The organism is Streptomyces sp. NPDC014889 (assembly GCF_043081205.1).
Lineage (GTDB): Bacteria > Actinomycetota > Actinomycetes > Streptomycetales > Streptomycetaceae > Streptomyces.
The window spans coordinates 170,137-212,376 of record NZ_JBIBWH010000006.1 but is presented as its reverse complement, the minus strand read 5'-3'; the positions used below and the strand labels follow the sequence as shown (position 1 = coordinate 212,376).

40 protein-coding genes and 2 tRNA genes are annotated in these 42,240 nt (G+C 72.0%); 25 read left to right on the top strand and 17 right to left on the bottom strand.

Features of this window, described 5'->3' with window-relative positions; translation table 11 throughout:
- Window positions 1-207: 207 nt before the first annotated feature.
- From ACF09J_RS13710 to ACF09J_RS13700, 3 genes are all read left to right on the top strand, one after another.
- Window positions 208-600 carry a hypothetical protein gene (locus ACF09J_RS13710; protein ID WP_392305596.1) on the top strand — a complete coding sequence of 131 codons (393 nt, stop codon included), beginning with the start codon at window positions 208-210 and terminating at the stop codon, window positions 598-600.
- The gene (locus ACF09J_RS13705; RefSeq protein WP_392305595.1) at window positions 597-788 is read left to right on the top strand and encodes a hypothetical protein; all 192 of its coding nucleotides are present in this window, start codon (window positions 597-599) and stop codon (window positions 786-788) included. Before ACF09J_RS13710 ends, ACF09J_RS13705 begins: the two co-directional genes overlap by 4 nt.
- A 91-nt stretch (window positions 789-879) precedes the next feature.
- Window positions 880-1,071: a DUF397 domain-containing protein gene (locus ACF09J_RS13700; RefSeq protein ID WP_392305594.1), complete on the top strand. Its 192-nt coding sequence runs from the start codon at window positions 880-882 to the stop codon at window positions 1,069-1,071.
- Between the two features lie 54 nt (window positions 1,072-1,125).
- Here ACF09J_RS13700 and ACF09J_RS13695 read toward each other — a convergent pair whose 3' ends face one another.
- From ACF09J_RS13695 to ACF09J_RS13680, 4 genes are all read right to left on the bottom strand, one after another.
- On the bottom strand, window positions 1,126-1,362 hold the full coding sequence (locus ACF09J_RS13695) for a helix-turn-helix domain-containing protein (protein WP_392305593.1): 237 nt from the start codon (window positions 1,360-1,362) through the stop codon (window positions 1,126-1,128).
- A 511-nt stretch (window positions 1,363-1,873) separates the two neighbouring features.
- Window positions 1,874-1,946 (bottom strand) — tRNA-Arg (locus tag ACF09J_RS13690).
- A gap of 55 nt (window positions 1,947-2,001) precedes the next feature.
- Window positions 2,002-3,633: an IclR family transcriptional regulator C-terminal domain-containing protein gene (locus ACF09J_RS13685; protein WP_392305592.1), complete on the bottom strand. Its 1,632-nt coding sequence runs from the start codon at window positions 3,631-3,633 to the stop codon at window positions 2,002-2,004.
- 131 nt (window positions 3,634-3,764) lie between these two features.
- The gene (locus ACF09J_RS13680) at window positions 3,765-5,060 is read right to left on the bottom strand and encodes a M6 family metalloprotease domain-containing protein (protein WP_392305591.1); all 1,296 of its coding nucleotides are present in this window, start codon (window positions 5,058-5,060) and stop codon (window positions 3,765-3,767) included.
- Window positions 5,061-5,386: 326 nt separating this feature from the next.
- Here ACF09J_RS13680 and ACF09J_RS13675 point away from each other — a divergent pair, with 326 nt between their 5' ends.
- On the top strand, window positions 5,387-6,040 hold the full coding sequence (locus tag ACF09J_RS13675; RefSeq protein WP_392305590.1) for a TetR/AcrR family transcriptional regulator: 654 nt from the start codon (window positions 5,387-5,389) through the stop codon (window positions 6,038-6,040).
- 307 nt (window positions 6,041-6,347) lie between these two features.
- Window positions 6,348-7,901, top strand: a complete 1,554-nt coding sequence (locus tag ACF09J_RS13670) for an MFS transporter (RefSeq protein WP_392305589.1) — start codon at window positions 6,348-6,350, stop codon at window positions 7,899-7,901.
- A gap of 69 nt (window positions 7,902-7,970) precedes the next feature.
- On the opposite strand, the gene ACF09J_RS13665 is transcribed toward ACF09J_RS13670, so the two are convergent.
- Window positions 7,971-8,522, bottom strand: a complete 552-nt coding sequence (locus ACF09J_RS13665; RefSeq protein ID WP_392305588.1) for a MarR family winged helix-turn-helix transcriptional regulator — start codon at window positions 8,520-8,522, stop codon at window positions 7,971-7,973.
- Between the two features lie 99 nt (window positions 8,523-8,621).
- Between ACF09J_RS13665 and ACF09J_RS13660 the strand changes: the two genes are divergently transcribed.
- Both ACF09J_RS13660 and ACF09J_RS13655 read left to right on the top strand, forming a co-directional pair.
- Window positions 8,622-9,407, top strand: coding sequence for a dioxygenase (locus ACF09J_RS13660; RefSeq protein WP_392305587.1), 786 nt, complete (start codon window positions 8,622-8,624; stop codon window positions 9,405-9,407).
- Between the two features lie 436 nt (window positions 9,408-9,843).
- On the top strand, window positions 9,844-10,842 hold the full coding sequence (locus tag ACF09J_RS13655) for an RNA polymerase sigma factor RpoD/SigA (RefSeq protein WP_392305586.1): 999 nt from the start codon (window positions 9,844-9,846) through the stop codon (window positions 10,840-10,842).
- Window positions 10,843-11,507: 665 nt separating this feature from the next.
- On the opposite strand, the gene ACF09J_RS13650 is transcribed toward ACF09J_RS13655, so the two are convergent.
- Window positions 11,508-12,539, bottom strand: coding sequence for a helix-turn-helix transcriptional regulator (locus ACF09J_RS13650; RefSeq protein WP_392305585.1), 1,032 nt, complete (start codon window positions 12,537-12,539; stop codon window positions 11,508-11,510).
- A gap of 62 nt (window positions 12,540-12,601) precedes the next feature.
- Here ACF09J_RS13650 and ACF09J_RS13645 point away from each other — a divergent pair, with 62 nt between their 5' ends.
- From ACF09J_RS13645 to ACF09J_RS13625, 5 genes are all read left to right on the top strand, one after another.
- Entirely contained in the window at window positions 12,602-14,203 is a 1,602-nt protein-coding gene (locus ACF09J_RS13645) for an MFS transporter (protein ID WP_392305584.1), read from the top strand.
- 231 nt (window positions 14,204-14,434) lie between these two features.
- The gene (locus ACF09J_RS13640) at window positions 14,435-15,196 is read left to right on the top strand and encodes a DeoR/GlpR family DNA-binding transcription regulator (protein WP_392305583.1); all 762 of its coding nucleotides are present in this window, start codon (window positions 14,435-14,437) and stop codon (window positions 15,194-15,196) included.
- Window positions 15,193-16,140, top strand: coding sequence for a 1-phosphofructokinase (pfkB, locus tag ACF09J_RS13635; protein WP_392305582.1), 948 nt, complete (start codon window positions 15,193-15,195; stop codon window positions 16,138-16,140). Before ACF09J_RS13640 ends, pfkB begins: the two co-directional genes overlap by 4 nt.
- A gap of 166 nt (window positions 16,141-16,306) precedes the next feature.
- On the top strand, window positions 16,307-18,487 hold the full coding sequence (locus ACF09J_RS13630) for a fructose-specific PTS transporter subunit EIIC (protein ID WP_392305581.1): 2,181 nt from the start codon (window positions 16,307-16,309) through the stop codon (window positions 18,485-18,487).
- A 111-nt stretch (window positions 18,488-18,598) separates the two neighbouring features.
- Window positions 18,599-18,853: a hypothetical protein gene (locus ACF09J_RS13625; RefSeq protein WP_392305580.1), complete on the top strand. Its 255-nt coding sequence runs from the start codon at window positions 18,599-18,601 to the stop codon at window positions 18,851-18,853.
- 76 nt (window positions 18,854-18,929) lie between these two features.
- On the opposite strand, the gene ACF09J_RS13620 is transcribed toward ACF09J_RS13625, so the two are convergent.
- Together ACF09J_RS13620 and ACF09J_RS13615 are read right to left on the bottom strand one after the other, a co-directional pair.
- A complete protein-coding gene (locus ACF09J_RS13620) occupies window positions 18,930-19,676 on the bottom strand; it encodes a DUF6227 family protein (protein WP_392305579.1) in 747 nt (248 codons plus the stop codon).
- A 206-nt stretch (window positions 19,677-19,882) separates the two neighbouring features.
- Window positions 19,883-20,911: a P1 family peptidase gene (locus ACF09J_RS13615; protein ID WP_392305578.1), complete on the bottom strand. Its 1,029-nt coding sequence runs from the start codon at window positions 20,909-20,911 to the stop codon at window positions 19,883-19,885.
- Window positions 20,912-21,018: 107 nt separating this feature from the next.
- On the opposite strand from ACF09J_RS13615, the gene ACF09J_RS13610 reads away from it, so the two are divergent.
- Complete coding sequence (locus ACF09J_RS13610) at window positions 21,019-21,201, top strand: hypothetical protein (protein WP_392305577.1); 183 nt, start codon at window positions 21,019-21,021, stop codon at window positions 21,199-21,201.
- 28 nt (window positions 21,202-21,229) lie between these two features.
- On the opposite strand, the gene mscL is transcribed toward ACF09J_RS13610, so the two are convergent.
- The 6 genes from mscL to ACF09J_RS13580 form a co-directional block, all read right to left on the bottom strand.
- On the bottom strand, window positions 21,230-21,691 hold the full coding sequence (gene mscL, locus ACF09J_RS13605; protein WP_392305576.1) for a large conductance mechanosensitive channel protein MscL: 462 nt from the start codon (window positions 21,689-21,691) through the stop codon (window positions 21,230-21,232).
- Between the two features lie 63 nt (window positions 21,692-21,754).
- The gene (locus ACF09J_RS13600; protein ID WP_392305575.1) at window positions 21,755-22,387 is read right to left on the bottom strand and encodes a hypothetical protein; all 633 of its coding nucleotides are present in this window, start codon (window positions 22,385-22,387) and stop codon (window positions 21,755-21,757) included.
- Between the two features lie 137 nt (window positions 22,388-22,524).
- Complete coding sequence (locus ACF09J_RS13595; RefSeq protein WP_392305574.1) at window positions 22,525-23,358, bottom strand: S-methyl-5'-thioadenosine phosphorylase; 834 nt, start codon at window positions 23,356-23,358, stop codon at window positions 22,525-22,527.
- Window positions 23,359-23,434: 76 nt separating this feature from the next.
- A complete protein-coding gene (locus ACF09J_RS13590) occupies window positions 23,435-23,764 on the bottom strand; it encodes an FmdB family zinc ribbon protein (protein WP_392305573.1) in 330 nt (109 codons plus the stop codon).
- 67 nt (window positions 23,765-23,831) lie between these two features.
- Window positions 23,832-25,127 (bottom strand): MFS transporter, encoded by a 1,296-nt coding sequence (locus tag ACF09J_RS13585; protein ID WP_392305572.1) that lies wholly within the window; start codon window positions 25,125-25,127, stop codon window positions 23,832-23,834.
- A 206-nt stretch (window positions 25,128-25,333) separates the two neighbouring features.
- Window positions 25,334-26,845: a potassium/proton antiporter gene (locus tag ACF09J_RS13580; protein WP_392305837.1), complete on the bottom strand. Its 1,512-nt coding sequence runs from the start codon at window positions 26,843-26,845 to the stop codon at window positions 25,334-25,336.
- 214 nt (window positions 26,846-27,059) lie between these two features.
- Here ACF09J_RS13580 and ACF09J_RS13575 point away from each other — a divergent pair, with 214 nt between their 5' ends.
- Complete coding sequence (locus ACF09J_RS13575; protein WP_392305571.1) at window positions 27,060-29,897, top strand: penicillin acylase family protein; 2,838 nt, start codon at window positions 27,060-27,062, stop codon at window positions 29,895-29,897.
- A 118-nt stretch (window positions 29,898-30,015) separates the two neighbouring features.
- Here ACF09J_RS13575 and ACF09J_RS13570 read toward each other — a convergent pair whose 3' ends face one another.
- On the bottom strand, window positions 30,016-30,672 hold the full coding sequence (locus ACF09J_RS13570; protein WP_392305570.1) for a 5-formyltetrahydrofolate cyclo-ligase: 657 nt from the start codon (window positions 30,670-30,672) through the stop codon (window positions 30,016-30,018).
- A 61-nt stretch (window positions 30,673-30,733) separates the two neighbouring features.
- Between ACF09J_RS13570 and galU the strand changes: the two genes are divergently transcribed.
- From galU to ACF09J_RS13535, 7 genes are all read left to right on the top strand, one after another.
- The gene (gene galU / locus ACF09J_RS13565) at window positions 30,734-31,660 is read left to right on the top strand and encodes a UTP--glucose-1-phosphate uridylyltransferase GalU (protein WP_392305569.1); all 927 of its coding nucleotides are present in this window, start codon (window positions 30,734-30,736) and stop codon (window positions 31,658-31,660) included.
- A 5-nt stretch (window positions 31,661-31,665) separates the two neighbouring features.
- A complete protein-coding gene (gene glp / locus ACF09J_RS13560; protein ID WP_392305568.1) occupies window positions 31,666-32,988 on the top strand; it encodes a gephyrin-like molybdotransferase Glp in 1,323 nt (440 codons plus the stop codon).
- 87 nt (window positions 32,989-33,075) lie between these two features.
- Window positions 33,076-33,588 (top strand): cyclic pyranopterin monophosphate synthase MoaC, encoded by a 513-nt coding sequence (moaC, locus tag ACF09J_RS13555; RefSeq protein ID WP_392305567.1) that lies wholly within the window; start codon window positions 33,076-33,078, stop codon window positions 33,586-33,588.
- Window positions 33,585-34,127, top strand: a complete 543-nt coding sequence (locus ACF09J_RS13550) for a molybdenum cofactor biosynthesis protein B (RefSeq protein ID WP_392305566.1) — start codon at window positions 33,585-33,587, stop codon at window positions 34,125-34,127. The genes moaC and ACF09J_RS13550 overlap by 4 nt, the downstream gene beginning before the upstream one ends.
- Window positions 34,128-34,147: 20 nt before the next feature.
- Window positions 34,148-34,774, top strand: coding sequence for a GNAT family N-acetyltransferase (locus ACF09J_RS13545; protein WP_392305565.1), 627 nt, complete (start codon window positions 34,148-34,150; stop codon window positions 34,772-34,774).
- Between the two features lie 195 nt (window positions 34,775-34,969).
- Window positions 34,970-36,196 carry a gephyrin-like molybdotransferase receptor GlpR gene (gene glpR, locus ACF09J_RS13540; RefSeq protein ID WP_392305564.1) on the top strand — a complete coding sequence of 409 codons (1,227 nt, stop codon included), beginning with the start codon at window positions 34,970-34,972 and terminating at the stop codon, window positions 36,194-36,196.
- Between the two features lie 73 nt (window positions 36,197-36,269).
- Window positions 36,270-36,343 (top strand) — tRNA-Ala (locus tag ACF09J_RS13535).
- A gap of 94 nt (window positions 36,344-36,437) precedes the next feature.
- On the opposite strand, the gene ACF09J_RS13530 is transcribed toward ACF09J_RS13535, so the two are convergent.
- The gene (locus tag ACF09J_RS13530; RefSeq protein WP_392305563.1) at window positions 36,438-36,920 is read right to left on the bottom strand and encodes a GNAT family N-acetyltransferase; all 483 of its coding nucleotides are present in this window, start codon (window positions 36,918-36,920) and stop codon (window positions 36,438-36,440) included.
- An 81-nt stretch (window positions 36,921-37,001) separates the two neighbouring features.
- Between ACF09J_RS13530 and ACF09J_RS13525 the strand changes: the two genes are divergently transcribed.
- The gene (locus ACF09J_RS13525) at window positions 37,002-37,805 is read left to right on the top strand and encodes an exodeoxyribonuclease III (RefSeq protein ID WP_392305562.1); all 804 of its coding nucleotides are present in this window, start codon (window positions 37,002-37,004) and stop codon (window positions 37,803-37,805) included.
- A 17-nt stretch (window positions 37,806-37,822) separates the two neighbouring features.
- On the opposite strand, the gene ACF09J_RS13520 is transcribed toward ACF09J_RS13525, so the two are convergent.
- Window positions 37,823-38,443, bottom strand: coding sequence for a MerR family transcriptional regulator (locus ACF09J_RS13520; RefSeq protein ID WP_392305836.1), 621 nt, complete (start codon window positions 38,441-38,443; stop codon window positions 37,823-37,825).
- A 205-nt stretch (window positions 38,444-38,648) separates the two neighbouring features.
- Between ACF09J_RS13520 and ACF09J_RS13515 the strand changes: the two genes are divergently transcribed.
- From ACF09J_RS13515 to ACF09J_RS13505, 3 genes are all read left to right on the top strand, one after another.
- On the top strand, window positions 38,649-40,190 hold the full coding sequence (locus ACF09J_RS13515; protein WP_392305561.1) for a flavin-containing monooxygenase: 1,542 nt from the start codon (window positions 38,649-38,651) through the stop codon (window positions 40,188-40,190).
- Between the two features lie 143 nt (window positions 40,191-40,333).
- Entirely contained in the window at window positions 40,334-41,284 is a 951-nt protein-coding gene (locus ACF09J_RS13510) for an alpha/beta fold hydrolase (RefSeq protein WP_392305835.1), read from the top strand.
- Window positions 41,281-42,174 carry an SDR family oxidoreductase gene (locus tag ACF09J_RS13505; RefSeq protein WP_392305560.1) on the top strand — a complete coding sequence of 298 codons (894 nt, stop codon included), beginning with the start codon at window positions 41,281-41,283 and terminating at the stop codon, window positions 42,172-42,174. The genes ACF09J_RS13510 and ACF09J_RS13505 overlap by 4 nt, the downstream gene beginning before the upstream one ends.
- The last annotated feature ends 66 nt before the right edge of the window (window positions 42,175-42,240 follow it).

The following is a 42,240-nucleotide window of genomic DNA, read 5'->3' as shown; positions in this document are numbered from 1 at the left end:
GATGACGATCTGCGCGGCCTGCCTCCATACGGCCCGGGTCCGGTCAAGATCAGCGCTCATGCTGGCGACCGTAGGTTCCCGCACCATGCCGCGCGACCGCAGGAACCCTCGGCAACCCACGGTAAGGCGCGGTATGGTCTGGGTCACAAGCAACCCCCGCGACCGTAGCGAGCGGTCCGGGGGCATGGCCGACTGCGAGGAGTCGACATGACGAACCGTACAGTCCCGATCCCCGGTCCGGCAGAGGGCTTACTGGAGATCCCCGCCGCCGCCCTGGCCCTGCTCTCCCTGCCCGTGCTCGATGGCCTGCGCGACGGCCAGGTGCGCGGTCGGCACTGCCTGTGGTGCCGCAGTGGCCCGCTCACCTCCGAGACCGCTGTTGACCTCGGCGAGCAGATGAGCCCGCTCACCGACGACAGCGACAGTTCCCGGATGCGCTGGTACCCGCGTGCCTGCCGCCGCTGCATCCGCACGCGGGCGTACCGCGCGCTCCTGGACCACGTGCACCCCGGCCCTTGCGAGGAATGCCAGGGCAGCGCGCCCGGCTGCGAGATCGGCCGTGCCCTCAACCGGCTCGTGCGGGAAGGGCGGCGGCGGTGAGCGGGAAGAAGCACGACGAGCAGGCGTCCCTCGCCGCCGGCCGCGCCGCCGGGTACTGCTGGGCGCCCGTCCCGGGCGGGGGCGGCCACTGCACCCGGCGCCCCGGCCACGACGACGAGCACGTCGACTACTACAACGGGCGCCTGTCTCCGACCGATACCGCGGGCTACCGCTGGCCCCAGCGCTGAAGACTCCCGCCGTGACGCGGCGGGCAGGCTGGCCGCCTCCTGGGGCTCGGACGGCCAGCCATCACGTAACACCCCAGTGAAAGGTGAGCACATGGACAGCACTCTGCCGTGGCGGACGTCGAGCTACTCCACAGGCAACGGTGCGTGCGTCGAGGTCGCCAAGACCACCGGCGGCGCGTACTTCCGGGACACCAAGGACCGCCCCCGCGGCGCCGCAGCCGTGGCACCCGCAGCCTGGTCCTCGTTCCTCGGCGCGGTGAAGACGGGCGCGCTCGGCGCCTGACCCGCTGAAGACTGCGGCCCCGGCCGGCGCCCCCCGTCGCCGACCGGGGCCGCTTCATGCCATGAGGTCGGCCAGGTCCACACCGATGGCCCGAGCGATTCTCAGTAACGTCCGCAGGGTCGGGTTCGCCCGGCCGGCCTCGATCGCCTGGTAGTGGGCCCGGTTCATCGGCACCGCCAGGAACACGCCCTCCTGGGTGAGGTTGTGGTGTTCGCGGGTCTCGCGGATGCGCTGGCCGATGCGGGCCGCCTCGTGGTCGATCCAGTCGTCATCGGTCAGGTGTGTGGGCACTCGACACACGCTGTGACCTGCGGGATCATGTGTCAGCCTGGTGACGGCAGGCTTTCTGTGATCTTGCTGGCATCGCGCCGACCACGGGCCGGGTGGGGTGCGGCAAGGAGCGGCCAGGGGAGGTACGCGTCTCCTTCTCCTGGCCGTCAGACGCCATGACTCGGTCAAGGCGTCCCGCCCCGGCAGCCATCGGCGCCGGGGCGGTCTACGTTGGACGTCAAGAGGCCCCGCCGATAATCCCGGCGGGGCCTCCGTCTGCTCGGGCTGTCCTCCCCGACAGCACCGTGCAGGTAGCGAGAGGCGCGTCTCAGGCGTGCGCGGGGAGGCACTCCTGCCCCTCTCGTCGCTCCACATTACGTGCCGGGTGCACTGGGTCTAGTCCCTCGAAGGGGTGAGATTCAGAACATGATCGTGTGGGGGTGTGGACTCTTAGTGGACTCTGATCATGAAAGTGGCCCCCCGTTCGAACAGAACGAGGGGCCGTCAACTCTCTGACCTGCTGCGCAGTCTGTGCCCCCGGCAGGATTCGAACCTGCGACACCCGCTTTAGGAGAGCGGTGCTCTATCCCCTGAGCTACGAAGGCGGATCGTGGCGTGTGGGCCACAGGCGTCAGCGTACCGGATTGGGGCGGTGGGGAGTCAGGTCAGGGCGACACGGGTGAAGCGGGAGGCCATGTGGAGGTCCTCCTCGATGTGGTGGGCGGTGCGGGTCAGGGCGGGGAGGAGGTGCTCGACGCACTCCTCGCGGGTGTGGCGGGCCGCGTGGAGGGCGATGTTCGTCGCGGCGACGGCTCGGCCCGCGCGGTCGTGGAGGGGGACGGCGATGGAGCGCACGCCCTGTTCCAGCTCCTCGTCGACCAGGGCGTGGCCGTGGCCTGCGAGGAGGGCTCGGCCCAGGGACGTCGCGCGGGCCGGGAGGCGGGCGCCGACCGTGATGTCGACGCTCATGATGCGGCTCGTGGTGGCGCGGGCCAGGTACTGGATCTCCTCGCCCGACGGCGTGAGCACGGCGAGTGACGTCGTCTCGTGCACTTGGGCCGCCAGGTCCTCCAGGTGCGGCTGGGCGATCCCGGACAGGGTGGCGCGGGAGAGCGGCGGGAAGCCCAGGGACAGGACCCGGGGGGTGAGGTCGAACGTGCGGGTGTCCTTCGACTGGCTCACCAGGCCCAGGTGCTCGTAGGTGATCAGCGCCCTGCGGGCCGTTGCCCTGGCCAGGCCCGTGGCCTTGGCCACCTCTGTCAGGGTCAGGGCGGGCCGGCCCTCGTCGAAGGCCGTCAGGACCGTCAGTCCGCGCGCCAGGGATTCGACGAAGTCGCGGCCCAGTTCCTGTTTCGAGGCGGCCGTCCAGGTCGCGAGACCCGACGGTGGCGGCGCGGGCGGCGAGGGCGGGGCCTCGCGCAGGTCCCGTTCCATGGCGGCGACCGTCTCCCGCAGGCGGGGCAGCAGCGTCGTGCACAGGTCATGCGCCGAGTGGCGGCTGGTGTGGCTCACCACGCTCGCCACGCACGCGATCCGGCCGTCGGCGGGGTCCCGTACCGGGACGGAGACCGCGACCAGGCCCGGTTCGATCAACTGGTCGTCCAACGACCAGCCTTCGCAGCCGACTTGAGCGGTCCGCTCCTCGAAGTCGTCCGGCCCGGGGGAACGGGGCGGTACCGCGGGGAAGTTCCGGTCCTCCGGGTCGGCCGAGCGGCGCTCGTGCCAGCGGTGCCAGTCCTCGTCCGTCCACTCGGTGGCGAACAGCGCGCCCGGCGCGGTGCGTTCGGCCGGGAGCAGGTCGCCGATGCGGAAGCTCAGCGACATCGCGCGGCGGCGGGTCGCCTGGTGGATGAAGCGGATTCCGTCGCGGTCGCCGACCGCCAGGGACACCGACTCGTCCAGTTCGTCGGCGAGCGCGTCGGCGTGCGCGCCGAGCAGGGCCGGCAGGCGCAGGGCGGCCAGGTAGGCGTTGCCCAGTTCCATAAGGCGGGGGGTGAGGACCACGTCCCGGCCGTCGAGGCGTGCGTATCCCATCCGGGCGAGCGTCGCCGTGATGCGGTCCACCGTCGAGCGGGCGAGGCCCGTGGCGCGTTCCAGGGCGCTGGGGCTCAGCGCGCCCCCGGCCCGTGTCAGTTGCCTCAGCACGGCCACGCCCCGCATCAAGGGGGTCACGGCCTCGGCAGGCGCGGCGGCGGGTTCGGCGGGGTGCGCGTCTGCCGTGGAGGGCCCGGTGCGGGCGTCGGCGCCGGCGGCCTCGTGGGCCTCCGGATCCGTCGTGGTGTTCGCGGGCATCGGTTCTGTTCTCCGGTACGGCGGTGGTCGCAGCGGGCCTACGGCCGTCTACGGTAGTCCGTTCACGCGTCCGCGCGGTCCCCGTCCGCGCGGTCCCCGTCCGTACGGTCCTCGTCCACGCGGCCCACGCGTCACTGCCGGGTGACCCGCACCCGGTAGTTCCCCGCGCGGTCGGCCGAGACCACGTCGACGCGTAGGTGTGCCTTGGGGTCCTTGAAGGACTCGCCCGGCGCGAAGGGCGCGTCGGAGAGCTCCGCCTCGACGTTGGGACTGCGGGTGCAGCCGCCGGAGTTGGGGTGGGAGTCGCGGACCGTGATCGGGCCCTGCCCGGTGTCGACCTCGGCGTCGACCTTGTAGACCAGGATGCCGGGCCGGCACACCTCCTCGTCGTTGCCCGAGAGCGTGCGCAGTTCGAGGGCGTAACCGGTCCGTCCGTCGAGGGGGACGAAGACCAGTTTGTGGCCGCCCGCGTGGCCCAGCGGGGTCAGGGTGTACTCGGTGGAGCCCTTCTTGGACGCGCAGCTCACCTGGGAGGCGTCCAGCCAGCCCAGCTTCCACTTGTGCCAGCCGAGGAGGTCGTTGTTGGCGCCCCAGTCCTCGCTCATGATGTCCCAGTGGCCGACCGCGTCCCCGCCTTCCCGGGTGTAGAGGTCGGGCAGGCCGAAGACGTGGCCGTTCTCGTGGGGCAGGACGCGGAAGCCGGTGTTCTCGTAGGAGCCGGAGCCGTCGTCCTGGCGCGAGTAGATGAAGGAGACGTTGGCTATCGCGACGCCGTTGGCGACGGGAGCGTCCGCGTTGCCGGCGAAGGTCACCGACAGGACCGTGTCCAGGGCGGAGGGGCCCGCGTTCGGGGTCATGAGGATGTTGATCAGGTCGTAGTCCCGGAAGTCCACCGTCGGGCCGGCGGCCGTGACTATGTCCTTGATGAGCTGGCGGTAGCCGGGGTCGAACGGTGCGCCGCGCTCCAGGCCGTAGTCCTTGAACGGTTTCGGCATGCGCAGCCACCGGGTGATCGGGGTCTCCGCGCGGTAGTCGAGGCGGCCGTAGGAGGCGGTGTGGAACCACTCCTGGGTCTGCGGGAAGAACTCGTGGAAGCGGTCGAGCGCGTCGTCCTCGCCGGGCGCGTCGGAGAAGTCGACCATGAGGGTCAGGGCGTGGACGGTGCCGAGGGAGCGGGCGTAGCCGCCGGTGGTGGGGACGCCCTCCGACATCTGGACCGAAGAGGCGCCGCTGATCATGCAGGGGGTCAGGGCGGGGGAGCGGGCCAGCGTGGCCGTTCCGGCGTCGGGCACCGTGCCGCCTGCCGTGAAGTGCCCGGTTCCCGCCGAGGTGCCGACCGCGAGGATCAGCGCCGTGACGGAGGCCATGGCGACCGCACGGCGCTTGGGTATCGGGCCTATACGGCGGCGGGGCGGCTGCGCCTGCATGCGTTCACCTTTCGCGCCAGGCAGCCACCGGTCTCCGGCTGCACCCTTGCGATCACCCTGTGTCGCCCGGGCGTTCGGCGCGCGCTGGAGCGGTCCGGTCGTGGGACGGAGCCTCCGGTCGTGGGAATGCGTGCGTCCAGGTGGATGTGACTCAGGTCACCGAAAAACTCGCGGCGGTCGGGAAATAACCGGGGACCTCTTCCCCGTTTGGCTAGGTGTTAGCGCGAAACGGGGAGTCACTCCCCGGATCGCCGTCCCGCTCGACTCGCCGGCCGCCCGACCGTCCAACCGGCGACTGGCCGACCGACTGACTTGAGGAGTACACCGTGCGCGCCGCGACGACCGCGAACCCCGAGCAGCGCAAGGCGACCCGGCCTCGCGCCGACGCCCTGCGCAACCGGGAGCGCATCGTCACCGCCGCCCGCGAGATGTTCGTCGAGCACGGCCCCGAGGTGCCGCTCGACGAGATCGCCCGCCGGGCCGGCGTCGGCAACGCCACGCTGTACCGCAACTTCCCGGACCGGGACGCCCTCGTACGCGAGGTCGTCTGCTCCGTCATGGACCGTACGGCGCGGGCGGCCGAGCAGGCGCTCGCGGAGACGGGTGACGCCTTCGACGCCCTGGAGCACTTCGTGCACGCCTCCGCCGACGAGCGGATCAGCGCGCTGTGTCCGATGGTCTCCAGCACGTTCGACCGGCATCACCCCGACCTGGAAGCCGCCCGTGAGAGGGTCGAACACCTCGTCGAGGAGGTCATGGACCGCGCAAAGGGGGCCGGGCAACTGCGCCCCGACGTGGGCGTCGGCGATGTGATGGTCGCCGTGGCCCAGCTCTCCCGGCCGCCGGCCGGCACCGGCTGCGGCAGCATCGACCGCTTCGTGCACCGCCATCTGCAACTGTTCCTGGACGGGCTGCGGGCCCCGGCCCGATCCGCCCTGCCGGGTGTGACCGCGACCTTGGAGGACCTCCGCCGGGCCTGACCCACCGGGAGCGATCGGCCCCGGACCGTACTCCGGACCCACTCCTCATCCGAAACCGAGTCCCGAGCCGGCCGTGAGGGCCGGCCGTGACCTTCCGACGCCGTTTTCTCCGTCTTTTCCAGCCCGTCCCGGTCTCTTTCCGTCTCTTCCCGACCCTTCTCGCCTCGTCTCCTTTCGCCCCTCTCGTCTCGTCTCCTTTCGCCCCTCTCGTCTCCTCTCGTCTCTTCTCGTTCTCCTCGTCTCTCTGTTCGCGTCTCTCTGTCTCTCCCTGTCTTTTCCGTCACGAAGTACCGGAGTGGGTACCCCCATGTCTGAAACAGCCGCAAAGGCTCCCGGCGTCGAGGAGGCGTCCGGCGACCCGGGCCGCTGGAAAGCGCTCGTCTTCATCGCGCTCGCCCAGCTGATGGTCGTGCTGGACGCGACCATCGTGAACATCGCCCTGCCCTCCGCCCAGCAGGACCTGGGCATCTCCGACGGCAACCGGCAGTGGGTCGTCACGGCCTACGCCCTCGCCTTTGGCGGACTGCTGCTCTTCGGCGGTCGTATAGCCGACCTGTGGGGCCGCAAGCGGGCCTTCGTGACCGGTCTGACCGGCTTCGCGGCGGCCTCCGCGCTCGGCGGCGCGGCCACGACCGGCGCGATGATGTTCGGCGCCCGCGCACTCCAGGGCGTCTTCGGCGCGCTGCTCGCGCCCGCCGCGCTCTCCCTGCTCGCGGTGACGTTCACCGACGCCAAGGAGCGAGCCAAGGCGTTCGGCATCTACGGCGCGATCGCCGGTGGCGGTGGCGCCGTCGGTCTGATCCTGGGCGGATTCCTCACCGAGTACCTGGACTGGCGCTGGACGTTCTTCGTGAACATCCCGTTCGCCGTCGCCGCCGCGGCCGGCGCCTACTTCGTCATCCGTGAGCCGGCCGGCGGCCGCAACCGCTCCCCGCTCGACATTCCGGGCGTGGTGCTGTCCACCCTCGGCCTGGTCTCCCTGGTGTACGGCTTCACCCGCGCCGAGTCCCAGGGCTGGAGCGACACCCTGACCGTCTCGATGTTCGTCGCGGCCGCCGTTCTGCTGCTGGCCTTCGCGCTGGTCGAGTCGCGGGTGAAGGCCCCGCTGCTGCCGCTGCGCGTGGTCACCGACCGCAACCGCGGCGGGATCTACCTGTCGCTGGGCCTGGCGGTCATCGGGATGTTCGGCCTGTTCCTCTTCCTGACGTACTACCTGCAGGTCGTGCGGGGGTACACGCCGGTGCGGACCGGCTTCGCCTTCCTTCCGATGGTCGTGGGCATGATCACCGGCTCCACCCAGATCGGCACCCGCCTGATGACCCGGGTGGCCCCGCGACTGCTGATGGGCCCCGGATTCCTGGTCGCCGCCACCGGCATGCTCCTGCTGACGCAGCTGGAGCTCGACTCCTCCTACGCCACCCTGCTGCTGCCCGCGATGCTGCTGCTGGGCCTCGGCATGGGTACGGCGTTCATGCCGGCCATGTCCATGGCCACGCAGGGCGTCCAGCCGCGTGACGCGGGTGTCGCCTCCGCGATGGTCAACACCTCGCAGCAGGTGGGCGGCGCCATCGGTACGGCCCTGCTGAACACGATCGCGGCCTCGGCCACGACCTCGTACATCCAGGACCACATCAAGGGCGCCACCACCAGGCCCCAGCAGCAGCTGGTGCAGTTGCAGAGCATGGTGCACGGCTACACCAGCGCGGTCTGGTTCGCCGTCGGCATCCTGGTGGTGGCCGCCGTGATCGCCCTGACGCTCGTCAACGCGGGGCGTCCGGGCGGCACCAAGGTGACCGGGTTGGGCTCCGGCGCGGGCGCCGGCGCGGAGGACGAGACGGCGGTGCCCGTCATCGCCCACTGAGGCATCCGCTCAGCTTCTGCTGAGGCGCCCACGGGGGCCGTACGCCACGTACCTGTCCGCCTCCGCCCCTCAGCGGAGCCAGGGCAGGTCCGCACCCGCTTCCTTCGGCTGGAGTCCCTCGGCGACGATCTGCATGATCTCGCCGAGGGACTTCTGCTGTTCCAGGCTGAGACGGTCGAAGAGCGCCTGGCGTACGGCGGTCACATGGCCCGGCGCGGTGCGGCGCAGCACATCGAGGCCCTCGTCGGTCAGGACCGCGAACTGGCCGCGCTTGTCGGAGGGGCAGTCCTCGCGGCGCACCCAGCCGTTCTTCTCCAGGCGGGCGACGGCATGGGAGAGGCGGGACCGGGTGATCTTGGCGTCCATGGCCAGCTCCGTCATCCGCAGCCGGTGCTGCGGGGCGTCGGCGAGCTTGACGAGGAAGCCGTAGTAGATGTGCGGCATGCCCGCGTCGCGCTGGAGCTGGCGGTCGAGGTGGTCCTCGAGCAGGGTGGTGGCGTGCCGGTACGAACGCCAGACGCGCTGCTCCTCGGCGGTGAGCCAGCGGTGGGCATCGGCCTCGGCGGGGGCGGGCTCGGGGGCGGGCTCGGGCTCGGGGGCGGAAGCGGGTGCCGTGTTCATACATCCACTGTACGAGCTACTTCTTGAAGCTTAAACAATTCGGGCGTAACCTTGTTTCGTAGAGCTTTAGCTTTCAAGCATCTCAAGGGAGCCGCCACCATGTCAGCCGCCGTCCGGGAGCGCATGCCCGCCCTCTACCTCAGCCACGGTGCCCCGCCGCTCGCGGACGACCCGGTCTGGCCCGGCCAGCTCGCCGCCTGGTCCGCCGAGCTGCCCCGCCCCAAGGCGATCCTGGTCGTCTCCGCCCACTGGGAGGAGGCCCCGCTGGCCCTCGGGGCCATCGAGACCGTCCCCCTGGTCTACGACTTCTGGGGCTTCCCCGAGCACTACTACCGGGTGCGCTACGACGCCCCCGGCGCGCCCGAACTCGCCGAGAGCGTGCGGAAGTTGCTGCGCGCCCCCGGAATGCCCGTGCAGGACGTCCCGGACCGCGGCCTCGACCACGGCGCCTACGTCCCGCTAGTCGAGATGTTCCCCGCGGCCGACATCCCCGTGCTCCAGGTCTCCATGCCGACCCTCGACCCGGTCCGGCTCATGGACATCGGCCGCAGGCTGGCGCCGCTGCGCGACGAGGGCGTGCTGATCGTCGGCTCCGGCTTCTTCACCCACAACCTGGCCGCCCTGCGGCACGCCGGGGTCCCGAGCTGGTCCGCCGAGTTCGACGACTGGGGCAGGCGCGCCCTGGAGACCCGCGACTGGGACGCCCTGCTGGACTTCCTCGACAAGGCCCCGGCCGGCCGGTACGCCCACCCGCGCACCGAGCACTTCGCCCCGCTGTTCGTGACCATGGGCGCTGCGGAGGCCGGCGGTGAGCTGGGAACGCAGAAGTCCGTGATCGACGGCTTCTGGATGGGCCTGGCCAAGCGTTCGGTGCAGTTCGGCTGAGACATGCGCGCCCCCGCTGCGTAAGACGAGGGTGTGGAGAGTCTTGGATTTTCCCGAGAGTCCGGGTTTGCGGCAACCTTCCGACGGTGCGATTCGTCCATCAGGGTGGAAGGTGGTCGAAGAGGACGCTCTTCCCTGAAGTGGCGCCATCGGTGTGAACGGGGCCTCACATCCGGGGCGACCGGCGGGTTCCGTGAAGGGCCCGGGATGCCTTCGGCGCCGCCCTGACCTGCGGTTCCGCAGCCGTTGCGGCAGAGTTCGACGACTGTGGCGAGACAGGGTACTGCATGATCAGAAAATTAGGGGGCGGGTTGGGAATTCTGTCCGGATTCCAGTCGTTGTTTCCATCGGATGCCGGGCACCCGAGGAGAGTTCCGAGGCAGGTGCCGAGCATCTGAAGGACCACCCGCTGACCCACCATCGCAAGGGAGCACGCATGGCAACCCGTGCCGTCGCCCGTCGTAAGTCCGCCACCGGCGAGACGGCCGACGCGGCAAGCAGTGTTCGCGCCCATGGCGGCGAGATCGCCGATCGCGACCTGGTCGGCATGTATCTCGACGAGATCGCGCGTACGCCGCTGCTCGACGCCGCCAAGGAGGTCGAGCTGTCCCAGATCATCGAAGCGGGTGTGTTCGCGCAGCAGATCCTCGACGGGCACGAAGGGACCAGGACGGAAACCACCGACGAGGAGCTTCGGGCCCTGGTCGCCCAGGGAGAGCGGGCCAAGGACGTCTTCATCCGCTCCAACCTGCGCCTGGTCGTGGCGGTCGCCCGGCGGTACCCGCGCAGCGGCCTGCCCCTGCTGGACCTGATCCAGGAGGGCAACGCGGGCCTGGTGCGCGCGGTGGAGAAGTTCGACTACCGCAAGGGCTTCAAGTTCTCCACGTACGCCACCTGGTGGATCCGTCAGGCGATCACGCGCTCGATAGCCGACCAGTCGCGCACCATCCGGCTGCCCGTCCACCTGGTGGAGGAGCTGGGCCGCATCCGCCGTGTCCAGCGGGAGTTCAACCGGGAGCACGGCCGTGACCCGGAGCCCGCGGAGATGGCCGAGGAGCTCGGCTCGACGCCCGAGCGTGTCTCGGACGTGCTCGACTGGGCCCGTGACCCGGTCTCGCTGAACATGTCGGTGGACGACGAGGGCGAGACCCAGTTCGGGGACCTGCTCGAGGACACCTCCGCCGTCTCGCCCGAGCAGTCGGTCATGACGCTGCTGCGCAGCGAGGAGCTCGACGACCTCATCGGCCGCCTCGACCAGCGCACGGCCTCGATCATCAAGATGCGGTACGGCATAGAGGACGGCCGCGAGCGTACGCTCACCGAGGTCGGCAAGGAGCACGGCCTGACGCGTGAGCGCATCCGCCAGATCGAGAAGCACGCGCTGCTGGAGCTGAAGAAGCTGGCCCGCGACACCGGGTTCGACGCGGCGGCGTGAGACCGTGCCGAACGTGAGACCGTGCCGAACGTGGGGCCATGCGGACGTGAGGCCGTGCCGGACGTGAGACCGTTTCGAACGGGATCCGGCCATGGCTCCGTGCGAGGGTCCGCCCGCGCCGCCATACCGGCCGACGGTCGTTCCGGTGCGCGTCCCGGCCGGGGCGTGCTGAGCCCGGGCGCGTGAGGCTGCCGGCGCGTCGGGCGACCGCGTACGCCGGGTGGCGAAAGGCCGCGCAAACATGGCCGTGTACCGTCGCTTGAAGCGGCGGGGGCCCGGGAACAACCTTTCCGAGCCCAGGAGTTCGACTCCCGGACGGTTCCGTCCCGGACCGGCCCCGGCCCCGGTCCCCTTCGGGGGACGCACAGATGTCCAGAGCCAAGTCCCGACGCACTCCCCCCCGGCGCCGGGACTTTCCCAGAGCCGGGTTCCGGCGCCCCTCCCCCCGGGGCGCCGGAGCCCGGCTCCACTTCTGCCCTCTTCGGCGAGGTCGGGGCGTAAGCCTGAGAGCCGGGGCGTGAGCCGTGAGAGCCGGGGCCGTGAGCCGTGAGAGGCGGGCGCGAGCCGTGAGAGCCGGGGCCGTGAGCCGTGAGAGGCGGGCGCGAGCCGGTGAGAGGCAGGCCGCCCTGCCCCGCCCGCGTCGCCCCTGACGGCCGACGACGGCCTTACGGAACCTCCCCCGGGATGCCGGAGGACGAGACGGCGGCCGCTCCGCTCTCCCCCCGCTCCGCGCCACCCCCGCCGGCCCGCGTCAGCCGCGCACCCAACCGCCGTACGCACTGCACGAGTTCATCGGGTTCCAGCACAGTGAACTCGCAGCCCAGCATCGCCAGCCGCACCGCGAGCCACTCCACCTGGTCGCCGACCGTGGCGCGCAGCCGGCAGCCGCCCGTGCCGAGCGGCTCCGGCGGGCCGAGCCACGCGGGCAGCCGCGCCGCGACCACCTCGGCCGGGTCGGTGAAGGTCACCGTGAACGTGTAGGTCTCCTGCCGCCGGTACACCGACTGCCTGAGGTACTCGGCCGCGCTCCCGGTCGGCAGCTCCCGCGGCGCGAACCGCGCACCGGTGGCGAAGGGCTCGCTGACCCGGTCGACGCGGAACGTCCGCCAGTCCGCCCGGTCCAGGTCGTACGCCACCAGGTACCAGCGCCGACCGGTCGACACGAGCCGGTACGGCTCCGTCAGCCGCCGCGAAACGGCCCCGTCGCCGGCCCGGTAGGCGAACCGCAGCCGCTCGGACCCCGCCACCGCGGAGGCCATGACGGTGAGCGTCTCCGTGGCGACACTCGCCCCGTCCCCGCTGGTCAGCGGAGTCGTCGCGGCCTGAAGCGTGGAGACGCGGTGCCGCAGCCGGGTCGGCAGCACCTGTTCCAGCTTCGCCAGTGCCCGTACCGAGGCCTCGTCCATGCCCTCGATCGCGTGCCCGGCTCCCGCGCGCAGCCCGACCGCGATCGCCACCGCCTCCTCGTCGTCGAGCACGAGGGGCGGCATGGCCTTCCCCGCGACCAGCCGGTAGCCGCCGTCGGCCCCCTTGGTCGCCTGCACCGGATAGCCCAGCTCACGCAGCCGGTCGATGTCCCGCCGGACCGTTCGCCGGGACACCCTGAGCCGCTCGGCGAGTTCGCCGCCGGGCCACTCCCGGGGGGTCTGGAGGAGGGACAGGAGCTGAAGGAGCCGGGCCGGAGTGTCCGTCGTCATACATCCGAGAATGCCGTACGACTAGGACATGATCTGACCTAATACCTGCATAGCGTGGCGTCATGTCCTCCACCGAAACCCCCGCCGGCAACCCGGCCCCGGCCCCGAGCCCGGCCTCGGCCCCGGTCTCCGCCCAGGCCCAGACCCCGGCTCCCCTCCCGGCCGCCGATCGCCGTCGCTGGTTCGCGCTGGCGATCGTCATGACCGCGGCCTTCATGGACCTCGTGGACGTCACGATCGTCAACATCGCGATCCCGTCCATCCAGCGGGACGCCGGCGCCTCCTTCAGCCAGATCCAGTGGATCACCGCCGGGTACGCCCTTGCCTTCGCGGCCGGTCTGATCACCGGCGGCCGGCTCGGCGACATCCACGGCCGCAAGCGGCTGTTCCTCCTCGGCATCGCCGGCTTCACCCTCGCCTCCGCGCTGTGCGGCTTCGCCGCGAACCCCGAGATGCTGGTCGCCGCGCGCATCCTCCAGGGCGCCATGGCGGCGATGATGGTCCCGCAGGTGCTGTCGATCGTGCACGCCACGTTCCCGGCGCACGAACGCGGCAAGGTCTTCGGCCTGTTCGGCGCGATCGTCGGACTGGGCGCGGTCTCCGGCCCGCTGCTCGGCGCGCTGCTCACCGAGTGGAACCTGTTCGGGCTGGAATGGCGGCCGATCTTCCTGATCAACCTGCCCGTCGGCGCCCTGGCCCTCGTCCTCGGCAACCGCTTCATCAGCGAGTCCAAGGCCCCCCGGGCCCTGAAGCTGGACCTCGTGGGAGCCGCCCTGGTCACCCTGGGCCTGCTGATGCTGCTCTACCCGCTGACCCGGGGCCGCGAGCTGGGCTGGCCGCTGTGGGGGTACCTGTCCATGGCGGGCGCGCTGGTGGTCTTCGCGGCGCTGGTGGCGTACGAGCGGAACAAGGCGGCACGGGACGGCTCGCCGCTCATCGAACTGTCGCTGTTCCGGGTGAAGAGCTTCGCCGCGGGCATCGCGGTGCAGACCGTCTTCGGCGTCGCGCTGGGCGTGTTCTTCCTGGTCTGGACGCTGTACATGCAGGTCGGCCTCGGCTGGAGCCCGCTGCGGGCGGGCCTGACGGGCGTACCGTTCTCGATCGCCGTGTCCGCCGCGGCCGGGGTCTCCGTGCAGAAGCTGGTCCCGCGCTTCGGCCGCAAGGTGCTCCAGGCGGGCGCGCTGGTGATGGCGGCCGGTGTCCTGGTCTACATCGCGGAGTCCGAGCGGTACGGCCTGCGCATCGCCCCCTGGCAGATGGCGCTCCCGCTGGTCGTGATGGGCCTGGGCATGGGCCTGATCGTGGCGCCGCTGACCGACGCGGTGCTCTCGGAGGTGCCGCGTGAGCACGCGGGTTCGGCGTCCGGACTGATCAACACCGTGCAGCAGATGGGCAACGCGCTGGGGCTCGGCCTGGTGTCGGTGGTCTTCTTCGGAGTCATCGGCGACCGCCTGACCCCGGCCGAGGTGGGCCCCGCCTTCGTCAACGCCTTCCAGCACGCGCTGGTGTGGGTGGCGGCGGTACTGGGCGTCATCTTCGTCCTGATGTCGGCCCTGCCCAAGCGGCCGGGCCGGGAGGCGGAGGGCGCCGGGGAGTCCGGCCGGGCCGGGGCGGCCGGAGAGCGGCCCGTGGTGGCGGACCGGGCGGGCGAGCTGGTGGGCTGACCTGCGCGAACGAGGGCCGATGGGGCCCGGCACCCCGAGAGGTGCCGGGCCCCATCGGCGTACGGCTGGTGCCGGGTCCGCCCGCGCGCTGCTGGGCCTCACATGACCCGGACATCACCGGAAGTCCGTTCATGCCCGGTTCTATGCCCGAACCTGTTTACTTCCCTGACATCCCGGCGTACGCTCCGGAGAGAAACCACAAGTTCGGGCATCAGTCGGAGGCAGGCGGACATGTACGCACCGGAGCGGCAGCAGGAGATCCTCCGGCTCGCCCGGGACGGCGGCCGTGTGGACGTCGTGTCGCTCGCCGAGGAGTTCCAGGTGACGGCGGAGACGATCCGCCGCGACCTGAAGGCACTCGACCGTGCGGGCCTGCTGCGCAGGGTGCACGGCGGAGCCATCCCGGCCGGCCGGCTGGACTTCGAGCCGGACCTCACCGAGCGCGAGTCCACCGCGGCCGACGAGAAGGACCGCATCGCCAGGGCGGCCCTGGCCGAACTGCCGGCCGAGGGCACGCTGATCCTCGACGCCGGTACGACGGTGGCCCGGGTGGCCGCCGCCCTGCCCCTGGAGACCTCGCTCACCGTCGTCACGCACTCCCTGCCGATCGCGGCCCGCCTCGCGGACCACCCAGGTCTCCAGCTCCACCTCGTGGGCGGGCGGGTGCGCAACCGCACGCGCGCCGCCGTGGACGCCTGGGCGCTGCGTGCCTACGGCGAGATCCGCGCCGACGTGCTGTTCGTCGCCGCCAACGGCTTTTCCGCCGAACACGGTCTGACCACCCCCGACCTCGCCGAGGCAGCGGTGAAGCGCGCGGCGATCGCCGCCGCCCGCCGTGTGGTGCTGCTCGCCGACTCCGCCAAGCACGGCCAGGAGCACTTCGCCCGCTTCGGCGGTCTGGACGACGTGGACCTGCTGATCACCGACAGCGGATTGAGTCCCGAGGACGCGGCCGCCATCGAGCGCGGCGGCACGGAAGTAGTGCGCGCATGATCGTCACCGTCACCCCCAACCCCTCCCTGGACCGCACCTACGAGGTTCCCTCGCTCGAACGCGGCCAGGTCGTCCGGGCCACCGGTGAGCGCATGGACCCCGGCGGCAAGGGCGTGAACGTCTCGCGCGCGGTCGCGGCCGCCGGGCGGCGCACGGTCGCCGTCCTGCCCCTGGGCGGCGCGCCGGGCGCGCTCGTCGCGGAGCTGCTCGACGCGCAGGGCATCGACGTCGCGCCGGTGCCGGTCGCCGGGGCCACCCGGTCGAACATCGCGCTGGCGGAGGCCGACGGCGTCCTGACGAAGATCAACGCGCCGGGTCCCGAACTCTCCGCCGAGGAGCAGGAGTCGCTGCTGGAGACGGTGCGGAGGCGGTCGCGCGGCGCCGACTGGATCGCGTGCTGCGGCAGCCTGCCGCGCGGACTCGCGCCGTCCTGGTACGCCGACCTGGTCGCGCGGGCGCACACGGCAGGTGTCCGCATCGCGCTGGACACCTCCGGGCCCGCGCTGCTCGAGGCGCTGCGCGAGGGCCCGGACCTGGTCAAGCCGAACGCCGCGGAGCTCGCCGAGGCCGTCGGGCACTCCCTGGCAACGGTCGGCGACGCGGTGAAGGCGGCCGAGGAACTGCGCGGACTGGGCGCGCGCACCGTGCTCGCCAGCCTGGGCGCCGACGGGCAACTGCTCGTGGACGGCGCGGGCGCCTGGTTCGGCAGCGCGCGCGTGGACGTCGTCCGCAGCAACGTCGGCGCCGGCGACTCCTCCCTCGCCGGTTTCCTGATCGCCGGAGGCACCGGCCCGGAGGCGCTCGCGCTCGCCGTCGCGCACGGCGCGGCCGCCGTCCAGCTGCCGGGCAGCCTGATGCCGACACCCGGCGACCTGGACCCGGCGGCGGTGACGGTCACGGCGGACGTGCCGGTGGACCGCGCACTGACGGAGCCGGTGGCATGACCGGCCGCCCGCCCCGCATCCGGTGCCGTCCGACGCGTCCGACGGCCCGCACGCCTGACGACTCTCCCCGCACTCCCCACACCCCTCGCACTGCCCCCGTCCCCTTCCCCGTCCCCACCCCCGCCCACCCCACTGACCGGGCGATACGCGCGCTAAGGAGCCCGCGATGAGCGACATGATCACCGCGGACCTGGTCGACCTCGACCTGTCCGCCGACACCAAGCAAGCGGCGGCGCGCTCGCTCGCCGAGCGGATGGTGGCCCAGGGCCGGGTGACCGACCTGGAGGGCTTCCTCGCCGACGTGGCCGCCCGCGAGGCGCAGATGCCGACCGGCCTGGACGGCGGCATCGGCATCCCGCACTGCCGCAGCGAGCACGTCGTCGAGCCGACCCTCGCCTTCGGGCGCAGCGCGGCCGGGATCGACTTCGGCGCGGCGGACGGCCCCGCCGACCTGATCTTCCTGATCGCGGCCCCGGCCGGCGCCGACGACGCCCACCTCAAGATCCTGTCGTCGCTGGCCCGGCAGCTGATGAACGACGAGTTCACCTCCGCGCTGCGGTCGGTGGACGACGCGGTGGCCGCTGCCGCGCTCATCCGCGGTGACGAGGCTCCCGGCGAGGCCGCGGCACGAGCCGAGGGCTCCGCCACGGCCGCCGAGGGCGCCTCCGCGCAGGCGACGGACGCCCCCGAAGACACCGCCGCGACGCCGGGGGCGGCCTCCTCCGGCGCCGTGGCGGCTGATACTGCCCCGGCCCCGACCCCGGCCCCGCCCCCGGCCCCGGCATCGGATGCGAACGCCACGGCGGGAGCTTCTGACGCTTCCGGTGCCTCCGGTGCTTCCGGCGAGCGTCCGTTCCGGATCGTCGCCGTCACCTCCTGCCCCACCGGTATCGCGCACACCTACATGGCGGCCGAGTCGCTGGAGAACGCGGGCCGCGAGGCGGGCGTCGAGGTCGTCGTGGAGACACAGGGTTCGGCCGGCTTCGAGCGGCTCGACCCGGCGGTGATCGCGGCGGCCGACGGCGTGATCTTCGCCCACGACGTCCCCGTGCGCGACAAGGACCGCTTCGCCGGGAAGCCGGTCGTCGACGTCGGCGTGAAGGCGGGCATCAACCGGCCCGGCGCACTGATCACCGAGGTCCGCGCCAAGGCGGCGCGCGGCGAGGTGAGCGCGGCGCCCGCGCCGGGCGGTACTCCGGTGGAGCGGGACGGCGAACCGGGCGAGGGCTACGGCACGAAGCTGCGCAAGTGGCTCATGTCCGGCGTCAGTTACATGGTTCCCTTCGTGGCCGCGGGCGGTCTGCTGATCGCCCTCGGGTTCGCGATCGGCGGCTACAAGATCAACAAGGCGCCGTCGGTGATGGACCACTTCGTCTGGACCCAGGGCGACAGCTGGGGCGCCCTGCTGTTCCAGATCGGTGGCGTGGCCTTCGCCTTCCTCATCCCTGTGCTGGCCGGCTACATCGCCTACGGCATGGCGGACCGCCCAGGAATCGTCCCCGGATTCGTCGGCGGGTCGATCGCGCTCACCATCAACGCCGGTTTCCTCGGCGGTCTCGCGGCCGGTCTGATCGCCGGTGGTGTGGTGATGGCGATCCAGAAGGTGCGCATCCCGGCGGCCCTGCGCGGCATCATGCCGGTGGTGGTGATCCCGCTGATCTCGTCGGCGGTCGTCGGATTCCTGATGTTCGTGGTCATCGGCAAGCCCATCGCCACCGCGCAGAAGGGCATGACCGACTGGCTGAACGGGCTGACCGGCACCAACGCCGTCCTGCTCGGCGCCCTGCTCGGTCTGATGATGTGCTTCGACCTCGGCGGTCCGGTCAACAAGGTCGCCTACACCTTCGCCACCGCCGGCATCGCGGTCTCCAGCCCCAGTGACTCCGCCATGAAGATCATGGCCGCGGTGATGGCGGCCGGCATGGTCCCGCCGCTGGCGATGGCCCTGGCCACGACCGTGCGCGGCAAGCTGTTCACCCACACCGAGCGGGAGAACGGCAAGGCCGCCTGGGTCCTGGGCGCCTCCTTCATCTCCGAGGGCGCCATCCCGTTCGCGGCGGCCGACCCGCTGCGCGTCATCCCGTCGTCGATGGTGGGCGGCGCGCTCACCGGCGCACTGTCGATGCTCTTCGGCGCCACGCTCCGCGCTCCGCACGGCGGCATCTTCGTGGTCCCGCTGATCGGCAACCCGTTCCTCTACCTGATCGCCATCGTGGCGGGCGTGTGCGTGACCACCGCCCTGGTGGTCGCCCTGAAGACCCTGCGCAAGCCGGCACCCGGTGCGGGAGCCGCCGAGGCGGGCGCGTCGGCCGAACCCGCCGACCGGAAGCAGCCGGTGGCGGCCTGATCCGCCCCTTGCCGCCTTGTCCCTTTGGCGCACTGTGAGTTGTTCACGGCACATGCGAGATACGTCACGGTCCGGGGCCGAAGTCCCGGACCGTGGTGTCTACTGGAGCACATGCCTCAGCATGTCTCGACCCTGATGTGGATCGGTGTGGCCGTCCCCGCCGCACTGACCGCCGCCTGCCTGATCGGCCTCGCCCGCATCCGACGTGCCATCCGCCTCGAGACCGCCCGGCAGCAACCCGCCCCGAGGCTTCCGGGCCTCCCGCTCCAGCGCGGTACCGGTCCCGGCCGGGAGTTCGTCGAACTGACCCCGGAGGAGAAGGACACCTTCGCGGGCCTGGTACGTCGACTCGGCAACGGCCGCTGAGACTGGTCCCGGCCGAGCGGGCGACAGCCACCGGCTCAAGGATTCCAGGACGGACGTGCTCCGGGGCAGGCGGGCTTCAGGACATCTGCGCCGCGCGCCGTTCCATCGCGCCACGGGCCGCGTCCTCCGTGACGTACACCTCGCACATGTGGCGACCGTCGGGGGTCGCCGTGTGCTCGACCTCCCAGAGGGAGATCTCCACACCGCCGTCCAGCAGGAACGCGTGCTCGTAGAGCGAGAAGCACAGCCCGGCCCGGCCCGCGCGGCAGGGGCGGCCGAAAGCCTGGGTGATCCGGTGACCGGACGCCGACCCCAGCAGGGACGCGACGTCCGCGCCCGGCCGGTCGGCGTTCTCCGCGCGCCGCAGCAGACGGCGTGCGTGGTCGGCCGAGTCGTCGGACGCGTACGAGTGCCGTGTCTGGGGCGGCGGCGAGAGCTGGACCATTACCGGCAGTTCGAACTCAGGAGTGTCCGGCGGGAGCGGCAGCCGGGCGGTGGCGGTGCTCAGCTCCTCCTCGTCGTCGTACACCTCGTGCTGAACCTCGCTGCCCGGCGCGGTGTTGTGCACCAGCTCCCAGAGCGTGAGCGCGGAGCCGTCCGCGAGCAGCCAGGTGTGCCGGTAGGTCTCACGGTGCAGTCCAGCGCTGTGGTGCGCCGAGTGCAGCGAACCGTCGTAGGCCAGGGCGCAGTCGAGTCGCCGTATCGTCTCGTCGGGTAACTCGAAGGAGTTCAGGGCGCGGCCGAGGAGCCGCGCGAGGTGCTCCTCCGGAGACTCCGGCGACTCGCGTGGCTCGTACGCTGTCGTCTCGTACGGAACGCTCAAGGCTTCTCCCGGCGTTGCTGCATGTCACCTTGTGGGTGCATACCGTAGCCCCTCGGTCGGGCATCATGTCCGCGAACCGAGAAAACGTCCACCCCGAAAACGGCCGGCCCGCGCGAGAAGTTCCCGCCAGAGCCGATGTCCCGTCAAAATCTGCTGGTCAGGCGCATGTTGTGGAGCAGGCTCCGGTCTTCGGGCGCTGCGGAAGGTCAACGGCCGCCGTACAGCTCCTCGTAGGCCGGCCACTGGCCACCCGGCCCGGTCACCGCCTCGGCGGCCCGCACCGCGCGGACGATCGCGCGGGTCACCTGGTCCGCGCCCGCCGCGAGGATCTCGTTCAGCGCGAGCGGGTCGCCGGGGTCCGGCGGACGCGCGCCGGTCGCCAGCGCGAACACCGTGTCACCGTCGTTGAGCAGGTGCACCGGACGGACGGCGCGCGCGATGCCGTCGTGCGCCGTGCCGGCCAGCTTCTGCGCCTGCGCCTTGGTCAGGTCGGCGTCGGTGGCGACCACCGCCAGGGTGGTGTTCAGCGGGGGCGGCGCGTTCCTCGCCGCGGCCTCGGCGAGGCGCCGCCGCGCGCGCTCGTGCACCCGCGCGTCGGGATGCGTCACCGGCCCCTGGAACAACTCCCCGTACAGCACCCCCGTTTCCGGGTCGAGCGCCGAACCCACCGCGTTGGCCACCGCCAGCGCGGCCACCGTGACGCCCGATCCGAGCACCGTGCTCGCCGTGCCGACCCCGCCCTTCAGCGGTCCCACGGCCGCTCCGGTCCCGGCGCCCACGCACCCCTCGGGCACGGGCCCGCCCACCTCGCTCGCCGCCGCGGCCTCGACCGCGGCGCGCCCGGTGGCCGCGTCCGGCCGGGCCCGGAAGTCACCGCCGCGGCCCAGGTCGAACACGCAGGCTGCGGGTACGACCGGCACGACGTGCGAGGGATCGGGCCCGACACGGACCCCGCGCCCCCGCTCCTCCAGCCAGGCCATCACTCCCGAGGCGGCGTCCAGCCCGTAGGCGCTGCCGCCGGTCAGGACGACCGCCTCCACCGTCCGCACCAGGTTGCGCGGGTCCAGGGCGTCGGTCTCCTTGGTCCCGGGGCCGCCGCCGCGCACGTCGACGGCGGCGACGGCGCCGCCCTCCGGCGCGAGCACGACCGTCGTGCCGGTGAGCCAGCCGCCGCCCGTGCGCGTCGCATGTCCCACCCGCACGCCTTCGACGTCCGTCAGAGCGTCCACTGCCATGGGAGCCAGTCTCCACGTCACCCAGGGGGAGCGGGGACGATCACGGGTCTTTCCTGTGCAACGGCACGGAACTCCACGTCATCCGCCGCGGACCGTACCCTTGAGGCATGAGTACCGCCCCCGAGCCCGCCCCCGAACCGCGTGACCCGAAGGCCGCGCTGATCTTCGACGACCCGCTGAACCAGCAGTCCACGGACGACACCGACCGCGGGTGGGGCGAGCGCACGGAGGGCGACTCCGCGGCCGACCTCAAGCGCTACCTGGACGAGAAGCCTCCCCACCACCTCTGAGGCCCGCGGGCCCGCCGGAGCGCGGACGCTACCGCTCGCCGTATTCGGAGTTGCGCCGGGCGGCGACCAGCTCGTCGCGTATCTCCTTCAGCACTTCCAGCTCGGTCACCTCCACGGCCTCCTCCGCGCCCTCCCTGGCCTTTCTCCGTGCCTCCTGGCGGGCCAGGAACTTCGCCATGGGCAGGACCATCAGGAAGTAGACCACCGCCGCCGTGATCAGGAACTGGAGGGCGGCGCCGAGGACCGAGCCCCACATGATCCGGATGCCCTGGTCGCCCTCGCAGGGGGCGCTCAGGCACGAGTCGTAATGGTCGAGGTTCTTGGTGCCGATCGCCCCGACGACGGGACTGATCACTCCCTTCACCACCGCGTTGACGATGTTGGTGAAGGCGGCGCCGACGACCACCGCTACTGCCAGATCGACGACGTTCCCGCGCATCAGGAAGGCCTTGAAGCCCTGCCAGACGCTCGGGTCCTTCTTGTCGCTCACCTGCGGCCCCTCCTCGGACATGCAACTGCAACGTGCGGAACGAACAGCTCCGCAACCTACGGCTCACCACAGGGTCACCGCCAGCCTGGCCGTCGCACTCGCCCCGGCCAGCCCCGCCGCGGTGGAGCGCGGCACCGACAGCGCGACCAGCGCTCCGCCCCCGGCCACGTCGTCCACGGGCTCCGGGACCCTGGCCACCCGGGCGCCGTGCGCGACCACCCGGGCCTGCCCGCCCGTCGCCGGATCCTCCGCGGCGATCACGTCGACCCGGTCACCGGGGCGCAGCAGCCGGACCGTGGCCGCGTCCGCGATGCGCACGGGCGCGATCACCGTGCGCCCCTCGTCCGCGCCGTGGCGCCCGGCGGCCCGGCCGGATCCGTCGGCCGGCGCCGGCTGCCCGCGGGCCGGTCCGCCGCGCGGAGGGTCCGGAACGTCCCGCGGGCCAGCCGCCACGAGCGCGGCCGCCGTCACGGCGAGTCCGGCCGCCACCGCGCGCCCCCGGTGCCGTACGAGCCGGTGCAGCCCGTACCGCCCGCCGCGCACGCGCACCGGCGCGAAGTGGGGCACCTCACACGTGGCCGGGGCGTCCGTACCCGGCGAGTACGGAGAGGAAGGCACACGCGGAAAGTGCGGGGGCGAGGACGAAGACGGAGGAGAAGACCAAGAAGGAGGAGACGACGAACACGGCACGGACATGCGGACCACCACCAGCGACGGGGATTTCGGCTTGCCACGCCCACGATGAGGCATAGCGCTGCCGCCTGCCGGAGCCCGTGTGCTACCCGCCGGTTGTGGACAACTCCCTCACCCGAAGGAGCAGTTCCGCCGTCCCGCTACGGCAGCGTGAACCCCGGGTCCATCCCGCCCAGCGCACCGGCGCACAGGCAGTCCCGTTCCTCGGTCGCGGGCAGCGCGGCCACCGCGTCGAACAGGACGCCCCGCAGCCGTTCCACATTGGCCGCGAACACCTGCAGCACCTCCTCGTGCGAGACGCCCTCGCCGGTCTCCGCGCCCGCGTCCAGGTCGGTGACCAGGGTCAGCGAGGTGTAGCAGAGCTCCAGTTCACGGGCGAGCGCCGCCTCGGGGTGGCCGGTCATGCCCACCACCGACCAGCCCTGCGCCTGGTGCCACAGCGACTCGGCCCGGGTCGAGAAGCGGGGCCCCTCCACCACGACGAGGGTGCCGCCGTCCACCGCGTCCCAGTCCTGCCCGCGCGCCGCCTTCAGCGCGGCCGTGCGGCCCGCCGGGCAGTACGGGTCGGCCATGGAGACGTGCACGACGTTCGGCACCGTGCCGTCGGTCCGCGGCAGCCCGTCGAAGTAGCTCTGCGCCCGGGACTTCGTACGGTCGACGAACTGGTCGGGCACGAGCAGCGTGCCCGGCCCGTACTCGGGGCGCAGCCCGCCCACCGCGCAGGGCCCGATCACCTGGCGCACGCCCACGGAGCGCAGCGCCCACAGGTTGGCCCGGTAGTTGATGCGGTGCGGAGGGAGGTGGTGGCCCCGTCCGTGCCGGGGCAGGAAGGCGACCCGCCGGCCGGCGACCTCACCGAGGAACAGGGAGTCGCTGGGTTCCCCGTAGGGCGTCTCCACCCGGACCTCGGTCACGTCGTCGAGGAACGAGTAGAAGCCGGAACCGCCGATGACACCGATCTCTGCGTTCGCCATGACCAGCACACTAGCCGCCCGCGCACACGCCGAGGACCCCACCGTCCCACGACGGCGGGGTCCCGGAGGGAAGACGTCAGGCGGCGGAGCTGCCGGCCGAGCTCGCGGACGTCGAGGACGACCCCGACGACGAGGACGAGCCGGAGGACGACCCCGACGAAGAAGAGGAGGAGGACGACGAGGAGCTCGACGACTTCGATGCCGACGCCGCGCTGCTGCTCGACGAGGAGCCGCGGCTGTCGTTGCGGTAGAAGCCGGATCCCTTGAAGACAATGCCGACCGCGGAGAACACCTTCTTCAGGCGGCCACCGCAACCGGGGCACTCGGTGAGTGCGTCGTCGGTGAACTTCTGCACCGCCTCGAGGCCATCGCCGCACTCGGTGCACTGGTACTGGTAGGTGGGCACTGTCTTCCTCCTGGCACTCTCACTCGATGAGTGCTAACGACGGTCCATAGTGACGTATTCCCGAGGATCAGTCCACTGTGACGTGGGCGCGGTGACCGACGCCACGTGCGACCGTGCGGCCCTGCGTCCGGGACGTGAGCCGTGACCTGAGGGCCACCAGGGTCAGGAGGGCCAGTACCGTGCCGGCCATCGGCACCAGGAAGCCGGCGCCGCCCCACAGGCGGTCCTCCAGTTGCCCGGCGACCGTGACCGCCGCCGCCTGGCCGAGCGCGACCGCGCCGGTGAGCCAGGTGAACGCCTCGGTGCGGGCGCCTGCCGGGACCAGGTCCTCCACCAGGGTGTATCCGGTGATCAGGGCGGGCGCGATGCACATGCCGACCAGGAGGCCGAGCGCCGCCAGGAGCAGCACCGAGTGCGCGGTCCACAGGGCGGACGCGGCCAGGGCCAGAGCGGTGTAGCCGACGAGGAGACGGTGCTGCGGGGCGGTCTTCCAGGCGATGGCGCCGCAGACGACGCCGGAGAGCATGTTGCCCGCGGCGAAGGTTCCGTAGAGCACGCCGTTGAGGCCGGGCTCGCCGATCGACTCGGTGAACGCGGCCAGCGAGACCTGCATGCCGCCGAAGACCGAGCCGATGCCGAGGAAGGTCGCGATCAGCACCCGTACCCCGGGGATGCGCAGGGCGGAGGCGTGCTCCACGCGCGCGTGCCCGCCGCCGGTGACGGGCGGCTGGGTGCGCTTCTGGGCGGCGAACAGCAGACCGCCGACGAGGGTCAGCGCGGACTCGGTGACCAGCCCGGCGGCCGGGGTGACGGTCGTGCACAGGGCGGTCGCCAGGAGGGGGCCTACGACGAACGTCAGCTCGTCGGTGACGGACTCGAAGGCGGCCGCGGTGGTCATCAGCGGCGAGTCCTTGAGCGTCACGCCCCAGCGGGCCCGCACCATCGGGCCGGCCTGCGGCACCGAGGCGCCGGTCGGCACGGCCGCCGCGAACAGCGCCCACAGGGGGGCGTGCGCCAGGGCGAGCGCGGTCAGCGTCAGCCCCGCGAGGGTGTGCACGAGAACGCCGGGCACCAGTACCGCGCGCTGCCCGTGGCGGTCGGCGAGACGTCCGCTGTAGGGCGCGCACAGCGCCATGGAGACGCCGGTGACGGCCGCGGTGGCGCCGGCCGCGCCGTAGGAGCCGGTGGTGTGCTGCACCAGCAGCACGATGGAGATGGTGAGCATCGCGAACGGCTGTCGCGCGGCGAAACCGGGGAGCAGGAACGTCCAGGCGCCGCGGGTGCGCAGCAGCGGCCCGTATCCCGGGCGGGAGGATTCCGTCGCGGTCCGCGCCGGTTCGGTGCTGGTGACCGTGGATCCCACGGCCGTGCCTTTCTGCCGCCTGGTAGCGCGGGCCCGGGCGTGCGGGCGCGGCCGAGAGCTGTCCTCTTGCGCGGACTGCGGTAGATGCCGGTGCCCGCTGAGGGGGGGGCTGCCCGGCCGCCATACGGTCGCGCCAGCTCTGCGTCAGGCAGAGTTGGTTCGATCAGGGTGTTCCCCCATCGTACAGGGGTGCGGGGAACGCCCCTTCACCCTCGGCTGCCCGCACCCGCGCCGTCGGCGCCCAGCCATCCGGCCAGCTTGCCGCCCCGGCCGACCGCGCGCAGGCGCTGTTCGGCCGCCTCGCGGACCGGGTCGGTGGCGACCACGAGGAGTTCGTCGCCGCGCCGCAGGGTGGTGGCCGGCAGCGGCACGAACGACTTGCCCTCGCGGACGACGAGGGTGACCGCGGACCCGGACGGCAGCCGCAGTTCGCTGATCTCGACGCCGTGCATCCGCGATCCGTCGGGGATGGCGACGGACAGCAGATGGCCGCGCAGCCGCTCCAGGGGCGCCGACTCGATGCCGAGGTCGGCGGCCTCCTCGCCGGAGCCCAGCCGGAGCTTGCGGGCGAGCCAGGGCAGGGTCGGCCCCTGCACGAGGGTGTAGACGACGACCAGGACGAAGACGATGTTGAAGATGCGGTGGGTGGCGTCGACCCCGTTCACCATGGGGATCGTCGCCAGGATGACGGGAACGGCGCCGCGCAGCCCGGCCCACGACATCAGGCTCTGCTCCTGCCACGGCACCCGGAACGGCAGCAGGCTCGCCACCACGCCCAGCGGGCGCGCGACCATGGTCAGCACCAGACCGATGACGAGGGCGGGCAGGACGTCGTCGAGCAGTTCGTGCGGGGTGACCAGCAGGCCGAGCATCACGAACATGCCGATCTGGGCGATCCAGCCGAGTCCTTCGGCGAAGCCGCGGGTAGCGGGCCAGTGCGGCAGCTTGGCGTTGCCGAGCAGCATCGACGCGAGGTACACGGCGAGGAAGCCGCTGCCGTGGGCCAGCGCCCCGGCGGCGTACGCCGTGACCGCGATGGCCATGACGGCGATCGGGTAGAGGCCGGAGGCGGGCAGCGCCACGTGCCGCAGACCCCAGGAGCCGAGCCAGCCCACCGCCAGGCCGATGGCCGCGCCGATGGCCAGCTCCAGGGCTATCTCGCCGACCAGGACGTACCAGTGCTCGATCGGTCCCGCGGTGGAGAAGGCGACGACCAGGATCACCACCGGGGCGTCGTTGAAGCCGGACTCGGCCTCCAGCGTGCCCGTCACGCGCGCGGGGAGGGGGATCTTGCGCAGCACGGAGAAGACGGCCGCGGCGTCCGTGGAGGACACCACCGCGCCGATGATGAGCGACTGACGCCAGCCCAGACCGCTGAGGTAGTGGGCGGCGGCCGCGGTGACGCCGACGCTCACGGCGACACCGACCACCGCGAGGGCCGTGGCGGAGGGAAGGACCGGCTTGACCTCCTTCCACTTCGTGCCGAGACCGCCCTCGGCGAGGATCACGACGAGGGCCGCGTAGCCGATGACCTGGGTCAGTTCGGCGTTGGTGAAGTGGATGCCGCCGAGGCCGTCCGAGCCCATGACGACGCCGATCCCCAGGTAGACGAGCAGGCTGGGGAGCCCGCTGCGCGAGGAGATCCGGACCGCGGCGACCGCGACGAGCAGGACGACCGAGCAGGCGAGCAGGAGCTGGTTGAGGTGGTGAACAGTCAGCAGCGGTTCCTTCCGCGAGTTCCCGGTTTACTTCGTTACCTTACCTAACTCTTGACGCTTTCTTGACGCGTCCTGTGACGAAATGGGGATGCCCGACCGGCGCTGGACCCGACTCCGCGTCAAGTGCTACCGGGCCCTGCGCCTATGGTTGCTCCAGCGCTCATTCGAAGTCACAGCCCGACCTGCCGCTCGCGTTAGGACAGCAAGGACAGCGATGCCCCCGAACACCACCGCCTCAACGGGTGACAAGGCCGGCAAGTCCGGCAGGAAGAAGGGGCGAAAAGCCCGCTTGGCCGTGCTTGTCCTGGTGATGGCTCTGATCGGCGGCACCGCCTACGGCGCCTACTGGTCCGTCAGCACCGTGCGCGCCTCCTTCCCGCAGACCAAGGGCACCATCACGCTGCAGGGCCTGTCGGGTCCCGTGGACGTCAAAAGGGACGGCTACGGCATCCCGCAGGTCTACGCCTCCAGCGCGGAGGACCTGTTCATGGCGCAGGGCTTCGTCCAGGCGCAGGACCGGTTCTACGAGATGGACGTGCGCCGGCACATGACGTCCGGGCGCCTGTCGGAGATGTTCGGCAAGGGCCAGCTCAAGAACGACGAGTTCCTGCGCACGCTGGGCTGGGACCGGGTCGCCCGGCAGGAGTACGACAAGACGCTGTCGGCCTCCACGAAGAAGTACCTCCAGGCGTACACCCAGGGCGTCAACGCCTACCTCAAGGGGCGGGCGGCCAAGGACATCTCCCTGGAGTACGCGGCGCTGGGCCTCGCCAACGACTACAAGCCCGGGCAGTGGACCCCGGTCGACTCGCTCGCCTGGCTGAAGGCGATGGCCTGGGACCTGCGCGGCAACATGCAGGACGAGATCGACCGCGCCCTGATGACCAGCCGCCTCGGCCCCAAGCAGATCAAGGACCTGTACCCGGACTACCCGTACAGCAGGAACAAGCCGATCGTGAGCGAGGGCCAGTACAACTCGCTCACTCAGGCGTTCGAAGCGAGTGGCGGCACGACGGGCGCGGGCGGCGGAACCTCGACCGGCACGGGAACCGGCATCGGTACGGGCACCGGCACCGGTACGGGCACCGACGCGTCGACCGGCCTGGGCACCGGCACCTCGACGGACGCGTCCGGCACGAGCGGCACCTCCGGTGTGCAGAGCCAGCTCATGGGCCTCTACGACGTCCTGGACGGCCTCCCGACGGCCGTCGGCGTCAACGGCAACGGCATCGGCTCCAACTCCTGGGTCGTCTCCGGGCGGTACACGATCACCGGCAAGCCGCTGCTCGCCAACGACCCGCATCTGTCCGCGTCGCTGCCCTCGGTCTGGTACCAGATGGGCCTGCACTGCCGCGAACTCTCCAAGGCGTGCCCGTACGACGTCACCGGCTACACCTTCGCGGGCATGCCCGGCGTGATCATCGGCCACAACCAGGACATCGCCTGGGGCATGACCAACTCCGGTGTCGACGTCACGGACCTGTACCTGGAGAAGCTCAGCGGCAACGGCTACCTGCGCGACAACAAGACGGTGCCGTTCAAGACCCGCCAGGAGACCATCAAGGTCGCGGGCGGCGCGTCCAAGACGATCGTCGTGCGCGAGACCGACGACGGGATGCCCCTGCTGTCCGACCGTTCCAGCGAACTGATGACGGTCGGCAAGAAGGCCACGGTCAACACCGCGGCGCCCGACCGCGGCGACGGCTACGCGATCGCCCTGAAGTGGACCGCGCTGGAGCCGGGCACCTCCATGGACGCCGTCTTCGCCATGAACAGCGCGAAGGACTGGACCTCCTTCCGGTCGGCCGCGGAGCTGTTCGACGTGCCCTCGCAGAACCTGGTCTACGCCGACACCAAGGGCAACATCGGCTACACGCTGCCGGGCCGCATCCCCACGCACGCGAAGAACGACGACGGCTCCGTCCCGGCGCCGGGCTGGGACTCCGCATACGACTGGACCGGCTACATCAAGCCGCAGGAACTGCCCTACGAGTACAACCCCAAGCGCGGCTACATCGTCACCGCCAACCAGGCCGTCGTCGATCCGGCCGGCTACCCGTACACGCTCACCACGGACTGGGGCTACGGCACCCGCAGCCGGCGGATCACCGACCTGATCCAGAAGAAGATCGACGGCGGCGGCAAGATCTCCACCGACGACATGCGCCAGATGCAGATGGACAACAGCAGCGCGATCGCCAACCTGCTGGTGCCCAAGCTGCTGAACATCGACATCGGCGACAAGGACGTCCGCCAGGCGCAGAAGCTGCTGGAGGGCTGGGACCGCACGCAGGACGCCGACTCGGCCGCCGCCGCGTACTTCAACGCCGTCTGGCGCAACATCCTCAAGCTGTCCTTCGGCAACAAGCTGCCCAAGGAGCTGCGGGTCAAGGGCCAGTGCCTGTGGGTGGAGCCGGCCGGCAACACGGGTCCCGCCGACGAGAACCAGAAGGTCCGCGAGTGCGGTCAGCGCGACGCCGACCAGGCGCAGCCGGACGGCGGCGACCGCTGGTTCGAGGCGGTCAGGGCGCTCGTCGACAAGCCGGACAGCGACTGGTGGAAGACCCCGGCGTCCGGCACCCGTCCCAAGGCGGACAACCGCGACGAGCTGTTCAAGCGCGCGATGATCGACGCCCGCTGGGAGCTGACCGCCAAGCTCGGCAAGGACATCGACACCTGGAGCTGGGGCCGGCTGCACCGCCTGTTCCTGAAGAACCAGACCCTGGGCACCGAGGGACCGGGCGTCCTGAAGTACGTCCTCAACCGCGGGCCCTGGAAGCTGAGCGGCGGCGAGGCCGCGGTCAACGCGTCCGGCTGGAACGCGGCCGGCGGGTACGGCGTGGTGTGGGTGCCGTCGATGCGGATGGTGGTCAACCTCGGCGACCTCGACAAGTCCAAGTGGATCAACCTCACCGGGGCGTCCGGGCACGCCTTCAGCGCCCACTACACCGACCAGACGGGCAAGTGGGCCAAGGGCGAGTTGCTCTCCTGGTCGTTCTCGCCGGACGCGGTCGGCAGGAGCACGAGCGACACGCTGGTGCTCAAGCCGTGAGCCACTGAGGCCCCGACGGCGGCGAAGGCCCTCCACGCGCACGCGTGGAGGGCCTTCGCCGTACGGGAGCCGTGTCGGCGGCCGGAGCCGTACCGGCCGTGTCCGGGCGCGGCGCGCGTCAGGTGAAGCGGCGTACCCCCGAAGGTGTCGCCACGGCCTGCACCGGACGGTCGTGGGGCTCCTCCGGGATGTGCTCGACGACTTCCGTGTCGTACAGCAGGACCACGAGCGCGGGATGCGCCCGCGCCGCCTCAAGACGGGCCAGGACACGGTCGTAGGACCCTCCGCCGCGCCCCAGGCGCATCCCGCGCGCGTCGACGGCGAGGCCGGGCAGCAGGACCACGTCGGCGGTCGTCACGGCGTCCGGGCCGAGCCGCTCCCCGGCCGGTTCGAACAGCGCCATCCGCCCGCCGTGCTGCACGCGCGCGAGGGAGCCCTCCCCGGTGTACGCGCCCCAGTCGAGGTCGTTGTCGGGCAGCAGGGCGGGCAGCAGCACGTGTGCGCCCCGCGCGCGCAGCGCGTCGAGCAGCGGAGGGGTGCCCGGCTCGGTGCCCACGGAGACGTACGCGGCGATCGTGCGCGCCCGCGTCAGCTCGGGCAGTTCCAGGGCGCGCTCCGCCAGCGCGTGCGCCGCCTCCCGCACTTCATCCACGGTCAATGTCTTCCTCACCGCGAGGATTTCTCGTCGCAAGGTGCGCTTGGCAGGTTCGGCACCGCGTCCGGTCTGGCTCACTTGTCCTTCCGTACCCTTCCTCAACCCGGCATTTCCTTTCATATGAGAGTCAATTAACCGGAGAGGCTGATTCCGCGCAAAGGCAGCGGATAAGGTTGCGGCCATGACACAGGCGCAACCCAGGATCAGCAAGGCTGTCATTCCCGCGGCAGGTCTTGGCACCCGGTTCCTGCCGGCCACCAAGGCCACTCCCAAGGAGATGCTGCCGGTCGTCGACAAGCCGGCGATCCAGTATGTGGTCGAGGAGGCCGTCTTCGCGGGCCTCGACGACGTCCTCATGGTGACCGGCCGCAACAAGCGGCCGTTGGAGGACCACTTCGACCGCAACTACGAGCTGGAGTCGGCCCTGGAGAAGAAGGGCGACGGCGAGCGGCTCGCCAAGGTGCAGGAGTCCAGCGACCTCGCGACGATGCACTACGTCCGCCAGGGCGATCCCAGGGGCCTGGGCCACGCCGTGCTGTGCGCCGCCCCGCACGTGGGCAGCGAGCCCTTCGCCGTCCTGCTCGGCGATGACCTGATCGACCCCCGCGACCCGCTGCTCCAGCGGATGATCGAGGTCCAGGAGACCTACGGCGGCAGCGTGATCGCCCTCATGGAGGTCGCGCCCGAGCAGATCCACCTCTACGGCTGCGCGGCCGTGGAGGCCACCGAGGACGGCGACGTCGTCCAGGTGACCGGCCTGGTCGAGAAGCCGGACGCGGCGCAGGCCCCCTCGAACTACGCGATCATCGGCCGTTACGTCCTCGACCCGCACATCTTCGACATACTCCGCAAGACCGAGCCCGGCCGCGGCGGCGAGATCCAGCTCACCGACGCCCTTCAGCACCTGACCCAGGCGCACGCGTCGGCGACCACCGACGAGCAGCGGGCCGGCGGCCCGGTGCACGGCGTCGTCTTCAAGGGCCGCCGCTACGACACCGGCGACCGCGGCGACTATCTGCGTGCCATTGTCAGACTCGCGTGCGAACGTGAAGACCTGGGCCCGGAATTCAGGGCCTGGCTTCAGCGGTACGTAGCCGAGGAGATGTAACGACGTTGAGCAGCGCCGAGCCCCGCACCGCCGGCCCGGACCACCTGTGGTCGGTGGACGAGCACCTGGAGGACATCCTCACCACCGTCCGGCCCCTGGAACCCATCGAGCTGCAACTGCTCGACGCCCAGGGCTGCGTCCTGGTCGACGACGTCACGGTGCCGCTCTCCCTGCCGCCGTTCGACAACAGCTCCATGGACGGCTACGCGGTGCGGGTCACGGACGTCTCGGGCGCGAGCGAGGAGTTCCCGGCCGTCCTGGAGGTCGTCGGGGACGTCGCGGCGGGCGCGGCCGGCCTGCTCCGGGTGGGACCCGGACAGGCGGCGCGGATCATGACCGGCGCCCCGCTGCCGCCCGGCGCCGAGGCGGTCGTCCCCGTGGAGTGGACCGACGGAGGACTCGGCGAGGGCCCGGTGAACGCGATGCGCGCCCGCAGCCTCGCCCCCGAGGGCGCCGGCGGGCACGTACGCGTGTACCGGCCGGCCGAGGCACGCGCGCACGTGCGCGCGCAGGGCAGCGACGTGGAGGCGGGCGAGTGCGCCCTGCGGGCCGGTACGGTCCTCGGCCCGCCGCAGATCGCGCTGCTCGCCGCGATCGGCCGCGGCACGGTCCCGGTGCGCCCGCGCCCGCGCGTGGTGGTGATGTCCACCGGCAGCGAACTCGTCCAGCCCGACGAGCAGCTCGGCGACGGTCAGATCTACGACTCCAACAGCTTCGCCCTGACCGCGGCCGCCCGGGACGCGGGCGCCATCGCCTACCGGGTGGGCGCCGTCCCCGACGACGCCGACACCCTGCGCTCCACCATCGAGGACCAGCTCGTCCGCGCCGACCTGGTGGTCACCACCGGCGGGGTGAGCGTGGGGGCGTACGACGTCGTCAAGGAGGCGCTGTCCCACGTCGGGGACGAGGACGAGCCGGGCGGCGGCGTGGAGTTCCGCAAGCTCGCCATGCAGCCCGGCAAGCCGCAGGGCTTCGGGACCGTCGGCGCCGACCACATCCCGCTGCTGGCCCTGCCCGGCAACCCGGTGTCGTCGTACGTCTCCTTCGAGCTGTTCGTCCGCCCCGCCATCCGCTCCCTGATGGGCCTCCGGGACGTGCACCGGCCGACCGTGCGCGCGACGCTGGCCGCGGACCGGGCGCTGAGCTCGCCGAAGGGACGCAGGCAGTTCCTGCGCGGGGTGTACGCGGACGGCGAGGTCAGCCCCGTGGGAGGCGCCGGATCCCATCTGGTCGCCGCCCTCGCGCAGGCCGACGCGCTCATCGTCGTGCCCGAGGACACCGAGTCCGTCGAGCCCGGCGCCGAGGTCGAGGTGGTCCTGCTCGGCTGAGCCGTGCGGGGTGGCGGTACCGTGTCGCGCACAACAGGCCCGTGCGCCGCGAAGGCGACGGGCCCGGACCGGGAGCCCCACACGATCATGACTGTTCCTTCCCGGGGGGAGACCCCCGGACCTCCGGCGCCGGACCGGCTGACGCACATCGACGACGCGGGCGCCGCCCGCATGGTCGACGTCTCCGGCAAGGACGTGACCGCGCGCACCGCACGCGCCAGCGGGCGCGTCCTCGTCTCGCCCCGCGTGGTCGAGCTGCTGCGCGGCGAGGGGGTGCCCAAGGGCGACGCCCTCGCCACCGCGCGGATCGCCGGGATCATGGGCGCCAAGCGCACCCCGGACCTCATCCCGCTGTGCCACCCGCTGTCGGTGTCGGGTGTGAGACTGGAGCTGTCGGTCACGGACGACGCCGTGGAGATCGAGGCCACCGTGAAGACCACGGACCGCACGGGCGTCGAGATGGAGGCGCTCACCGCGGTGTCCGTCGCCGCGCTCACCGTGATCGACATGGTCAAGGCGGTCGACAAGGGAGCGGTCATCACGGACGTGCGGGTGGAGGAGAAGACGGGCGGCAAGTCGGGCACCTGGAGCCGGGCATGACCCTGGACGCATCGGCCAAAGGCGCGCTGCTCGCGCCGTACAGCGCCCTGGTGGTCACGGCCTCCAACCGGGCCGCCGCCGGGGTCTACGAGGACACGGGCGGTCCCCTGGTCGCCGACGGCCTGCGGCGCCTCGGCTTCGCCGTCGACGGGCCGCAGGTCGTACCGGACGGAGACCCGGTGGAGGCCGCGCTGCGCGCCGCCGTCGAGGCCGGGTACGACGCCGTCGTCACCACCGGAGGCACGGGCGTCTCGCCCACCGACCGCACCCCCGAGGCGACCCGCCGGGTGATCGAGACCGAGGTGCCGGGCATCGCGGAGGCCATCCGGGCGTTCGGGATGCGCAAGGTGCCGACCGCGGCGCTGTCCCGGGGGCTGGCCGGCGTGGCCGCGCGGACGCTGATCGTCAACCTGCCGGGCTCGACGGGCGGGGTGAAGGACGGACTGGCCGTACTGGAACCGCTGTTGAAGCACGCCGTCGACCAACTGCGCGGCGGCGACCACGTCAGACCCGGTGCCGGCAGTGGGGGTGCGAGCTGAACAGCCCATCCTGGCCCGTCGTGCTCGCGGAGGGCGATGTCGTCCTCCGCCCGATAAAGCTGCGCGACCAGCGGGCCTGGCGCGAGGTGAACCGGCGCAACCGGGACTGGCTCAGGCCCTGGGAGGCGACGATTCCGCCGCCCACGCCCAGCGGGCCCATCACGCACCGGCCGACCTACCGGCAGATGGTGCGCCACCTCAGGTCCGAGGCGCACGCGGGCCGGATGCTGCCGTTCGTCATCGAGTACCAGGGGCGCCTGGTCGGGCAGTTGACGGTCGCCGGGATCACCTGGGGCTCGATGTGCTCGGGCCACGTCGGCTACTGGGTCGACGAGTCGGTGGCCGGCCGCGGGGTGATGCCGACGGCCGTGGCGATGGTCGTGGACCACTGTTTCCGCACCGTGGGACTGCACCGCATCGAGGTCTGCATTCGGCCCGAGAACGGGCCGAGCCGGCGTGTGGTGGAGAAACTCGGATTCCGCGAGGAGGGACTGCGGCCGCGATATCTCCACATCGACGGTGCCTGGCGCGATCACATGGTGTTCGCGCTCACCGCGGAAGAGGTGCCCGACGGGCTGCTGAACCGCTGGCGCCGGAGCCGTGCCCTGCGGGCGCCCAAGGGGAATCCCGCCTCACCTGGAAATTGAATATATGTTCGAAATTGATCGGCCGGCGGTCTGAAGCGGACCTGCTCGCGATCGTCCGGGTGGCATTGAATTCGCGTCCTTGACGTCCTGCTGATCACATCGATCGCAAAAAAAGTTCGAAATATCAGCCAGATCGTGCGACACACCGGCGCAATTGGCAGATGGCCTCACGCAAACCCCTCTACCGTGTGAGGCGTGAGCAGCAGCGGCCTCATCTACGCAGTCATCGTCGGGGCCTGGGCCGCCTACTTGGTGCCGATGTGGCTCCGTAGGCAGGACGAGCTGAACGAGGCCCGTCCGACGGAACGCTTCAGCACCGCCATCCGGTTCCTGTCCGGACGGGCGGGGATGGAGCGCCGGTACGCCAAGGACCTCAGGGCGCGCTCCGCCGACGAGGGGGAGCCCGCCGACGGGGAGCCGGACGCCGTCACCGACTCGGTGGACGTCCGGGCCTTCGCCATGCCCCCGGGCCGTTCGTCGCCGGAGCGCCGGCAGCCGCCGGCGCGGGACGAGCGGGAACCGGTACGCCACGACGAGCGGGAACCGGTACGCCACGACGAGCGCGAGCGGTCCGCCAAGCCGGCCGCCCGAGCCGCGTCACCGTCGGCGGCCCCGCCCGCCGACGCGTCCGCCCGCCCGCGGGTCCCCGCGGCCCGGCGCCCGCCGCGCGCGGAGGTCTCCGCCGCACGTGCCCGGCGCTCGAAGGTCCTCGCGCGCCGCAGACGCACCACCGTCATCCTCTTCCTCGCCTTCACCCTCGGCGCGATCGTCGCCGCGGTCGGCGGGCTCACCTTCCTGTGGGCGCCCGGAGTACCCGCCGTGCTGCTCAGCGGCTACATCGCGTACCTGCGCTCCCAGGAACGGCGCCGCTTCGCCTACCAGATGGACCGCCGCCGCGCCGAGGTCGCCGCGCAGCGGCTGCGCGAGAGCCGCCGCCAGCCGCGTCGGCGCACCCCCCTGGACCCCGCCGCCGACGAGCCCGACGCGGGGCCCGAGCCGGAGACCGACCCGGACCTCTCCGCCCTCGCCGCCGACCGGCGCGCCCTCGTCGAGCAGACCGACCACGCCGAGTGGCTCGACCAGCAGCGCGAGCGCCGCCCCGGCCAGGGCGACAGCTGGGACCCGGTTCCGGTGCCGCTGCCCACCTACGTCACCGCCCCGGTCGCTCCACGGGCCACCTCCGACGTGGACCTCGGCGCGCCGGACGCCTGGAGCTCGGCGCGGTCGTCCGCTGCCGTGCCGGAGCAGGAGACGGCCCCGGCCGCGCCCGAACCCGAGGCGCACGCCGAGGACAGGCCCGCCGCCGACGGCCGCACCGACGCCCGCCGCGCCGCCTCGGCCCGCCGCTCCCGCGAGCGCGGCCGCACCCCGCTCTTCGACCAGTACGAGGAGGGCGGCCGCCCCCGCGCGGCCAACGAGTGAGCCCGCCCCTGACCAGCCCGGCAACGGATTACCAACCACCCGGGCGGGGATGCTAGAGTTTCACTCGTTGCAAGGGCCTGTGGCGCAGTCCGGTAGCGCACCTCGTTCGCATCGAGGGGGCCAGGGGTTCAAATCCCCTCAGGTCCACGCAGCTCAAAGCCCCGGTCGGGAAACCGACCGGGGCTTTGACGTGTCACGAGGAGGCTCCCTCCCGCGGGCCGTGGCGAGAGGGAGCCTCGTGTCAGGGGCGCAGCGGCTTCGCCAGGCAGATGCTCGACTCGTACTCGCGGTAGTAGCCGAACTTCGTGCACGGTTCGTAGCCGCTGGAGCTGTACAGGGCGACGGCCTCCGGTTGTTGGTCGCCGGTTTCCAGGACCATGCGGAGGCGTCCGGCGGCGCGGGCGTCCGCCTCCAGGGCGGCGAGGAGGCGCCGGGCCAGGCCGCGGCCGCGCATCGCCTCGATCACGTACATCCGCTTGAGTTCGGCGTCGCCGTCCTCGTTGCCCTCGGCGTTCTTGTCCTGGCTGCGCCAGCCGCCCGTGGCGACGGGGGTGCCGTCCTCGTCGTAGACGATCAGGTACACGCCGTTCGGCGGCCGGAAGTCGGCCGCGTCGAGGGGCGTGGCGTCGCCGCCGTCGCCGTAGCGGACGTGGTACTCGGCCTGTACCTCGTCGTTCAGCTTCACGGCGTCGGGGTGGTCGAAGGGCACGGGGCGGATGTTCATGTGGGAAACCGTATGTCCAGGCGGGAGAGCAGGGCGGAGGTCTCGGGAAGACCTCGTCCAGTGTGCCGGTAAGGTGCCGGGGTGCTGACTGTGACCTCCGTCAATGTGAATGGACTGCGCGCCGCCGCCAAGAAGGGCTTCGTGGAGTGGCTCGCGGGGACCGGGGCCGACGTGCTGTGCCTCCAGGAGGTGCGGGCCGAGCCGCACCAGTTGCCGGAGCAGGTCCGCACGCCCGACGGCTGGTACGTCGTGCACGCGCCGGCCGCCGCCAAGGGCCGCGCCGGTGTCTCCCTCTACACCCGCCGCGAACCCGACCGGGTCCGGGTCGGGTTCGGATCGGCCGAGTTCGACGGCAGCGGGCGCTACGTCGAGGCCGACCTGCCCGGCGTCACGGTCGTGAGCCTGTACCTGCCGTCCGGCGAGGTCGGCACCGAGCGGCAGGACGAGAAGGTCCGGTTCATGGACGAGTTCCTCGCCCATCTCAAGGAACTGCGCGAACGGGCCGCCGCCGACGGCCGTGAGGTGCTCGTCTGCGGCGACTGGAACATCGCCCACCAGCAGGCCGACCTCAAGAACTGGCGCGGCAACACCAAGAACTCCGGCTTCCTGCCCGAGGAGCGGGAGTGGCTGAGCACGGTCTTCGCGCCCGGGGCCGGCGGGTACGTCGACGTCGTACGCGCACTGCACCCGGAGGGCGAGGGCCCGTACACCTGGTGGTCCTACCGGGGGCGGGCCTTCGACAACGACACAGGATGGCGGATCGACCTCCACGTCGCCACGCCGACTCTCGCCGCCAAGGCCGTCAAGGGCTACGTCGAGCGGGCGGCCACCCATGCCGAACGCTGGTCGGACCACGCGCCGGTGACGGTGGTGTACGACCTCTAGTGCGGCACTAGGGTCCGCTACGCCTGCTTGCGCAGTCGTCGGTCCAGGGACATCGACACTTCCGCCTCCACCACGCTCTTGGCCAGAGGGCGCAGCCGCTTCAGGTCGTCCTCGGGGCCGTGACGCAGGATCAGGGCGGTGAAGAGTTCGGCGAGGGCGTCGGCGTGTTCGCGGACGCGGCGGCCGGTTTCCAGGACCTCGGCGAGTGGGATCCCCTCGCGGACCAGGGCGGCGGAGACGTCCAGCAGCCGGCGGCTGATGTGGACGAGTTCGTCGCCGTCGGTGCCCAGGTAGCCGAGTTCCATGGCGGCGGCCAGGTTCTCGGCGGTGACCTCGCCCGCGAAGTGGTCGGCGAGCTCCTCGGGGGTCAGGCGGACCGGGGTCTCCTCGGTGGGGGCGCCCAGGCCCAGCAGGTCGCCGACGTCGCGGCCGTGATCGAAGGCCTCGGCCAGTTCGGCGATGCCGTTCAGCGTGTGGCCGCGTTCCAGCAGGGCCGAGATCGTGCGCAGCCGGGCCAGGTGGTGGTCGTCGTACCAGGCGATACGGCCCTCGCGGCGCGGTGGCGGGATCAGTTTGCGCTCGCGGTAGAAGCGCAGGGTGCGCACGGTGATGCCGGCCAGCCGGGCCAGCTCCTCCATGCGGTACTCGCGTCGGCCGCCGCGTGCTCCACCGTCTCCTGCCACGGGAGCAGCCTATGTTGTACCGGCGGTAACTTTTCCTCGGTCGCCCCCCTACCGATCGGTACAGACCTCCTCTACGCTCCCCATTGCGCCAGTGTTCACTGGCAGAATCGCTGAAGGCTGCGCGCGGGTCGCTGTACGCGAGTCATGGGAGGGGCGCTCAATGGCCGAGCACGAGCACAAGGACCGGCATGTGCGGGTGGCGGTGATCGGGTCCGGCTTCGGCGGACTGGGCGCAGCCGTGCGGCTGCGCCGGGAGGGGATCACCGACTTCGTCGTGCTGGAGCGGGCGGGCAGCGTCGGCGGCACCTGGCGCGACAACAGCTATCCGGGGTGCGCCTGCGACGTGCCCTCGCACCTGTACTCGTTCTCGTTCGCGCCCAACCCCGACTGGCCGCGCACCTTTTCCGGGCAGGAACACATCCGCGCCTACCTGGAGCACGTCGCGGACGTCTTCGGCCTCCGCCCGCACCTGCGCTTCCACTCCGAGGTCACGAGGACGACCTGGGACGGCGAGAGGCTGCGCTGGGACATCGAGACCACCGGCGGGAACCTGTCGGCCGACGTCGTGGTCAGCGCGACCGGGCCGCTGTCCGAACCAAAGATCCCGGACATACCGGGGCTCGACTCCTTCCCCGGCAGGGTCTTCCACTCCGCCCGCTGGGACCACGACCACGACCTCGCGGGCAAGCGGGTCGCCGTGGTCGGCACCGGAGCCTCCGCGATCCAGATCGTGCCGTCCATCCAGCCCGAGGTCGCCCGGCTCACCCTCTTCCAGCGCACCCCGCCGTGGGTGATGCCCCGCGTCGACCGCGAGATCAGCGGCGCCGAGCGCCGGATGCACCGCGCGCTGCCGCTCACCGCGCAACTGCGCCGCGGACTGCTCTGGGGCATACGGGAGTTGCAGGTCCAGGCGTTCACCAGGCATCCGGGCCAGCTCGGTTTCGTGGAGCGGCTGGCCAAGGCCAACATGGCCCGCGCCATCAAGGACCCGGACCTGCGGGCCAGGCTCACCCCCGACTACCGCATCGGCTGCAAGCGGATACTGCTGTCCAGCACGTACTATCCGGCCCTCGCGCAGGACAACGTGGACGTCGTCGCGAGCGGGCTGAGCGAGGTACGCGGATCGACCGTCGTCGCCGCAGACGGCACCGAGGCCGAGGTGGACGCGATCGTCTTCGGCACCGGCTTCCACGTCACGGACATGCCGATCGCCGAGCGGGTCGTCGGCGCCGACGGCCGTACGCTCGCGGAGAGTTGGAAGGACGGCATGGCGGCCCTGCGCGGGGCGTCCGCGGCCGGCTTCCCGAACTGGATGACGATCATCGGCCCCAACACGGGCCTCGGGAACTCCTCGATGATCCTGATGATCGAGTCCCAGCTCAACTACCTCGCCGACTACCTGCGCCAACTGCGCGTCCTCGGCGGCAGGGCCGCCCTCGACGCCCGGCCGAGCGCCGTGAACGCCTGGAACCGCAAAGTGCAGGAGCGCATGAAGCGCACCGTGTGGAACACCGGCGGCTGCACCAGCTGGTACCTGGACGCGAGCGGCCGCAACACCACCGTCTGGCCCGGGACGACCACCGAGTTCCGGCAGGCCACACGACGCGTGGACCTCGCGGAGTACCAGATCCTCCGGGAGCCCGGGTCCCGGGGCACGGCGGGGCGGGCCCCGGCGCGGCGGCCCGTGGAGGTGGAGGCGTGAGCCGTCCCGTGCGGCGGGCGGCCGGTGGCCGTCCGGAAGACCGTGCTGCCCAGGACCGTCCCGCGGAGCCCGCTCCGGGCCCGTACGAACCTCCCGCTCCCGCCCCGGGTCCGTACGACCCTCCCGTCCCCGCCCGTGAACTCATCGCCGTCTCCGCGGATGGCGCCCGGCTGCACGTCGAGGTGCACGGGCCGGTCGACGACCCCGCCGCCCCGGCCGTCGTCCTCGCCCACGGCTGGACCTGCTCCACCGCCTTCTGGGCCGCGCAGATCCGGGACCTGGCCGCCGACCACCGCGTCATCGCCTACGACCAGCGCGGGCACGGACGCAGCCCGGCGGGCCGGGGATACGGCACCGACGCGCTCGCCGACGACCTGGAAGCCGTGCTCGCGGCGACGCTGGCGCCCGGCGAGAAGGCGGTGATCGCCGGCCACTCGATGGGCGGGATGACGGTGATGGCCGCGGCAGGCCGGCCCGGCTTCCAGGAGCACGCGGCGGCCGTTCTGCTGTGCAGCACGGGCAGTTCACGGCTGGTGGCCCGGTCGACAGTGATACCGATCCGGGCCGGCCGGCCGCGCACCTGGCTGACCCGCCGCGTCCTCGGCTCCCGGGCGCCGCTCGGGCCGGTCACTCCGCTCGCCCGGCGGATCCTCAAGTACGCCACGATGGGCCCCGGTTCGGCGCCGCACATGGTCGAGGCGTGCGTGCGGATCGTGCACGCCTGCCCGCGCCGGGCGCGCCATGCCTGGTCGCAGGTGCTGGACCGGCTCGATCTCGACGATCGGGTACGGCAGTTGAGGGTGCCGGTGGCGGTCGTCGCGGGCACGGCCGACCGGCTGACCCCGCCGGAGCACGCACGGGCACTGGCCGCCGCGCTGCCCGACTGCCTGGGCCTGACGGAGCTTCCGGGGCTCGGCCACATGACGCCCGTGGAGGACCCCGGGACGGTCACCGGGAAGATACGGGAACTTGTGGCCGGGTTCGTACCCGGTCGCGGACCTGGTCGGGTCACGGGCCACGTGCCGCGTCAGGCCACCGGCCGCGGAACCGCACACGAGCAGCACGACGACGCACGGATCAGGGAGGGCGCATGAGCAGAGTGAGCCTGGAGGGGCAGGTCGCGGTCGTCACGGGGGCCGCGCGGGGCGTCGGTGAACTGCTCGCCCGCAAACTGTCCGCGCGGGGCGCGAAGATCGCGCTGGTCGGCCTCGAACCGGACCTGCTCGCGGAGGTCGGCCGGCGGCTGCACGGCGAGAGCGCCCACTGGCATGCCGACGTCACCGACCACGAGGCGATGGCCCGGGTCGCGGCGGAGGTCGAGGAGCGGTTCGGCAGGGTCGACATCGTGGTCGCCAACGCGGGTGTGGCGAGCGGTGGTCCGTTCGCCGGCTCCGACCCCGAGTCCTGGCGGCGGGTGATCGAGGTCAACCTCGTCGGATCGGCGGTCACGGGGCGGGCGTTCCTGCCGGCGCTCACCGCGAGCCGCGGCTACCTGCTCCAGATCGCCTCGCTCGCCGCCATCACCCCGGCGCCGATGATGACGGCGTACTGCGCCTCCAAGTCCGGTGTGGAGGCGTACGCGCACTGCCTGCGCGCCGAAGTCGGCCACCTGGGCGTGCGGGTGGGCGTCGCCTACCTGTCGTGGACCGACACCGACATGGTGCGCGGGGCCGATCAGGACGATGTCATGCGGGAGTTGAGGCAGCGGCTGCCGTGGCCGGCCGGCCGGACCTATCCGCTGGGTCCCGCGGTGGACCGGATCGTGGCCGGGATCGAGCGGCGCGCCGCCCATGTGTACGGGCAGTGGTGGCTGCGCGGCATGCACGGCGTGCGCGGGTGGCTGCCGGGCGTCGTGGGGACCGTGGGACAGCGGGAGGTGCGGCGCTTCGCGGACCGGCTGTCGGGGGTGCGGACCGGGCTGGTCGGGGCGGGTGGGGCGGCCGACGAACGGCACCGGTCCGCACCGGCTACGCAACGTCACTGATCGACATGCGCAGGGTCACCGCCCGTGTGAATCTGGTCGAGGCCGATCCCCTAGCCCACTTGGGGA

Excerpts from the sequence above, each read along its gene's own strand:
- moaC (WP_392305567.1), top strand. The coding sequence starts at position 33,076 with ATGACTGTTCCTTCCCGGGGGGAGACCCCCGGACCTCCGGCGCCGGAC.
- ACF09J_RS13640 (WP_392305583.1), top strand. The coding sequence starts at position 14,435 with ATGTACGCACCGGAGCGGCAGCAGGAGATCCTCCGGCTCGCCCGGGAC.
- ACF09J_RS13655 (WP_392305586.1), top strand. The coding sequence starts at position 9,844 with ATGGCAACCCGTGCCGTCGCCCGTCGTAAGTCCGCCACCGGCGAGACG.
- ACF09J_RS13575 (WP_392305571.1), top strand. The coding sequence starts at position 27,060 with ATGCCCCCGAACACCACCGCCTCAACGGGTGACAAGGCCGGCAAGTCC.
- ACF09J_RS13595 (WP_392305574.1), bottom strand. The coding sequence starts at position 23,358 with ATGGCGAACGCAGAGATCGGTGTCATCGGCGGTTCCGGCTTCTACTCG.
- ACF09J_RS13685 (WP_392305592.1), bottom strand. The coding sequence starts at position 3,633 with ATGCCCGCGAACACCACGACGGATCCGGAGGCCCACGAGGCCGCCGGC.
- ACF09J_RS13570 (WP_392305570.1), bottom strand. The coding sequence starts at position 30,672 with ATGAAAGGAAATGCCGGGTTGAGGAAGGGTACGGAAGGACAAGTGAGC.
- ACF09J_RS13665 (WP_392305588.1), bottom strand. The coding sequence starts at position 8,522 with ATGAACACGGCACCCGCTTCCGCCCCCGAGCCCGAGCCCGCCCCCGAG.
- ACF09J_RS13505 (WP_392305560.1), top strand. The coding sequence starts at position 41,281 with ATGAGCAGAGTGAGCCTGGAGGGGCAGGTCGCGGTCGTCACGGGGGCC.
- ACF09J_RS13530 (WP_392305563.1), bottom strand. The coding sequence starts at position 36,920 with ATGAACATCCGCCCCGTGCCCTTCGACCACCCCGACGCCGTGAAGCTG.
- ACF09J_RS13660 (WP_392305587.1), top strand. The coding sequence starts at position 8,622 with ATGTCAGCCGCCGTCCGGGAGCGCATGCCCGCCCTCTACCTCAGCCAC.
- ACF09J_RS13625 (WP_392305580.1), top strand. The coding sequence starts at position 18,599 with ATGCCTCAGCATGTCTCGACCCTGATGTGGATCGGTGTGGCCGTCCCC.
- ACF09J_RS13650 (WP_392305585.1), bottom strand. The coding sequence starts at position 12,539 with ATGACGACGGACACTCCGGCCCGGCTCCTTCAGCTCCTGTCCCTCCTC.
- ACF09J_RS13550 (WP_392305566.1), top strand. The coding sequence starts at position 33,585 with ATGACCCTGGACGCATCGGCCAAAGGCGCGCTGCTCGCGCCGTACAGC.
- ACF09J_RS13710 (WP_392305596.1), top strand. The coding sequence starts at position 208 with ATGACGAACCGTACAGTCCCGATCCCCGGTCCGGCAGAGGGCTTACTG.
- ACF09J_RS13680 (WP_392305591.1), bottom strand. The coding sequence starts at position 5,060 with ATGCAGGCGCAGCCGCCCCGCCGCCGTATAGGCCCGATACCCAAGCGC.
- ACF09J_RS13645 (WP_392305584.1), top strand. The coding sequence starts at position 12,602 with ATGTCCTCCACCGAAACCCCCGCCGGCAACCCGGCCCCGGCCCCGAGC.
- ACF09J_RS13610 (WP_392305577.1), top strand. The coding sequence starts at position 21,019 with ATGAGTACCGCCCCCGAGCCCGCCCCCGAACCGCGTGACCCGAAGGCC.
- ACF09J_RS13600 (WP_392305575.1), bottom strand. The coding sequence starts at position 22,387 with ATGTCCGTGCCGTGTTCGTCGTCTCCTCCTTCTTGGTCTTCTCCTCCG.
- ACF09J_RS13520 (WP_392305836.1), bottom strand. The coding sequence starts at position 38,443 with ATGGAGGAGCTGGCCCGGCTGGCCGGCATCACCGTGCGCACCCTGCGC.
- ACF09J_RS13700 (WP_392305594.1), top strand. The coding sequence starts at position 880 with ATGGACAGCACTCTGCCGTGGCGGACGTCGAGCTACTCCACAGGCAAC.
- ACF09J_RS13515 (WP_392305561.1), top strand. The coding sequence starts at position 38,649 with ATGGCCGAGCACGAGCACAAGGACCGGCATGTGCGGGTGGCGGTGATC.
- galU (WP_392305569.1), top strand. The coding sequence starts at position 30,734 with ATGACACAGGCGCAACCCAGGATCAGCAAGGCTGTCATTCCCGCGGCA.
- ACF09J_RS13630 (WP_392305581.1), top strand. The coding sequence starts at position 16,307 with ATGAGCGACATGATCACCGCGGACCTGGTCGACCTCGACCTGTCCGCC.
- ACF09J_RS13615 (WP_392305578.1), bottom strand. The coding sequence starts at position 20,911 with ATGGCAGTGGACGCTCTGACGGACGTCGAAGGCGTGCGGGTGGGACAT.
- pfkB (WP_392305582.1), top strand. The coding sequence starts at position 15,193 with ATGATCGTCACCGTCACCCCCAACCCCTCCCTGGACCGCACCTACGAG.
- ACF09J_RS13670 (WP_392305589.1), top strand. The coding sequence starts at position 6,348 with ATGTCTGAAACAGCCGCAAAGGCTCCCGGCGTCGAGGAGGCGTCCGGC.